The sequence below is a fragment of the Ralstonia sp. NFACC01 genome (genome assembly GCF_900115545.1).
Lineage (GTDB): Bacteria > Pseudomonadota > Gammaproteobacteria > Burkholderiales > Burkholderiaceae > Ralstonia > Ralstonia mojiangensis.
In genome coordinates this window covers 911,251-967,747 of sequence record NZ_FOWV01000001.1, presented here as the reverse complement: position 1 = coordinate 967,747, position 56,497 = coordinate 911,251, and the positions used below count along the sequence as shown (strand labels likewise).

Here is a 56,497-nt window from a genome sequence, read left to right as displayed (position 1 = left end):
CAAGACCACGCTGCTGCGCATCATCGCCGGGTTGGAGCATGCCGATTCGGGCACGATTCACCTCAACGGCGAAGACGCATCGGACCAGCATGTGCGCGAGCGCCAGGTCGGCTTCGTGTTCCAGCATTACGCGCTGTTCAAGCACATGACGGTGTTCGAGAATGTGGCCTTTGGCCTGCGTGTGAAACCGCGTACGCAGCGACCGAGTGAAGCGCAGATCCGCGCGAAGGTGAAGGAGCTGCTGGAACTCGTGCAGCTCGATTGGCTGGCCGATCGTTACCCGCCGCAACTGTCGGGCGGGCAGCGCCAGCGGATTGCCCTGGCGCGTGCGCTTGCGGTGGAGCCGCGCGTGCTGCTGCTCGACGAGCCCTTCGGCGCGCTCGATGCCAAGGTGCGCAAGGAATTGCGACGCTGGCTGCGCCGTCTGCACGACGATCTGCATGTCACCAGCCTGTTCGTCACGCACGACCAGGAAGAGGCGCTGGAAGTGGCCGACAACGTGGTGCTGATGAACCGCGGCCAGGTGGAGCAGGTCGGCAGCCCCGATGCGGTCTACAACACGCCAGCCACGCCGTTTGTCTATGGCTTTCTGGGCAACGTGAACCTGTTCCACGGCCGCCTGGAAGAAGGCGAGGGCGGCAGCGTGCTGCACGTGGGCGATTCCGCCATTGCTGTGCCGTCGGGTGGCGTGGATTCGTCTCGTGCCGATCAGGCGGTAGCCTTCGTACGCCCCCACGAAATCGATCTGGAGCGCTATGCGCCAGGAGCCGAGGGCATTCCCGTCATGCTGCGCCGCGCGCTCACGCTTGGCGCCATTGCCCAGCTTGAGCTGGAACGCGAAGACACCGACGACATCATCGAAGTCTCCCTGCCCATCGAGCGCTTCCGCGCCGAGGGCTTCCGCGAAGGCGAAACGCTGGTGGTGCGCCCGCGCGCCATTCGCGTGTTTGCCCAAGGTGCACGGCCGGCCGCCGCGCAGCCGACCGCATAACGCGCCGCTCCGACGACAACCAATACGAGAGGACACGAGCCATGAACTTCCAGCAACTGCGTTCCATCCGCGAGGCGGTGCGCCGCCAGTTCAACCTGACCGAAGTCGCCAACGCGCTGTACACGTCGCAGCCCGGTGTGTCGCGGCAGATCCGCGAGCTGGAGGATGAATTGGGCGTGGAGATTTTCGAGCGCTACGGCAAGCGGCTCACGGGCCTGACCGAACCGGGTCGCGAGATCGTCCGCATTGTCGAGCGCCTGCTGCTCGAAGCCGAAAACCTGCGCCAGGCCGGCGAGGAATTTTCCGGCCGCCAGTCGGGCCGCCTGACCGTGGCGACCACGCACACACAGGCCCGGTATGCGCTGCCGAAGGTGGTGCAGTCGTTCCGCAAGGAATATCCGCACGTCACGCTGGCGCTGCAGGAGGCGTCGCCCTCGCACATCGTCGAGCTGCTGCTGACGGGGCAGGCCGATATCGGTATCGCCACCGAAGCCGTGGCCAACGAGCCGGGGCTGACGTCGTTCGAGGCGTACCGCTGGCGCCACGTGCTGGTGGTCAGCCCGGATCATCCGCTGACCAAGAATCCGCTCCCGACGTTGGAAGATGTGGCCCAGTATCCGCTCATCACGTACGACGCAGGCTTCACGGGCCGACGCAACATCGACGCGGCATTTGCCAGTGCTGGCCTGCACCCCGAGATCGTGCTGACCGCCATGGATGCAGACGTGATCAAGACCTACGTGGCGCTGGACGTGGGCGTGGGCATCATCGCGTCGATGGCGTATGACGGGCGCAAGGACGACAACCTCGTCTGCATCGGCGCGGACCACCTGTTCGAACCGAATACCACGCGCGTGGCGGTGCGCCGCGGGGCGTATCTGCGTGCCTATGCGCACGACTTTATCGGGATGTTTGCACCGCACCTTTCCCGCGAGACGGTGGCGGAAGCGGTGGCTTCCACGGTGGTGAGCCAGTCCGCGCGGGAGGCGTTGGCGGCATAGCCACGGCTGCTGTGTGTCGGCGGAGCCGGCTGCGCGCCGTTCATCCGCCCGATTCCGCCATTCGTCGCACGCCCGTGGCGCCTGCCCAGGCGTCATTCCTATACTGCGGACATCTTCGGTTCCACCAGAGACCGCCATGTCCGCCGTGCCTTACACCCCAACTTCCCCATCCATTGAATCCGACGACGCTCTGCTGCGCCGCGCCCGACACCGCGCCGGTGCGCGCCTGGGGTTCCGCATTCACCTGCTGTCGTTCCTGGCCGTAAACGCCGGGTTGGTGGCGATAGCGCTGTCGCGTGGGCAGTTCTGGTTTGTGTGGCCACTGCTGGGCTGGGGGTTGGGCCTGGCCGCACACGGCCTGAGCCTGGCCTGGAGCCAGGGCAACGGTTACCAGCGCATGGTCGACCGTGAACTCGCCCGTTTGCGCCAGCAGGCCGGCCGCCGGTGATGCGGGAAACCCCACGCTTCAACGCCGGAGAACCGTCCGGTAAGATCGCCCGCATGTTCGCCAATGTGTCGTTCCCTTCGCTTGCCGATTGCCTGCACCTTGCCCGGCGCTGGGTGATCCGCTACGCCGTCATCATCGTCATCAATACGCTGATTGCGGCCGTGCTGGCGTTCGGTATCCGGCCGGAAGAGACGTTCTGGAAAGATTTCGTATTCAGCCAGGCGATCGGGCTGTCGATGTTCTCGCTGATCGGCATCCCGCGCCATGTGCTCTGGGGCGACGGCCCGCCCAACAAGAAGGTGTTTCCGTGGATCATCGTGGGCGCGGTGCTGATCGGCGTGCCGCTCGGGCAGTGGATTGCGCGGACGATCCTGTGCCTGCACAACCCGAACCCGGAACCCTGGCGCGCCGACAGCCTGCGCATGAGTTTCATCATCGCCATGCTGGCGGCGCTGGGCGCGACGTATTACTACTGGTCGCGCGGCAAGCTGGCCGCATTGCAGCGCCAGGCCGCGCTCGATGCGCTGGAGCGTGAAGAGGCCGAGAAGCAGGTTGTGCGTGCGCAACTGATGGCGCTGCAGGCACAGATCGAGCCGCATTTCCTGTTCAACTCACTCGCCCACGTCGATGTGCTGATCGCACGGGACCCGGCCGCCGCGCGGCGCTTGCTGCAGCATTTGATCGGCTTTCTGCGCAGCTCGCTCTCGCACGCACGCGCCGAGCAGTGCACGCTGGCGCAGGAGTTTGCGCTGCTGCGCGCGTATCTCGACATCCAGGCGCTGCGCTTTGGCAATCGCCTGCGTTTCTCCTTGGCGATGGACGATGCCATCGCCAACATCGTCATCCCACCGATGCTGATTCAGCCGCTAGTGGAAAACGCCGTGGTGCACGGCATCGAGCCCGCGCGCGAGGGCGGGGAGATCGCCCTGTCTGCGCGCCTGGCGGCCGGCAGCGAGGGCGAGCGGCTCGTGCTGGAAGTGCGCGACACGGGCGTCGGTTTCGGCAACGATGGCGCCACGGGCTCCGGGCTGGGCCTCACGCACGTGCGTGAACGCCTGTCGCGCTTGTTTGATGGCGACGCACGCCTGACGATCACGGAGACCGTGCCGCACGGCGTGACGATCATCGTCGAATTGCCGCTGGCGCACGAAACGGCGCCTGCATCGTCTCAAGCCGACGCGCCGGAATGGCGCTGCCGCTTTTCTCGCTCAACCTCCCGCTCAACCGCCAACGCCACCGGCGCGCTCTCATCGCGCGCATCCGCCGGAACCTGATCGATGCCTGCTTCTCCACGCGTGCTCATTGCCGATGATGAACCGGCACTGGCTGAAAACCTCGTCGCTGAACTGGCGGCGTTATGGCCCGAGGCCACGTTGCTGCCGGCCGTGCACGATGGCCAATCCGCGCTCGACGTGATTGACGATGCGGCTGACGGGCAGGGGCCCGATGTGGTCTTTCTCGATATCCGCATGCCGGGTTTGTCGGGCATTGATGTGGCGCGCGAGCTGTCGCAGCGGGAAGTTCGTCCGCTGGTGGCGTTCGTTACCGCATATGACCAGTTCGCGCTCGACGCCTTCGAGCAAGCCGCGGTCGACTATGTGCTCAAGCCCGTGCAGACCGAGCGCCTGGCCGAGACCGTCAAGCGGCTGAAGGACCGCCTCGGCACGCGCCTGAACGCCAACGCCAACGCCAACGCGCCTGCCGTGACCGATCCGGCGCAGACGCTGGCGGAGCTTGTCGAGCGCCTTGCCGGCCTGCAGGGCGCCCCGCAAACGCGGGCCACGCCGCAGGGCGGCTATCTGCGCTTCATCAAGGCGCTGGTCGGGCAGGAGGTGCGCTTTATCCCCGTGGATGACGTGATCTATCTGGAAGCGACCGACAAGTACGTCAACGTGGTCGCCGGCAGTGGCGAATCCCTCATCCGCACCAGCCTGCGTGACCTGCTGACCCAGCTCGACCCTGAACACTTCTGGCAGGTGCACCGCGGTACGGTGGTCAACGTGGCGCATGTGTCGAGCGCCGTGCATCTGTCGCTGGGCCGCCTGGGGCTGAAGATACGCGGGCGCACCGAGACGCTGCCGGTCGCGCGGCAATACGCACATTTGTTCCGGCAGATGTAGTCGCCGCGGCGGCGTGTTCCGCTATGATCCATTGTGTCGTCAACGGATCGAGAGCGAGAGCAGCCGCCATGGAGACACCAGTCGCACGCCACGCCAGCAACGTTGCCGAGCCACGCCACGGCGGCCAGATCCTTGTTGATGCGCTGTTGGCCCACGGCGTCGATTTGGCCTTCGGCGTGCCCGGCGAGAGCTACCTTTCGGTGCTCGAAGGCTTCTACCAGCGCCGCGACCGCGCGCGCTTCGTCGTCTGCCGGCAAGAGGGCGGCGCCGCCAACATGGCGGACGCCTACGGCAAGCTCACTGGGCGGCCTGGCATCGTCTTCTGCACACGCGGGCCGGGCGCCACCAACGCCAGCATTGGCGTGCACACCGCGTTTCAGGACTCCACGCCGCTGATTCTGTTCATCGGCCAGGTCGGCCGCGATTTCGTCGACCGCGAAGCGTTTCAGGAAATCGACTACCGCCGCATGTTCGGCCAGATGGCCAAGTGGGTCGCGCAGATCGATAGCGTCGAGCGCATCCCTGAATACATCGCACGCGCGTTCCAGACCGCCACCGCAGGCCGCCCCGGCCCGGTGGTGCTGGCGCTGCCGGAAGACATGCTGACCGAGGTGGCCACCGTGGCCGATGTGCCGCCCGAGGTGGCAACGAAAGCGCGCGCGATGGCGTGGCCCAGCCCGCACGACCTGGCCCGCTTGAAGACGCTGTTGCAGAACGCCGAGCGCCCGATGCTGCTGCTGGGCGGTTCGGGCTGGACGCCGCATGCCGCCGCCCGTATGCAAGCCTTTGCCGAGCGGTGGAATCTGCCCGCGGGCTGCGTGTTCCGCCGGCAAGACCTGTTCGACAACCGCCACCCGAATTACGCCGGCGATGTCGGCATCGCCATCAACCCGAAGCTTGCAGCGCGCGTCAAAGACGCCGACTTGGTGCTCGCCATCGGCACACGCCTGGGCGAGATGACGACCTCGGGCTACACGCTCTTTGATGTGCCCCGGCCGAAGCAGACGCTCATCCATGTGCATGCCGGCGCGGAAGAGTTGGGCCGCGTCTACCAGGCCGATCTGATGATCCACGCGTCGATGCCCGCGATCGCCGAAGCGCTGGACGGCGTATCGCCCGACTCGCCCGACACCCCGCCGCGTTGGTCTGCCTGGACAGAAGCGGCCAACGCCGATTACCTCGCCAACATCGTGCCGCCGCCGTTTGGCGGCAAGGGCATCGACATGGCCCGCGTGATGCGATGGCTGCGCGAGCGTCTGCCGCAAAACAGCATCCTGACCAACGGCGCGGGCAACTACGCCACGTGGCTGCATCGCTTCTATCAATACGGGGCGCTGGCGGCGGGCTCGCGCACGCAATTGGCGCCGACCAGCGGGGCGATGGGCTATGGGGCGCCCGCCGCAGTGGCCGCCAAAATCATCTGCCCCAACACGCCCGTCATCTGCATGGCTGGCGATGGCTGCTTCCTGATGAACGGCCAGGAATTGGCCACCGCCATGCAGTACAACGCGCCGGTCATCTTTATCGTGATCAACAACGGCATGTACGGCACCATCCGCATGCACCAGGAACGCGAGTACCCCGAGCACGTGAGCGGCACCGAACTGCGCAACCCCGACTTTGCCGCGCTGGCCAGAGCCTACGGCGCTGAAGGGCACACGGTGCGCTCGCTCGAAGGCTTCCAGTCGGCGGTGGAAACCGCGCTGGAAGCAAGCGTTGCGTCCGTCATCGAGGTGCAGACAGATCCGAACATCATCAGCCCACGCGCGACGATCGATTCGTTGCGTGCACAGTCGCGCAGTTGAATCCGCTTTCGTTTTCGCTTTTTTGTTTTTGCTAACGCCAAACCATCCATTGCCATGACGATGATTCCCGTGACTGATTTGTGCGACATGCACGAAGACAAGCTGGTGTACGGCAGCCTGCGTGTGCTCACGCCGGTATTTCGCAGCTTTGGCAAGCGCGCCGCGTTTGCCGGCCCGGCTTCCACGCTCAAGGTGTTTGAAGACAACGGCCTGGTACGCGCCGCGCTGGAAGAGCAGGGCGCAGGCCGCGTGCTGGTGATCGACGGCGGGGGCTCGCTGCGCTGCGCGCTGGTGGGCGGCAACCTCGGCAAGCTGGCCGAAGAGAACGGTTGGGAGGGCATTCTGCTCAACGGCTGCGTGCGCGACACGCGCGAGCTGGCCGAATGCAACGTCGGCATCCACGCCCTGGCGGTGCATCCGCGCAAGAGCATCAAGAAGAATGCCGGACAGCGTGAGGTGGGCGTGCAGATGCCGGGCGCGTACATCCAGTCCGGCGAGTGGGTCTATGCCGATGAAGACGGCGTGCTGGTTTCGCAGGACATGCTTGAATGACCCGCGCCAATGCCATCCACGTATTCGTCTACGGCACGCTGCGTGCCGGTGAGGCGAATGATTTGCGGGTTGCCGCAGCCAAGCGCGGCATTCCCGAACCGGAACTGCTCGGTACCGCCACGTTGCACGGCCGCCTGTACGACTTTGGCGCGTACCCCGGCCTCGTGCTGGACCCGACCGGCACCGCCGTGCGTGGCGATGTGTACCAAATCGACGCGGCGCTCGTTCCCGTGCTGGACGAGATCGAAGAGGTCTACCCCGGTGGCGATGCGCTGTTTCTGCGCGAGAACCACGCCGTCATGCTGGGCAGCGAACCGGTCGACTGCATCGTCTATCCGGTCAGCCCGCAGCACATTGCCGGGCGGCCCGTCATCACGGGTGGAGATTGGGTGGCGCATCGCCTGTCTCGAGGCTGATTCCGATTTGGAGGGGGGAGGGCGCACGATATAATTCGCGCGCTGTTCGTTCGAGCAGCCGGGTTTAGCAGCCCACCAGATGTGCCATCTAGACGGACAATGTCCGGTGCTTGTGCACGCCTATGCTTTACGGCGGGCCGGGCGGTGAGACCTTCGGGTCTGCCGGTTTCTAGATGGCCGGTCTGCTAACGCCGTCGTCAGGCCCGCCACCCTCGTTTAGCAGCGAGCGGCTGGCCTCTTCATCTAGGAGACGTCATGTCTATCGCATCGAGCGGGCATCGCCCCGCGTCTTACCCCTCGCCACCGCCCTGCATCTCCTGGCATCCGTCTTACGGAGGTGTACGTTGAACGCGCTACGCCACTACCAATCGGGCGCCCTCGCAGCCAAGGATTTTCTTTGCCGTACGCACATTGATGCGCGTGCCGGCCGGCCCTTCGTGGCCATGCGGCTGCGCTCGAAGATCGACGGCATCACGCATGCGCTGCCGCGCGAGTTCCGGGCCGGTTTCATCGATGCGGTCTATCTGTTCGTAGCAGCGGCCCTTCAGGGCAGGGCGCCCGATCTTCTGCAGTGGGATGTCTTGGCGGAAGTAGAACGCACGTCCTGAGTTTCCACCCGATCACCATCCTGAACGCCGCATCTGCGGCGTTTTTTGTGGCCTCTCGATGTGATGGGCAAGTGCCTAGGATTTTTCACAATGCGGAAAGAGGTTTTGGTCCGCAAAAATTCTGCATCGCACAGCACCATCACCTTCTTTCATGATAGAAAAAATCTTTCCGCATCATGAAACATCGATGCTAAGTTGTTGAAAAATAACAAGTAAAAACTTCAATTCCTGCGCATGTTCTGCTTGTTGCGCTGCACTCGCCATTTCTACACTCTTATATAAGACATATGACCTGAGCCACCTGGCTGCGCCCCAAGAAGGTGCGAGCGGCTCAAGGCGCAGAGTGAGTTACCCGGTTTTTATTTGATGGATGCGATCAAACAGGAGAGTGCGATGTCACGCGAACTCGAAGTGCAAAAGCTGCAGAAGGAATGGGATACCAACCCGCGTTGGAAGGGCATCAAGCGCGGTTATACGGCTGAAGACGTGGTGCGTCTGCGCGGTTCGCTGCAGATCGAGCACACGCTGGCCAAGCGTGGTGCCGAAAAGCTGTGGGACCTGATCAACAACGAGCCCTTCGTCAACGCCCTGGGCGCACTGACGGGCAACCAGGCCATGCAGCAGGTGAAGGCCGGCCTGAAGGCGATCTATCTGTCGGGCTGGCAGGTGGCGGGCGACGCCAACAGCAACGGCGAGATGTATCCGGACCAATCGCTGTACTCGGTGGATTCGGTGCCCAAGGTCGTCAAGAAGATCAACAACACGTTCCAGCGCGCTGACCAGATCCAATGGTCGGAAGGCAAGGACGACATCGACTTCTTCGCGCCGATCGTGGCGGATGCAGAAGCCGGCTTCGGCGGCGTGCTGAACGCGTTCGAACTGATGAAGGCCATGATCGAGGCCGGTGCCGCCGGCGTTCACTTTGAAGACCAGTTGGCCGCCGTGAAGAAGTGCGGCCACATGGGCGGCAAGGTGCTGGTGCCGACCCGCGAAGCCGTGAGCAAGCTCGTGGCCGCGCGTCTGGCTGCCGACGTGATGGGCGTGCCGACCGTGCTGATCGCCCGCACCGACGCAGAAGCCGCTGACCTGCTGACCACCGATGTGGACGAGAACGACAAGCCGTTCTGCACCGGCGAGCGCACCGTTGAAGGCTTCTACCGCACCAAGCCGGGTCTGCAGCAGGCCATCTCCCGTGGGTTGGCGTATGCGGAAGTGGCCGACCTCGTGTGGTGCGAGACCGGCAAGCCCGATCTCGAATACGCCAAGAAGTTTGCCGAAGCCATCCACGCCAAGTTCCCGGGCAAGATGCTCGCCTACAACTGCTCGCCGTCGTTCAACTGGAAGAAGAACCTGGACGACGTGACGATCGCCCGATTCCAGAAGGAACTCGGCGCGATGGGCTACAAGTTCCAGTTCATCACGCTGGCCGGTTTCCATGCCCTGAACTACTCGATGTTCAACCTGGCGTACGGCTATGCCCGCAACCAGATGAGCGCATTCGTCGAACTGCAAGAGGCCGAGTTCAAGGCGGCGGAAAAGGGCTTCACCGCGGTGAAGCACCAGCGCGAAGTCGGCACGGGTTACTTCGACGCGGTGACGCAGACCATCGAACGCGAGGCGTCAACCACGGCGCTGAAGGGCTCGACGGAAGACGAACAATTCTTCGAAGAAACGGCGCAAGCCAAGAAGGTTGCCTGAGGCTGCCGACGCATCCGGCACTTGGGTATCCGGGCCGGCCGTGCTGACCACACGCCGGCCTCTCGAACCGCGCTTCCTCAACGGCGCGGTTTTTTTTCGTCCGGGATATTGCGACGTGTACGGCGTGGCCGCTCAGGCGCGCTTGAAGATCGATTCCAGATCCAGCGCCGACGTGGGTGTCGCGTGCAGGTCGAGCGAGTGCTCGATGTGCTCCAGATGCTCGCGCATCAGGTCGTGCGCACGCTTGGCATCGCCGGTGGCGATCGCTTCGGTCAGGGTGTCGTGCTCGTGCTCGGGGCACGCGGGCAGGCCGGGGCGGTCATAGAGCGTGATGATCAGGCAGGTGCGCGACACCGCCTCGCGCGTCAGCCGTTCCAGCACATGGTTGCCGGCCATCTCGGCAATGAGGACGTGGTATTCGCCGGACAGACGGATGGTGGCCGCGCGGTCGCCGCGTTCCCGTGCGGCGTGTTCTGCCGCGATGTGTTCGCGCAGGCGTTTGGCCTTTGCCGGCGTACACGCGTTTGCCAGCATGCTGGCCAGTTCGGGTTCGATGATGCGGCGGGTCTGGAAAACGTCGCGCGCCTCTTTCACGGAAGGCTGCGCGACGAACGCGCCCTTGTTCGGCACGAGGGTCACCAGATGCTCATGCGCCAGCCGGGCCAGCACCTGGCGGATGCGCGGCCGGCCGGCGCCGGTCGCTTCGCACAGCCGTTCTTCGACCAGCTTGGTGCCGGCCGGCAGTCGGTGCTCCATGATGGCCGTCAGCAGGCCCTGGTAGATCGGTTCGGCAGCCGGTTGGCTGTCGGCAGGTTCCCGTGCGGGTGCGGGCATGGCAGGTGGCGGTGCAGAAGAAAAAGCGGAATGGTGCATGGTAGCAAATGCTCCACTCCGCTTTGCGCTACGCCAACGCAAAGGGGGCAAGCATCCCGGTATAGGGTTTCGGAAGCGGCCGGGCCCAGTCGCCGCGCTTGCTGGTGGAAAGCCGCATGCCGACCAGCGCCTCGACCAGCTTCACCGCAGCCACGACACCGTCGATAACCGGCACGTGCAGCTCGGCGCTCAGGTCTTCACACAGGTCGGCCATGCCGGCACAGCCGAGCACGATGCAGTCGCTGCGGTCTTGCGCGAGCGCGCTGCGGCAGGCTTCGAGGATGATCTGGCGTGCGTTGGAGCCGGGTTTCTCGAGGTCCAGGACGGGCAGGTCGCTTGCATGGACGTTGCGGCACGCATGCCGCATGCCGTAGCGCTCGGCCAGGTGCCAGGCCATGCCGACGGTGCGCTCGAGCGTCGTCACCACGCTGAAGCTGTTGCCGATCAGGCTCGCCATGTGCATGGCCGCTTCGGCGATGCCGATTACCGGGCCGTGCGCAAGTTCACGTGCAGCGTAGAGGCCGGGGTCACCAAAGCAGGCGATGACGTAGGCATCGGCGCCATCGCGTTCGCCGTGGCGGATTTCTTCCAGGATGCCGGGCACCGAGAGCGCTTCGTCGTAATGGCTTTCGATCGAAGCCGGGCCCATCTTCGGGCTCACCGCCGTGATGCGCGTGCCCGATGCGGCCGCGGCTTGCGCGCAGCGGCCGATGAGCGCGGTCATGCTCGTCGTGGTGTTGGGATTGATGATGCGGATGTCCATGTTGTTGATGCGTGGATGACGCCGGTTAGCGGGAGAGGGTGCCTTGCTTGCGGCTGAGCACGGTGTAGAGCACCAGCGCGATGCCCACGCCGATGAACCAGCTGTAATTGGCCAGCACATGCAGCCGTTCGAAGACCACGCACGCCATCGGAATCAGCGCGGACGGGATCATCGTCCAGACGGCGGCGGGGTTGTAGCCGTTGCGGTACCAGTAGCGGCCCGTGGGGCGCAGCGTGTAGAGGTCGTCGACATGCACCTGCTGCCGCTGCACAAAGTAGTAGTCCGCGATCAGGATGCCGAACAGCGGGCCGATGAACGCGCCCAGCACGTCGATCGTGTAGTGGATCACCTCGGGGTTGTTGTAGAGGTTCCAGGGCGTGATGAAGATCGACGCGACTGCCGCGATCATGCCGCCCGTACGCCAGCTGATGTGCTGCGGCGCCACGTTGGAAAAGTCGAACGCCGGCGACACGAAGTTGGCGACGATGTTGATGCCGATGGTCGCGATCATGAACGTGAGCGCGCCGAGCACGACGGCCGTGATGTTGTCGATGCGGGCAACCACGGCGACGGGGTCGGAGATCATCTCGCCGAACACCGGCAGCGTGGCCGACGTGGTGACGACCGTCAGCAGCGCGAAGCCGAGAAAGTTGACTGGCAGCCCCCAGAAATTGCCGCGTTTGACGGAGGTGAAATCCTTGCCGTAGCGGGAGAAGTCACCGAAGTTCAGCATCGGGCCGGAGAAGTACGACACCACCAGCGCGATCCCGCCGAGCACCACCGGCACGGCATCCCAGCCCTCGTATTTGAGAAAGGAAAGCGTGAGGTTGATGTTGTTCCAGCCGGCCTTGTGCACCAGCCATGCGGCCAGCGCGATCATCACCACATACACCGCCGGGCCTGCCCAGTCGATGAACTTGCGGATCGATTCCATGCCGTGCCAGAACACGAACGCCTGCAAGACCCACAGCAGCATGAACGCCGCCCAACCGAGCGTCGACAGGCCGACAAAGCCGTGCTGCGCGACGTCGGCATACGGCGCGAGCTGCGGCATGAACTTCAGCGCCAGCACGATGAACGCGCTCGATGCCAGATAGGTCTGGATGCCGTACCAGGCCACCGCAATCAGCCCGCGGATGATGGCCGGAATGTTCGCGCCCAGCACGCCGAACGACGCGCGGCAGATCACCGGATACGGCGTGCCCGTCGCCTGGCTGGGTTTGGCGACGAGGTTGCAGAACACCTGCACGATCACGATGCCCACCAGCAATGCAAACAGCACCTGCAGGCTCGACAGGCCCAGCGAGAACAGGCTCGCTGCCGTCAGATAACCGCCCACGCTGTGCACGTCCGACATCCAGAACGCGAAGATGTTGTAGGTGCCCCAGGACTGCTTGCGCAGCGGCGCCAGATCTTCGTTGGTGAGCCGCGGGTCGTAGTGCGGCTTGATGATGACGTGGGGATGCGCGTGTGGCGAATCAACCGCCTGCGCCGCCGAAGCGGTGGTCGTGGTCATGCTGTCTCCTTTGGTTTTTTGCCGGTTTCAGGACCGGGCGATCTTGTGCGCAAAAATGTACACAACTTGTTTTCGTTTTGTGTACAAAGTTGTATGCGTCAGGAAGCCAAGAGTCAAGGAGAAAAAAAAGCCGCCTGAAAAGGCGGCTGGTTATCGTGCTTGCGGGAGGTCGATTCAGCGGTAGACGATCACCGGAATCTCGGTATGCGTGAGCACCTTCTGCGTTTCGCTGCCGAGCAGCAACCCGGCCAATCCCCGCCGCCCGTGCGAGGCCATGAAGATGACGTCGCAGCCATGGCGTTCGGCCGCGTCGATGATGCCCATGTACGGGACGGCGAAGCAGCTCATGTCGGTGTCGCACGTGATGCCGGCGCTGACGGCGGCGTCTTCCACGTCCTTGAGGACCACACGCGCTTGCGCTTCGACGCGCTCCTTGAACGCCTGGGGCGTCTCCACGACGATCTCGGAAAACGGCGTGTACGGGTATTCCTCCAGGCAGGTGTAGGCCGTCAGGCGCGCGCCCAGCGTCTTGGCAAAGTCGAGCGCGCCCGCCACTGCCTTGCGCGACAGCTCGGAACCATCGGTCGGGATGAGGATGTGCTGGAACATGCGGCCTCCTGAGGTGGGATGCGGGAAGACGTTCTTGTCTTGATTGTAGGCCGCATGCGGTGTTTCACCCACTCGGGGTGATTGCTAATCCATCCCGATCAAGGCGTCTGCCCGGCGCCAGTAGGCCGGGTTGCCATACGTGTTCTTGAGGAAGTCGATGAACAGGCGCACGCGCAGCGGCAGATGCTTGCGCTGCGGAAACACTGCGTGGATGCCGATCGGCGGCGCTTCAAAGGCGTCGAGCACCGTCACCAGCTTGCCGGTGGCAATGTCGTGCCCGACCTCCCACCATGAGCGCCACGCCAGGCCGTAGCCTTGCAAACACCACTCGCGCAGCACGGCGCCGTCGGTGCATTCCATCGTGCCCGACACCTTCACGGTGACGGCCTTGCCGCCTTGCTGGAAGACCCAGCCGCGCTGCACGTTGGCGCTGGCGCCAAAGGCCAGGCAGTTGTGGGTGGAAAGCTGCTCCACCTGCGTCGGAACGCCACGGCGCTCCAGGTACGACGGCGCAGCCACCACCACGCGGCGGTTTTCCCACAGGCGGATCGACACGAGGCTCGAATCGGGCAGATCGCCCAGCCGGATGGCGCAGTCGAAGCCTTCGTTGACGAGGTCGACGACGCGGTCGCCCAGGTCCAGCGTCATCGAGACATCCGGATGTGTCTCGATGAAGTCCGGCACCATCGGGGCGACATGACGGCGGCCGAAACCGGCGGGGGCGGTCACGCGCAGATGCCCGCTGGCTTTCACGCCACCGGCCGAGACGCTGGCCTCGGCGTTGTGCAGGTCATTGAGAATGCGCTGGCAATCTTCCAGGAAGGCTGATCCCTCGAACGTCAGCGTGATGCGCCGCGTGGTGCGGACGAGGAGTTTGACCCCGAGGCGTTCTTCCAGCGCGTCGATGCGGCGCCCGATGATGGCAGGCGCCACGCCTTCAGCGGCGGCGGCGGCGGATAGGCTGCCGCGTGTTGCGACGGCGACAAAGGTTTCGAGCTGCTTGAAATGATCCATGCCTGATGTATACCGTGCCGACCGGGGCCTGCGGGATTGTGACGAATATAAAGGTTATCACTCGTCATTCCGTCGGTAAAAGTTAAAGATCAAGTGACCATTGCCGTCTTTGTGCGGTGCGTCAGCTTTTCTAAAATGGCCCTCGTTGCGAAGGTCGGCAAGGCGTTCTGCTCAATGGAACGCTCGAGCGCGTGGCCTTCAGGTCCGTGGAGCTTCTGATGAGTTCGATTCGCGCGGTGGTCTTCGATGCCTATGGCACGTTGTTCGACGTGTATTCCGTGGCCGCGCGCGCCGAGCAACTGTTTGCCGGCAAGGGCGAAGCGCTCTCAGTGCTCTGGCGCGACAAGCAGATCGATTACACGCGCATCCGCTCGCTGGCCGGCCCCTCGGGCGAGCACTACAAGCCGTTCTGGGATATCACCGTCGATGCGCTGCGCTATGCGGCGGCGCGCCTGGGCGTAGAGCTTTCCGCCCACGACGAAGCCACGCTGATGCGCGAATATGCGTGCCTGTCGGCGTTTCCGGAGAACGTGCCCGCGCTGCGTCGCCTGCGCGAGATGGGCTTGCCGCTCGGCATCCTTTCCAACGGCAACCCGCAGATGCTCGACATTGCCGTGAAGAGTGCCGGGATGTCCGGGCTGTTCGATCACGTGCTGTCGGTCGACGCGGTCAAGCTCTACAAGACCGCGCCGCAAGCTTATGCGTTGGCGCCACAAGCGTTTGGTGTGCCTGCGGAACAGATTCTGTTTGTCTCGTCCAATGGCTGGGATGCCTGCGGCGCGACCTGGTACGGCTTCACAACGTTCTGGATCAACCGCCTGGGGCATCCGCCCGAGGCACTCGACGTGGCGCCCACCGCGGCCGGCCACGACATGCGCGATCTGCTGCAGTTCGTGCAGGCAACACAAGCGACATAAGGCATTGCGTTCAATCGGCCCAGCCATAGGACCGAACCCGTTCAACCCTCACATCATCCTCTGGAGAACAACCATGGCGCTCACGCTGCCCCAAGGCATGGAGATCAAGGCCGAGATTCTGCCGGCCTACGAAGACATTCTGACCCCCGAAGCACTGGCGCTGGTTGCCAAGCTGCACCGTGCCTTCCAGCCGCGTCGCAAGGAGCTGCTGGCGGCCCGTGTCGAGCGCGCCAAGCGCCTGGATGCTGGCGAGCGCCCGGATTTCCTGGCTGAAACGAAGGCCGTGCGCGAAGGCGACTGGAAGGTTGCTCCGATTCCGCCGGCACTGCACTGCCGCCGTGTGGAAATTACCGGCCCGGTCGATGCCAAGATGGTCATCAACGCGTTCAACTCGGGCGCGGACAGCTACATGACCGACTTCGAAGATTCGAACTCGCCGAGCTGGCACAACCAGATCCAGGGCCAGGTCAACTTGAAGGCCGCCATCCGCCGTACGCTCACGCTGGAGCAGAACGGCAAGACCTACAAGCTCAACGACAAGATCGCCACGCTGCAAGTGCGTCCGCGCGGCTGGCACCTGGACGAGAAGCACGTGCTGATCGACGGTGAGCGCGTTTCCGGCGGCATCTTCGACTTTGCGCTGTTCCTGTTCCATAACGCCAAGGAGCAAATCGCTCGTGGCGCCGGCCCGTTCTTCTACCTGCCGAAGATGGAAAGCCACCTGGAAGCGCGCCTGTGGAACGACATCTTCGTGATGGCGCAGAACGAGATCGGCCTGCCGCAAGGCACGATCAAGGCCACCGTGCTGATCGAAACCATCCTCGCTGCATTCGAGATGGAAGAAATCCTGTACGAACTGCGTGAGCACAGCGCAGGCCTGAACGCCGGCCGCTGGGACTACATCTTCTCGTGCATCAAGAAGTTCAAGGTCGACAAGAACTTCTGCCTGGCTGACCGCGCCAAGGTGACGATGACCTCGCCGTTCATGCGCGCCTACGCGCTGCTGCTGCTCAAGACTTGCCACAAGCGCGGTGCGCCCGCCATCGGCGGCATGAGCGCGCTGATCCCGATCAAGAACGATCCGGAGAAGAACGCCATCGCCATGGCTGGCATCATCGGCGACAAGAAGCGCGACGCGACCGACGGCTACGACGGCGGCTGGGTGGCTCACCCGGGCCTGGTCGAGCCGGCCATGAAGGAATTCGTGGCAGTGCTGGGCGACAAGCTCAACCAGTTCGAGAAGCAACGCCCGGACGTGGAAGTGAAGGCGGCTGACCTGCTGGACTTCCAGCCGGAAACGCCCATCACCGAAGCCGGCCTGCGCATGAACATCAACGTCGGCATCCACTACTTGGGTGCCTGGCTGGCCGGCAACGGTTGCGTGCCGATCCACAATCTGATGGAAGATGCCGCTACGGCCGAGATCTCGCGCTCGCAGGTGTGGCAGTGGATCCGCTCGCCCAAGGGCAAGCTGGAAGACGGCACCAAGGTCACGGCTGAGCTGGTGCGCGGGCTGATCCCGCAAGAGTTGGCCAAGGTGAAGGAGACGGGTGCGGTGGGCCATTTTGACCGCGCTGCAGAAATCTTCGAACAGATGTCGACGTCGGAAGACTTTGCGGAATTCCTGACCCTGCCACTGTACGAAGAAATCTAAAAAAATCGCTCACGATCCTACTGCGCGCCCCGATCTTGGCCCTGTGATGCTCGCCGTACTCATGCACGGCTGCGCTTCTCGCGCCAACCTCGGGTCGCTCGCTACGGATCGTGAACGATTTTTAAGCGATGCTTGGATCGCAACGGAAACGCCGGCTGGGGTAACCCGCCGGCGTTTTTCATTTGGCGCAGGGCCGGCCAAGCCGCGCGATAATGTCACGAAACCTTGCGGAGGCCGCTTTGCGCTTTGAACACCTGGTGGAAGTCAACGATCCACTGAACCCCCTCATCGACACGCTGACCCTGAACCAGATCTGGCAAGGCCTGGTACTGCGCGTGCGCGAGCAAACCGAATTTGTCGAAAGCCTGGACGAATGCATCATCACCGCTGAAGGTGACGGCTGGGTCGAGCGCGAACTTGTGTTCGGCAAGGCGCGCATCCAGGATCGCGTGACGCTTGAGCCGCACAAGCGCGTGACCTACACCACCGCAGCCACCGGCGAACACGCCGGCGGCTCGCTGACCATGACGATCGAGAGCAACGAGGTCAACGCCGCGTTCATCCGCTTCGTCTACGACACCACGTTGCCCAACGCCGACGAAACCGGCGACACGCGCTACGCCGAGATCGTCAAATCCGCCTATCGCGAATCCGACATCGACACCGTGCGCCGCATCCGGGAGATCGCCGCCACCGGCCGCCTCGGCTGACGTGTCCTGCCCGGCTAGCGCTGGAGGAGGCGCCGGCCAGGTTTTCGCTCCACTGGTCGTCTCATACATCACTACAACGAGACCATGACGACATTCACGCCCACCCTGGAGGCCCTGCGCGCGCGTTACGGCGAGCGCTTCAAGTGGCTTGTGCTGTTCACGCTGATGGTGGGCGCGGTGTCGTCCGTCATCTCGGCCACCATCGTCAACGTGGCGATTCCCGATCTGAGCCGACACTTCGTGCTCGGGCAGGAACGCGCGCAGTGGGTGTCGGCCAGCTTTATGGTGGCGATGACCTTGTCGATGCTGCTGACGCCCTGGCTGCTGCTGCGTTTCGGGCTGCGGCGCACGTTCATCGGGGCGTTGCTGTTCCTGGGCGTGGGTGGGCTGGCGGGCGGCCTGTCGCCCAATTACGAAGTGATGATCGCCATGCGGGTCGTGGAGGGCATTGCGGCCGGCATCATGCAGCCGCTGCCCAACATCTTGATCCTGCGCGTGTTTCCCGAACGGGAGCAGGGCAAGGCGTTTGGCCTGTTCGGCTTTGGCGTCGTGCTGGCGCCGGCCGTGGGCCCGAGCGTGGGTGGCTTCCTGGTGGAGCTGTTCGGCTGGCGCTCGATCTTCTTCGTGGTGATGCCGTTTACGCTGATCGGCTGGGCGATGGCGCGGCGCTTCATGGCTGTCAACTCGTCGATGGCGGGCGAGCCCAAGCCGCTTGACTGGCGCGGCCTGCTGCTCATCGGCGGCGCGACGGTCACGCTGCTCAACGGGCTGGTCGCGCTGCACAGTGATGCGATGCACGGCATCGTGCTGATGCTCGTATCAGCCGTGTGTGTCGCGGGCTTCGTATTCTGGCAGCAGCGGGTGGAGTCGCCCTTGCTGAACCTGCGCCTCTTCAGCTACCGACAGTTTGCGATGGGGGCGGTGGTGGCCTTCATTTACGGGGCAGGGCTGTACGGTTCGACGTATCTGGTGCCCGTGTATATGCAGGTAGCGCTGGCCTATGCACCGTCGCGCGCGGGGCTCGTGCTCTTGCCCGCCGGGCTGGTGCTAGCCGTGACGATCATGCTGGCGGGGCGGCTGACCAATCGCATCGAGCCGTTCCGGTTGGTCTCGTTCGGGCTGGCGGCGCTGGCGCTTTCGTTCTTCCTGATGGCAACCAACACGCGTGCCACCAGCTACCTGCTGTTGATTGCCATTGCCATCGTCGGACGGATCGGGCTCGGTTTCGTGCTGCCGTCGCTGAGCCTGGGTGCCATGCGCGGCGTCGATTTCACCTTGATCCCGCAAGGCTCCAGCGCCGTCAATTTCCTGCGTCAATTGGGCGGAGCGATCGGTGTGTCGGCCACGGGCATTTTTCTGCAATGGCGGCTCGCCGCGCGCGGTATCGAAACCGTGCATGGCGCTGCGGTCGACCCTGAGGCACGCATCCTGGCCTTCGACGAGACGTTCATCTTTCTCGGCACGCTGTGTGCACTGGCCGTGCTGGCTGCGTGGCGCATGCGCCGCCGAGAGCTGTCGTCCACCATTCCTGCAGCGCAATAAAAAACCGGGCGCGTAGCCCGGTTCTTCATTTGGCGATTCGACGCTCAGGTCGTTGCGCCGCTTTTCAGCTCTTCGACGAGGTCGATGTACTTTTGCTTGGCTTCGTCCTGCGACGTGCCCTTGAGGCCTTCCCACGCTTCAAATTTGTAGCGGCCGACGATGTCGGTAAAGCCCGGCTTGTCGCCATGCGCGTCACCTTCGGCGCCTTGCTTGTACAGCGCGTAGAGGCGCAGCAGCGTCATGTTGGCGGGGCGCTCGGAGAGGCCCTTGACATCGATTTGGGCTTGGTCGAAACGGGCTTGCAGGTCGCTCATGATGATTCCCGGCTGAAAACAATGGTCTGGCGATGATAGCGCCGGGGTTGTATGGCCGGGCCGTTTGAATTCGAGGATGGCTTCGGTTTTCCGGTCGATTTTTGGCGCGTTTTCCCCATGGGCGGCCACGGGTTTGCGCCTTCGGGCACCACACCAGCCGGTACAATGCCGCCATGCCCTGGATTCTTGCTTTCGACACCTCCACCGAGTTCTGCTCCGTCGCCCTTGGTGACGGCACGCGCACGCTGTTCCGTCATGAACACACCGGCCCGCGCTCCAGTGGCCGCGTGCTGCCGGCGGCTTCCGAATTGTTGGCCGAGGCGGGTATCGGCCTGGCCGATTGCGCGGCGATTGCCTTTGGCGCCGGCCCTGGTTCGTTCACCGGCCTGCGCACGGCGTGCGGCGTGGCGCAGGGTTTGGCGTTTGGTGCGGACTTGCCCGTCGTGCCAGTCAATTCCCTCGTCGCCTGCGCGGAACAGACGCGCGCAACATTGCCGGCCGGCACAGCCGTGACCATCGCCCTCGATGCGCGCATGGACGAGTGCTACTGGGCCAGCTTCGTGCCCGTTGATGCGGCGCAGGATGCCTCCGGCTGGCACGCGCTTTCCGCCATTCAGGTGAGTGGGCCGCAGAGCGTTGCCGCGCCGACGCAGCCTTACTGGCTGGCGGGCAATGCTGCTGCAGTGTTCGGCGATCAGTTGAGCATTGCGGCAGGTGCCGCCGCTGTGTTGCCGGAAGTCGCGCCGCACGCTCGCGAGATCATCGCCGTGGGTCTGCGCCTCTTGGCTGCCGGCCATACGGTGCGCCCCGAAGACGCGGCGCCGCTCTATGTGCGTGACAAGGTCGCGCTCACAATTGAAGAGCGGCAGGCTGTGCAGCAGGCCAAGGCTGCCGCCGCAGGTGCACAGCCATGAGCCTGATCGAGAACGCGCTGGCCGGTGTCATCGCGCAAGCGCCGTTGCCTGCGGGCTGGCGCGCCGAGCGCATGACCGCCCTCGATCTGGCGGGCGTCGCGGCGATCGAGCAGGCGGCGTTCACGTTTCCCTGGTCCCGCGGTAATTTTGAGGATTCGCTCAAGTCCGGCCACATCGGCATTGTTCTGCGTGACGGCGGCAACGAGGTCGCGGGCTACCTGATCCTCATGCCGGTGGTCGATGAGATGCACCTGCTCAATGTGACCGTTGCGCCGGCGTGGCAGCGGCAAGGGTTGGGCCGTTGGCTGCTGCGTCTGGCCACGGCACTCACGTTGGTGCATGGTTTCGGCAGCCTGCTGCTGGAAGTGCGCCCGTCCAATACCGGCGCGATTGCGCTGTATCACCGTATCGGGTTTGCGGAGATCGGCCGGCGCAAGCGCTATTACCCGGCCGAAAACAACACGCGCGAAGACGCGCTCGTCATGCGCATGGTGTGTGAGGCAAGCGGGGTGGAGGCTGCATGAATCGTCGATCACGAATGCTAGAAGCGCTGGGCGTTTCGACCGAATGGACATTGCGCGGCGCTGAGCCAACTGCATTGGAGACGGTCGAAGCTGTCGAGGCCGTTGCAGAGCCGGCTGCCGTGGGGGCTGAAGCCCCCGTGTTTGCCGCTGTGGAACCTGCGGCTGCCCGAGTCGAGCCCCTTGTCATGGACGCACCGCCGGATTCGGCCGCCCCGCGCGCCCAGCGCATCGCCGCATTCGATTGGGCGCAGCTAGAAGCCGCCGTTTCCAACTGCACATCGTGCAAGCTGTGCGAGCGCCGCACGAACACCGTTTTCGGTGTTGGCGATCGTCAGGCCGAATGGATGCTGATCGGTGAGGCGCCGGGCGAGCAGGAAGACAAGCAGGGCGAGCCGTTCGTCGGCCAGGCCGGCAAGTTGCTCGACAGCATGTTGCGATCGATCGGTCTGTCGCGCGAGAAGGGCGTTTTCATCGCCAACGTGCTCAAGTGCCGCCCGCCTGGCAATCGGGATCCGGAGCCGGACGAAGCGGCGATGTGCGATCCGTATCTCAAGCGTCAGATTGCGCTGGTCAAGCCGCGCATCATCGTTGTGCTGGGGCGCATTGCCGCGCAGAACCTGCTGCAGACGCAGACGCCTGTGGGCAAGCTGCGCGGTAAGGTGCATGAGGTGGAGGGCGTGCCCGTGGTGGTGACTTATCACCCGGCCTACCTGCTGCGCACGCTGACCGATAAGGCGCGTGCATGGGAAGACCTCTGCCTGGCGCGCAACATCTACACAGAGCGCGGGGGCCAGTAGGTGCCGGCCCGCAGGGCGGGCACTGCGTCAGTGGTGCTTGTCTTCGCCGATGAGCGCGGCGGTGTGAAAGAGCTTTTCGTTGACGCGATGCCGACGCATCACCAGCGCCATCGTCAGGCAGACGAAGATGCCGAACGATACGATCACCACGCCCACCGACACATTCAGCTTGATGAGCAGCGCGTACAGGCACAGCATCAGCAGCACAGACACATTCTCGTTAAAGTTCTGCACCGCAATCGAGTGTCCGGCTGAGAGCAACACGTGCCCGCGGTGCTGCAGCAGCGCGTTCATTGGCACCACGAAAAAGCCTGACATGGCGCCCACGATCATCAGGAACAGGTAGGCGATCATCATGTACAGCGGCAGCTTCATGTTGCCGATGTGGAACGTGATTTCCGGGATCGTGTGCTTGGTATAGAACGCCATCAGCATGACGACCGCGCCCATCGCAACGCCCACCGGCAGCACGTCGAGTGAGCGGCGCAGCGGGATTTTGACTGCCGCAGCCATGGCCCCGGCGGCCACCCCCACGGCCACGACAGCCTGCAGGATGGCGCCTTGCGAGAGGTTCAGTTCCAGCGATTGCTCAGCCCACTTCAGCACGATGAATTGCAGTGTGGCGCCGGCACCCCAGAACAGCGTCGTCACTGCCAGGGAGATCTGGCCCAGCTTGTCGTGCCACAGGGCATTGAAGCAGTCCGCAAACTCCGAAATGAGACGTACCGGGTTCTTTTCCTGCTGCGGATAGCGTGCGCCGGTATCGGGAATGCGCGTGTTGAACAGCGCCGCGATCAGGTAGATCACCATGATCACGAGCATGGCCGCCTCGGCCGGGGTGTCGATGCGCTCGAGCCCGGGGATGTCGAACGACAGCAGCCAGGCCGACACGTGATTGGAAATCAGCGCCCCACCGAGCACGGTGCCCAGGATGATGGAGCCGACGGTCAGGCCTTCGATCCAGCCATTGGCGGCGACAAGTTTTTCAGGGGGAAGCAGTTCGGTCAGGATGCCGTACTTGGCCGGCGAATACGCCGCCGCACCGAAGCCGACCACGCCATAGGCAAGCAACGGGTGCAGACCGGTAAGCATCACGCCACAACCGACCAGCTTGATGGCATTGGTGATCAGCATCACCTTGCCCTTGGGCCGGGAATCGGCGAATGCGCCCACGAAGGCGGCAAGTAGAACGTAAGAGAGTACGAAGAACAACTTGAGCAGCGGGGTCATCCACTGCGGCGCATGCATCTCTGTCAGAAGGGCGATGGCGGCAATAAGCAGCGCATTGTCGGCGAGCGACGAAAAAAACTGCGCCGCCATGATGGTGTAAAAGCCCTTCTTCATACCTTCGAATTCGTCCCCGTAGACCGCGGTGCCATGTTCGTCTTCACGTCTTGCCGGCAGCGTGCCGGCACACGGAAGCGCCCCCCGGAAGTGCCGGCCGAGCGATGCGTCGGCTGACCGGCCGCGCAGCGCACAGGTGCGCGGCCGCGGCCTTGAAGCCAGCGCCCGTGCGGGCTCCCCGGATTGTGGTTCCCTTGGACGGGGCCCGTCCGGTGCTGCAAGAGATGCATCGCCGGGCAACCGCGGGAATCTTTCACTGACAGGCGTTCGGGCCATGCGTTCCGCCCGCAGCTTGTTTTGGTCTCGCCTGTTTGCATGGTCAAACCAGATGTGACGTCGCCGCGCAAAAAGAAGTGGCTGGTGCCCAACTTTCTCCATGCCGGCAGCGCATCACGACGGTTTTCCCATGCCTAAATTGAACGGCTTTATATCACGAAACTTGTGCGCTTCCGGTGACGGCGGCGCACTTTCTTTTTTGGCACGCTCATGACAGGCGCGAACCAGTTGGCGTCCTGTGGTCAAATAGAACGCTCACCGCGTGAGGCCGGGCGCACGGCCCGCTCACAGCCTATTTGCCTGTTGCATTGCAGCACCGACGCCGCGCCACGAGCGCGCTATCGCATTCACGTTTTGCAGGTTTGCCGTCATGCCAAGACCCATCCAGGCCGTCATCCACGGCCCAGCACTTGCCAATAATCTCCAGGTTGCCCGCCGCCATGCGCCCAATTCGCGCGTGTGGGCTGTCGTCAAAGCCAACGCTTACGGCCACGGCATCGAACGCGTGTATGAAGGCTTGCGCCAGACCGATGGTTTCGGTCTGCTCGACCTGGACGAGGCCGTCCGCCTGCGCCAACTTGGGTGGCAGGGGCCGGTTCTCTTGCTCGAAGGTTTTTTCAAGCCGGAAGATCTGGCCATCGTCGAGCAGTACCGCCTGACCACCACCGTTCACTGCGAAGAGCAACTGCGCATGCTGGAACTGGCGCGCCTGAAAGGCCCCATCAGCGTGCAGCTCAAGATCAATACGGGGATGAGTCGTCTCGGCTTCGCGCCCGCCGCCTACCGCGCCGCATGGGAGCGCGCCCGCGCCATTTCGGGCGTCGGCACCATCGTCCACATGACGCATTTTTCCGATGCCGACGGCCCGCGAGGCATTGAGCATCAGCTCACCGCGTTTGAACAGGCCACGCATGGTTTGCCGGGCGAGGCGTCGCTCTCCAACTCCGCGGCTACGCTGTGGCATCCGAAGGCGCATCGCGACTGGGTGCGCCCGGGCGTGATCATGTACGGCGCATCGCCCACGGGCGTGGCGGCGGACATTGACGGCACCGGCCTGATGCCCGCCATGTCGCTCAAGAGCGAGCTGATCGCCATTCAGGATCTGCAGCCGGGCGCAACGATTGGCTACGGCTCCCGCTTTACCGTGGAGCATCCGATGCGCATCGGCATCGTCGCGTGCGGTTATGCCGACGGTTACCCGCGCCATGCGCCGGGCTGGGACGGCAACCATACGCCGGTGCTGGTCGATGGCGCACGCACGCACATCGTGGGCCGCGTGTCGATGGACATGATTACCGTTGACCTGACCGGCGTGCCCGAGGCGCGTGTCGGCACATCCGTCACGCTGTGGGGCGAAGGCTTGCCGATCGACGACGTCGCGCAGGCCTCCGGCACGGTTGGTTATGAGTTGATGTGTGCACTGGCGCCGCGCGTGCCCGTGTCGGTCGAACCGGTCAGCACGGCAGACGCCGGCGACCTGGGCAAGGCCGCTTGAGCGCGGCAACGTCAATACAAAAATCAAGCGGCTGCCGCCCACCCGCGGCGCCGTAAGCAGGGGGTTGTTTGGCCAAGAGCAAGACGGTCTATACGTGCACCGAGTGTGGGGGCACGGCGCCGAAATGGGCGGGGCAGTGCCCGAATTGCCAGCAGTGGAACACACTGGTAGAGACAGTCGCGCAGCCGACGTCCGGTGCCGGCGCGCGTTTCCAGTCGCTGGCATCGAGCGCAACGGTGCGCAAGCTGTCGGACATCGACGCGGTGGACGTGCCGCGCTTCTCCAGCGGCATCGACGAATTTGACCGCGTACTGGGCGGTGGCCTGGTCAGTGGCGGTGTGGTGCTGATCGGCGGTGATCCTGGCATCGGCAAATCGACGCTGTTGCTGCAGGCGTTGTCCAACCTGGCGGCCGATCGCCGGGTGCTGTATGTAAGCGGCGAAGAATCCGGCTCGCAGATCGCGCTGCGTGCGCGTCGCCTGGGCATCGAAAGCCCGAACCTCGCGCTGCTGGCAGAAATCCAGCTTGAGCGCATCCAGGCGACCATCGAGACGGAAAAGCCGGAAGTCGTCGTCATCGATTCGATCCAGACGCTGTATTCGGAGGCGCTGACTTCGGCGCCCGGCTCCGTGGCGCAGGTGCGCGAGTGCGCGGCGCAGCTGACGCGCATCGCCAAGCGGCTGGATGTGACCACCATTCTGGTCGGCCATGTGACCAAGGAAGGCGCGCTGGCGGGCCCTCGTGTGCTGGAACACATCGTTGATACGGTGCTGTATTTCGAGGGCGATACGCATTCGGCCTACCGGCTGGTGCGGGCGTTCAAGAACCGTTTCGGCGCCGTCAACGAACTGGGCGTGTTTGCGATGACGGAGCGTGGCCTGCGCGGCGTGGCCAATCCGTCGGCGCTGTTCCTGTCGCAGCACGAGCAAGTGGTGCCCGGCTCGTGCGTGTTGGTAACCCAGGAAGGCACGCGGCCGCTGCTGGTGGAAATCCAGGCGCTGGTGGACACGGCCAACGTGCCGAATCCGCGCCGTCTTGCGGTGGGCCTGGAGCAGAACCGCCTGGCGATGTTGCTGGCGGTGCTGCACCGCCACGCCGGCATTGCGTGCTTTGACCAGGATGTGTTCCTGAACGCGGTGGGCGGCGTGAAGATTACTGAACCGGCGGCGGACTTGGCGGTGCTGCTGGCAATCCATTCGTCGATGCGCAACAAGGCGCTGCCGCGTGGGCTGGTGGTCTTTGGCGAGATCGGTCTTGCAGGAGAAATCCGCCCCACGCCACGCGGCCAGGAGCGGTTGAAGGAAGCTGCCAAGCTGGGCTTCTCGATTGCCGTGATCCCGAAATCCAACGCCCCCAAGCAGGCAATCGACGGGCTGGAGGTCATCGCCGTTGAACGCATTGAGCAGGCCATCGACCGGGTGCGGGCGCTGGAGGCTTGATCGTTCAACATTTCGCAACGGTATCGCTCGTGTCATTTGAAAATGCGTGTGCCGTTGCGGTGCGATAATCCGCCAACTTTTCTCCACGACTCCTCTGAACTGACGCCGCCATGCAAGCCAACTCGCGCGCCTTTTTCCTGCTAATTGCCGTGATCTCCTTCGGGGTGGTCGGCTATGCGCTGTACCTGCAGCACGTTGAGGGGCTGCAGCCATGCCCGCTGTGCATCCTGCAGCGGTTTGCGTTCCTCGGCATCGGCGTGTTCTCGCTGCTGGCGGCGCTGTCGTCGGCCACGCGGCTGCTGTGGCATGGGCTGGGCATGCTGTCTGGCCTGGCCGGCCTGTGCGTCGCGGGGTATCACGTATCGCTGCTGCTGAACCCCAAGGCAACGTGCGGGATCGACCCGATCGAGAACTGGGTCAACGCGCTGCCGACTGCCAAATGGTTGCCGCAGGTGTTCGAAGCCGATGGCCTCTGCGTCGGGCCGATGCCGCCGGTGCTGGGCCTGTCGGTGCCCGTGTGGTCGCTGATCTGGCTGCTGATTCTTTCGCTGACGCTGGTGGTGGGGATGATCCGCCGCGAGCGCCGCTAAGCCGGAGCCGCGGATCATGCAACGCGTGCTGGTGAGTGCCTGCCTGCTGGGCCAACCGGTGCGCTATGACGGCGGCACGGTCGCTACCGAGGGCGGCATCCTGGCGCGCTGGCAGATGGAAGGGCGCATCGTGCCGATGTGCCCGGAGATGGCCGGCGGTTTGCCGGTGCCGCGTCTGCCTGCGGAAATTCACGGCGAAGGCGGTGGCCCTGCGGTCCTGCGCGGCGTGGCCCGTGTCGTCGAACACCACGGCCACGATGTCACCGAGGCCTTTGTGCGGGGTGCGCAACGCGCACTGGAAGCGGCGCAGGGGGCCGGCGTGCAAGTCGCCGTGCTTACCGAGCGAAGCCCGTCTTGCGGTTCTGCATTTCTCTACGACGGGACGTTTTCCAGCCAGCTGCAGCAAGGCGAGGGCGTGACGGCGGCGCTGCTGCGCCAACACGGCATCCGCGTGTTCAGCCAGCATCAACTGGAAGAAGCTGGGCGGCTGCTCGATGCGCTGGATCGTGCCGACTCGTCAGTCGGCAAACCTTAGCGGCAGGGCGAGCTGCACGGGCTCGCCGTTCTCCTTCACCACGCTGTTGCGCTCGACAAAGAGCGGATGTTGCAGGGCTTCTTCCATACGCAACACGGGCGTGACACAGCAATCGGCATCGGCAAAACGCGCTGTCCATTCGGCTTGCGTGGCGGTCAGGAAGAGCGCAGCCAGTTCATCGCGAATGGCCCGTGCCTCATCGCCGCCGACGCGTTGGCCAAGCGCCCAGTGCTGGTCTTTCCATGCGGGCTTGCTGATAACGTCGCACATCACCTGCCAGAACTTCAATTCGAGTGCACCGACGGCCATGAAGCGGTCGTCCGCCGTGCGATAGACGCCGTAGCACGGCACACCGCCATTGAGGAGGTCGCTGCCCGCTGGGCTGGCCTTGCCGCGTGTGCCGACGGCAAAGAACGCCATCAGGTTGTGCGCGAACACCGAATCCGTCATCGATACATCGACGTAGCGGCCGTGGCCCGTGGCGCGCGCATCGACCAGCGCGGCAAGGATGCCGACCACCGCCGTGAGCGCCCCGCCCAGCAGGTCGCCGATCTGCACGTTCGGGACGATGGGCATGCCGTCCGCGCTGGCGAGCTGATCGAGCATGCCCGCATAGCCGACGTAGTTGATGTCGTGCCCGGCGGCCTGCGCGAGGGGGCCGTCCTGGCCGTAGCCGCTGATCGAACACATGACGAGCGCCGGGTTGGCCGCACGCAGGGTGTCCCAGCCGACGCCGAGACGCGCCATGACGCCGGGGCGGAAGCTTTCGATCAGCACATCGGCGTGGCGCACGATTTCGATGAGGGCTTCGCGGTCTTCGGCGCGTTTCAGGTCGAGCCGCATTTCGGTCTTGCCGCGATTGAGCGAGCGGAAGAACAGGCTCGGGCGCTCGGCTGCGCGATCGGCGGAGGAGCGCATCATGTCGCGCGCGTAGTCGCCGGCGCCGGGGTCTTCGATCTTGATGACTTCTGCGCCGAGGTCGGCCAGGTGGCGTGTGGCGGCCGGGCCGGGCAGCAGGCGCGTGAGGTCGAGCACGCGCACGCCAGCCAGAGGCTGGTGCGTGGCGGTGTCCGGCGAGGGCGATGTCATCAACAGGTCTCCTTGGCCGGGCGCGCCAGCCTTAATTGATTTGTTCGAGTTGTTCGTGCAGCTCGAGCCAGCGCTCTTCGAGTTCGTCGAGTTCGGCGTTCAACTCCGCTTGGCGACGCAGGCTTTCCATCATGCGTGTTTTGTTGGCGTCTTCATACGCGGCGCCGTCGGCGAGGAAGGCTTCGAGTTCCGCCTTTTCCTTTTGCAGCGGCGCCATGCGTTTTTCGATCGCGTCGACGTTCTTTTGCAGCGGCTTGCGTAGCGCATTCAAGCGTTGACGTTCGGCGGCTTCTTCGCGCTTCTGGTCGCGGCGGTTGGTGGCAGGCGCGCCATCGGCATCGGCCGAAGCCGCCTGTGCGCCGGCGGCTGCGCGCTTGGCCGCGGCTTGTTTGAGTAGCCAGTCGCGGTAGTCGTCCAGATCGCCATCGAACGGAGCGACGGTGCCCTGGCCGACAAGCAGGAACTGGTCGGTCGTGGCGCGCAGCAGATGCCGGTCGTGCGAGACGAGGATCAGCGTGCCGTCAAACTGGGCGAGCGCCATCGTGAGCGCTTCGCGCGTGTCGAGATCCAGGTGGTTGGTCGGCTCGTCGAGCAGCAGCAGGTTGGGGCGCTGCCAGACGATCAGGGCGAGCGCCAGGCGCGCCTTCTCGCCGCCCGAGAACGGCTCGATGGGCGAGGTCGCCATGTCGCCGCGGAAGTTGAAGCTGCCGAGAAAGTCGCGCAGTTCCTGCTCGCGTACGTCGGGTGCCAGTCGCGCCAGATGCAGCAGCGGCGAGGCGTGATCGTCCAACGTTTCGAGCTGGTGCTGGGCGAAGTAGCCGATCTGCAGCCCCTTGCCGCGCCGGATCGTGCCGGACAGCGGCGCCAGCGTTTCCGCCAGCGTTTTCACCAGCGTCGACTTGCCCTGGCCGTTGGCGCCCAGCAGGCCGATGCGCTGGCCGGTCTGGATCGAGAACGTCAGGTGTTTGAGGATGGTGATGGGCTCGTCAACGCTCGGGCCGGGATAGCCGCAATCGACGCCTTCAAACGTAAGCATCGGGTTGGGCGCCGCCTCAGGCTCGCGGAATTCAAACGAGAAGCCCGCCGCCGCATGCACGGGCGCGAGACGCTCCATGCGCTCCAGCGCCTTGACGCGGCTCTGCGCCTGCTTGGCCTTGCTGGCCTTGGCCTTGAAGCGCGTGATGAACGATTCGAGATGCGCGATCTGTTTTTGCTGCCGCGCGTACGACGCTTCCTGCAGCGCCATCTGCTGCAGGCGTTGCGTCTCGAACTGCGTGTAGTTGCCGCCGTAGCGCTTGAGCTTCTGGTGCTCGATATGCAGCGTGACGTTGCAGACGCCGTCGAGGAATTCTCGATCGTGCGAAATCATCACCAGCGTGCCGGCGTAGCGCGACAGCCAGTCTTCCAGCCAAACCACCGCGTCCAAATCCAGGTGGTTGGTCGGCTCGTCGAGCAGCAGCAGGTCGGATGGACACATCAGCGCCTGCGCCAGATTCAGACGCATGCGCCAGCCGCCGGAGAAGCTCGCCACCGGCTGCGTGGTCTGCGCCATCGTGAAACCGAGGCCGAGCAGCAGCGCCTGCGCGCGTGCCGGGGCGGTGTAGCCGTCGGCATCGGCGAAAGCGGTGTGGGCTTCGGCCTGCGCGTGGCCGTCGTGCGCGGCTTCGGCTGCTGCTAGGCGGCGTTCGATGTCGCGCAGGCGGGTGTCGCCGTCGAGTGTGTAGTCGAGCGCGCTGCGGTCCACTGCCGGCGTTTCCTGCGCCACGTGGGCGACCTGCCAGGTTGGCGGGATGGCGACTTCGCCGCCATCGGCATGCAGCTCGCCGCGCAGCATGGAAAACAGCGTGGATTTGCCGCTGCCGTTTACGCCGACAAGGCCGACCCGTTCACCGGGGTTGAGTGTGGCGGTGGCGTGGTCGAACAGCACCTTGGTGCCACGCTGGAGGACGAGGTCGTCGAATCGGATCACGAAAAACTGCGCTTGAAGGCAAATCGGAGAAGGGTGCGATTGTAGCGTGCTGCGTCGCACGATCCTGGCGCACCGCCGGCGTTTGGACTGGTGCATTGCACCGTGACGAGGCCACGCTCGCCCTCGATCCGTGCGCGGGCCTTCGACCTAGGGAAAACCATAAGTCCCTGTGAAAGTTTTTTTCTTTACATGGCCGATTCGTGAAAATACATTTACACAAAATTTTCACGGCCCAGGAACATGGCGAAATCCACCAGCAAGCGTACGGATGTGTCGAAAGGCGCATTTGCCGCAGATGCGACGGTCTCCGAGCGCATTGGAGCGGCCCTGGCCACGCTCACGCCCGCGCACCAGCGCATGGCGGAATACGTGCTGGCGAATCCGTTCCGCGCTGCCACCATGCGCATCGACGAGTTTGCCGCCGCGGTGGACATGTCGATTGCCACGGCCAACCGCTTTGCGCTCGCGCTGGGCTTTGACGGCTATCCGCAGTTCCGTGCCGGGCTGCTGCGCGGCTTCGAAGCGACGCTCGCGCCGGTAGAGAAACTGCGCCACGAGCTGGCACGCCCGGCCACCAGCGCGGAGATCTTCGCCGCCTCGCTCAACGAAGACATCGCCAATCTTGACGCTACGCGCCGCATGCTTGACGCGGCGGCATGCGAACGCGCGGTCGACGCCATCCTCGGCGCACAGCGCATCTACGTGATGGGCTTTGGCGCCAGCGGCTATCTGGCGGGGCTGCTGCGCCATGGGCTCGATCTTTACTGCGACACGGTGATCTCCGTTTCGCAGCCGGGCGGCGCATCCGATGCAGCGCGCCAACTGCGCAAGATCGGACCGAAGGATCTGCTGATCGCCATCGCTTTCCCGCGTTATGCGGCGGACACCATCACGCTGGCCAAGCAGGCCGGCAAGCAAGGCTGCCAGCTGCTGGCGCTGACCGACAGCCCCACATCGCCGCTCGCCCCGCTGGCCGACATTGCGTTGTATGCGCGGCCGGAGCGGCAGTTCTCGGCCACGTCGGACACGGCTGCCGTGGCGCTGTTCGAGGCGCTGTGCGGCGCGGTGGCGCATCGCTCGGCGCATTCGCTGGAATCGGCCGAACGCCTGACTGAATTCGTGCTGCCGTGGCTGCATACCGCCCCGGCGCCGCGCGCCAACGACGCCGCGAACGCTCCCGGCACACCGACGACCACCCGACGCGGCCGCAAACGCACCGCTGAAAACTGATTTACATCGAGCCACGCATGACTACGCCCATCCTCGCCATTCACGGCGGCGCCGGCACCATCACCCGTACGGCCATGAGTGCCGACAAGGAAGCCGCCTACCAGCAGGCGCTGAACGACATCCTGGCCGCAGGGCAGCGCATCCTCGTGGATGGCGGCAGCGCCCTGGATGCTGTGACCGAAGCCGTGCGCCTGCTCGAAGAGTGCCCGCTGTTCAACGCCGGCAAGGGCGCGGTGCTGACCAGTGCCGGCACCTACGAGCTCGATGCGTCGATCATGGACGGCGCCACGCTGGCGGCCGGCGCAGTCACCTGCGTCAAGCGCCTGCGCAATCCGATTCTCGCGGCCCGCGCGGTGATGGAGCGCAGCGAACACGTGCTGTTCACCTCCGAAGGCGCCGAGGCTTTCGCGCAAGCGCAGGGCCTGGAGTTTGTCGAGCCGGATTACTACTACACCGAAGCGCGCTACGCCCAATGGCAGCGCGCCCGCCAGCAAGACGGTATGGCGCTGCTCGATCACGATGCCGCGTCGCTCATGGCCAAAGAGGCTGCACCCATCGACCCGGACAACAAGTTCGGCACCGTGGGCGCCGTGGCATGCGACGCGCAAGGGCGCCTGGCGGCTGCCACCTCCACGGGCGGCGTCACCAACAAGAAGGTCGGCCGGGTGGGCGATACGCCCATCGTTGGCGCCGGTTGCTTTGCGAACAACGTCGCGGCGGTGTCGTGCACCGGCACGGGCGAGATGTTCATCCGCGCCGTGGCTGCCTACGACGTTGCCGCGCAGATGGAATACGTCGGCAAGTCACTGGCCGATGCAACCGACGACGTGGTCATGCGCAAGCTGATGGCCATCAACGGCCGCGGCGGGCTGATTGCCGTGGACACGCAAGGCAACGTCGCGTTGCCGTTCAACACAGAAGGGATGTACCGCGGGTTCGCACGCGGCGCGCAAGCGCCTGTCGTGTCGATCTATCGGTAAGAGGCCGAAGCCGCCAGGCAGGACAGCAGGAGATTTTTCGTGACAGCAACCAAACAGCCGAGTGCCAACAGCGTCATTGCGATGCCCGATCAGCGCATCGTGCAAGTGCAAGACCTGAGCGTGCGCTTTGCCACGTCTGAGCGCGTGGTCGACGCGGTGCGCAATCTGTCGTTCCACGTCGACCGGGGCGAGACGCTGGCTGTGGTGGGCGAATCGGGCTCGGGCAAGTCGGTGACGTCGCTGGCGCTGATGCGGCTGGTGGAGCACGGCGGCGGCAAGATCGTTGGGGGGCAGATGCATCTGCGCCGCCGCAACGGCGAAGTGCTGGACTTGGCCAACGCCAGCCCGGCGGCCATGCGCGGCGTGCGCGGCGCCGACATCGCGATGATCTTCCAGGAGCCGATGACCTCGCTCAACCCGGTGTTCACCGTGGGCGAGCAGATTGCCGAATCGATCCGCCTGCACCAGGGCAAGCCCGCCAGCGAAGCCAAGGCCGAGGCGCTGCGCATGCTGGAGCTGGTGCGCATTCCGGAAGCGCGCAATGTGCTGGGGCGCTATCCGCACCAATTGTCGGGCGGTATGCGCCAGCGCGTGATGATTGCGATGGCGCTTTCATGCAAACCGTCGTTGCTGATTGCGGATGAGCCGACCACCGCGCTGGACGTGACTATCCAGGCGGAAATCCTGCAACTGATTCGCGCGCTGCAGCAGGAGCTGCACATGGCGGTCGTGTTCATCACGCATGACATGGGTGTGGTGGCGGAAGTGGCCGACCGCGTGCTCGTGATGTACAAGGGCGACCGCGTTGAAGAGGGCCCATCGGCTACCGTCTTCGCGCAGCCCGCGCATCCGTACACGCGTGCGCTGCTGTCAGCTGTGCCGCGCTTGGGCTCGATGCAAGGCACCGATGGCCCCGCGCGTTTTCCGCTGTTGCGGGTGGACGGCACGTCCGCCGCGGTGGATACGACGCCGCAACCGGCAGCGTCGCACGATGTGCAACCCATTTTGCGTGTGCGTGATCTCGTCACGCGCTTTGACGTGCCCACGGGCATCTTCGGCCGCGTCACGCGCCGGGTGCATGCGGTGGAGCAGGTCAGTTTTGATCTCTACCCTGGTGAGACGCTGGCGCTGGTCGGCGAATCGGGCTGCGGCAAGTCGACGACGGGACGGTCGCTCTTGCGTCTGGTGGAGTGCCAGAGTGGCAGCATCGAATTTGCCGGCCAGAACATCGGCGAGTTGAAGGGGCCCGCGCTCCAGACGCTTCGCCGAAACATCCAGTTCATCTTCCAGGACCCATTCGCCTCGCTGGACCCGCGCGTACCGGTCGGCTACTCCATCATGGAGCCGCTGCTGGTGCACAAGGTGGCCTCCGGCAAAGAGGCGCAGCAACGCGTGGAATGGCTGCTCGACAAGGTGGGCCTGCAGGCCGCGCATGCGTCGCGCTATCCGCACGAGTTCTCCGGCGGGCAGCGCCAGCGCATCTGCATTGCGCGCGCGCTGGCATTGAACCCGAAGGTGGTGATTGCCGACGAGTCGGTGTCCGCGCTGGACGTGTCGATCCAGGCGCAGATCGTCAACCTGATGCTCGACCTGCAGAAGGAGTTTGGCGTCGCGTTCCTGTTCATCTCGCACGACATGGCGGTGGTGGAGCGCATCAGCCATCGCGTGGCGGTGATGTATCTCGGCCAGATCGTCGAGATCGGCCCGCGCCGCGCAATCTTCGAAAACCCGCAGCATCCCTACACGAAGAAGCTGATGTCGGCCGTGCCGATTGCAGACCCGGCGCGCCGCCATCTGAAGCGAGAACTCTCCACGCACGAAATTCCCAGCCCGATCCGTGCCATTGGCGACATGCCGGTGGTGCAGCCGTTGGTGCAAGTGGCGCCAGACCACTTTGTTGCCCGCCATTCGATTGGCGGCGCGTATTGAAAGCAATGAAGAACGCAGTGAAGTCAAAAACTTCTTTGAGGAGGAAGGACATGTTCAATCGATTCTCTTTTGCCCCGCGCGCAGCCATGGTTGCCAGCGGCCTGGCGCTGGCGGCATTCACCATGCCGGCCTTTGCCGCCAAGGACGCCGTGATGGCGGTCTACTCGACCTTCACCACGATGGACCCGTACGACGCCAACGACACGCTGTCGTTCAGCGCCGCCAAATCGTTCTATCAAGGGCTGTTCGGCTTCGACAAGGACATGAAGCTGGTCAACGTGCTGTGCGACAGCTACGAAGTCAGCAAGGATGGCCTGGTCTATACGTTCAAGCTGCACAAGGGCGTGAAGTTCCACGACGGCACCACGTTTGATGCCAACGCCGTCAAGGCCAACCTGGACCGCGTGACCGACCCGGCCAACAAGCTCAAGCGTTTCGTGCTGTTCAACCGCGTGGCCAAAACCGAAGTGGTTGACCCGTACACCGCACGCGTGACGCTCAAGGAGCCGTTCTCGCCGTTCATCAACGTGCTGGCCCACCCGTCGGCGGCCATGATTTCGCCCACGGCGCTCAAGAAGTACGGCAAGGACATCGCTTTCCATCCGGTTGGCACGGGCCCGTTTGAATTTGTCGAGTGGAAGCAGACCGATTACCTGAAGGGCAAGAAGTTCGACGGCTACTGGAAGCACGGCCTGCCGAAGGTCGACACCATCACCTGGAAGCCGGTGGTCGACAACAACACGCGCGCCACCATCATGCAGACGGGCGAGGCCGACTTCGCGTTCACGATTCCGTTCGAGCAGGCTGCGGTGCTCAAGAGCAGCCCGAAGGTTGACCTGATTGCAGCGCCGTCGATCATCCAGCGCTATGTCAGCTTCAACACCAAGGTGAAGCCGTTCGATAACCCCAAGGTGCGTCAGGCCATCAACTACGCCATTAATAAGGATGCGCTGACCAAGGTGGCGTTTGCGGGTTACGCCGTGCCGGCCGAAGGGGTGGTGCCGCCGGGCGTGGATTACTCCGTCAAGCTGGGCCCGTGGCCGTACAACCCGGCGAAGGCCAAAGAGTTGCTGAAGGAAGCCGGCTATCCGGACGGCTTCGAGACGCAACTGTGGTCGGCCTATAACCACACGACCGCACAAAAGATCATCCAGTTCGTGCAGCAGCAACTGGCCCAGGTCGGCATCAAGACTTCGGTGCTGGCGCTGGAAGCCGGCCAGCGCGTCGAGCGCGTGGAAAGCGTGCCCAAGCCGGAAGACGCCGGCGTGCGCATGTACTACGCAGGCTGGTCGTCGTCTACGGGTGAGTCGGATTGGGCGCTGCGTCCGTTGCTGGCATCCGAAGCCATGCCGCCCAAGTCGTTCAACACCGCGTACTACAAGAACGAGCAGGTGGATGCCGACATCGCCGGCGCACTGCGCACGACCGATCGCGCTGAAAAGTCGAAGCTCTACACCGATGCTCAGAAGCGCATCTGGGAAGACGCACCGTGGGCCTTCCTGGTGACGGAGAAGATCGTCTACGCGCGCTCGAAGCGTCTGTCGGGTGCCTACGTGGCACCGGATGGTTCGTTCAGCTTCGACGACATCGACATCAAGCAATAAGTCTCATTGCCGTACCGGCCCGCGCACCTGTTGCGCGGGCCATTGAATTGCCGCCTGCGGTGGATTTGCCATGCTGAACTACTTCATTAAACGTGTGCTGGGCGTGATCCCGACACTGCTGATCGTGGCAGTGTTGGTGTTCCTGTTCGTGCACCTGTTGCCGGGCGACCCGGCGCGACTGGCTGCGGGCCCCGAAGCGGACCCGGCCACCGTCGAGCTGGTCCGTGCTGACCTCGGGCTTGATAAGCCGATGCACGAGCAGTTCGTGCGCTTCTTCGCCAACGCGCTGCGCGGCGAGTTCGGCAACTCGATCCGCACCAAGCGACCGGTGAGCGAAGAGATTGGCGAGCGCTTCTGGCCCACGCTCAACCTGACGATTGCCAGCATGGTCTGGGCGGTGATCTTCGGCATGGTGATCGGCATCACGTCTGCCGTATGGCGCAACAAGTGGCCGGACCGTCTGGGCATGACGCTCGCCGTGTCCGGCATCTCGTTCCCCGCATTCGCGCTGGGCATGCTGTTCATGGAAGTCTTCTCGGTGCAGCTCGGCTGGCTTCCGTCCATCGGTGCGGACACCTGGAAGCACTACGTCCTGCCGTCGCTCACGCTGGGCGCTGCGGTGGCCGCCGTGATGGCGCGCTTCACGCGTGCATCGTTTGTGGAAGTGCTGCAGGAAGATTTCGTGCGCACCGCCCGTGCCAAGGGCGTGCGCGAGACGGTAGTGGTCATCAAGCATTGCCTGCGCAATGCGATGATCCCGGTCGTGACGATGATGGGCCTGCAGTTCGGCTTTCTGCTGGGCGGCTCGATCGTCGTGGAAAAGGTGTTCAACTGGCCGGGCCTCGGTCGCCTGCTGGTGGATGCGGTGGAGATGCGCGACTACCCGGTCATCCAGGCCGAGGTGCTGCTGTTCTCGCTGGAGTTCATCCTGATCAACCTGGTGGTGGACATGCTGTACACCGTGATCAACCCGACCATCCGCTACAAGAAGTAAGGAGACGGCCATGACCCAGGTAACCAGTCCGGCCGTTGTGCCGCAAGCCGCCAGCGAACCTGTCCGCACCCCGTGGACCGAATTCTGGCGCAAGTTCCGCAAGCAGCATCTGGCGATGGGCGCCGGTGTGTTCGTGATCGCGCTGGCGGTGATCGCCATCCTCGCGCCGCACATCGTGCCGTTCGACCCGGAAAACTATTTCGATTACGACGCGCTCAACGCGGGCCCGTCGGCGCAGCATTGGTTCGGCGTCGATTCGCTGGGCCGCGACATCTTCAGCCGCATCCTGATGGGCACGCGCATCTCGCTGGAAGCGGGCTTCGTGTCGGTCATCATCGGCGCCATCGTGGGCACCATGCTCGGCCTGCTGGCCGGCTACTACGAAGGGTGGTGGGACCGCATCGTCATGCGCATTTCCGACGTGCTGTTCGCCTTCCCCGGCATTCTGCTGGCCATCGGCATCGTGGCCATCCTGGGCAACGGCATGATCAACGTGATCTTCGCCGTGGCGGTGTTCAGCATTCCAGCATTTGCGCGGCTGGTGCGCGGCAATACGCTCATGCTCAAGCACCTGACGTATGTGGAAGCCGCACGCAGCATCGGCGCATCCGACTGGACAATCATCATGCGGCACATCCTGCCGGGCACGATTTCGTCCATCGTCGTGTACTTCTCGATGCGGATCGGTACCTCGATCATCACCGCGGCGAGCCTCTCGTTCCTGGGCCTGGGCGCCCAGCCGCCCACGCCGGAGTGGGGCGCGATGCTCAACGAGGCGCGCGCCGACATGGTGACCGCGCCGCATGTGGCCATCTTCCCGAGCCTGGCCATCTTCCTGACCGTGCTGGCATTCAACCTGCTGGGCGACGGCCTGCGCGATGCGCTGGATCCGAAGATCGATCGCCGCTGAGTTGGTTCGCATGTCTTTGAGCCTTCCGCACATTGGCGCTCTGCCGGCCGGCACACGCAACAGCATCACCGACGTGGCTGGCGTCGCCGTCGGCCACGCCACGATTGCCGGCGGCGACATCCAGACCGGCGTGACCGTGGTACGCCCGCACGCCGGGGACCCGTTCCTCGACAAGGTGCCGGCCGCCAGCGTCGTACTTAACGGCTTCGGCAAGAGCATCGGCCTGGTGCAGGTGGATGAGCTGGGCGTGCTGGAAACGCCGATTGCGCTGACCAACACGTTTGCCGTGGGCGCCGTGGCGCAGGCGCAGATCCGCCAGGCGGTTGCGGCCAACCCGCAGATCGGTCGCGCATGGTCGACCGTCAATCCGCTCGTCTTCGAATGCAACGACGGCTACCTGAACGACCTGCAAGCATTTGCTGTGCAGGATGTGCACTACGATGCGGCCTGCGCTGCGGCAGCCGAAACGTTCGAGCAGGGCGCGGTGGGGGCAGGGCGGGGGATGTCCTCGTTTGGCGTGAAAGGTGGTATCGGCTCGGCTTCGCGCGTGGTGACGCTCGCCGACGGCGCGCAGCGCACGGTCGGCGCGCTGGTGCTGTCCAACTTTGGTGTGACGGAAAACCTGACGCTTGCTGGGCGCCACGTCGGTGCGGCGCTAGCGAAAGCGCTGGCCGCCGGCACACCGGAGCCGGAGAAGGGCTCGATCATCATGCTGCTTGCCACCGACGCGCCGCTCGACGCGCGCCAGTTGCGCCGCCTCGCTTTGCGCGCGGGCGCCGGTCTGGCACGCACCGGGTCCGTCTTCGGCCATGGCAGCGGCGACATCGCGCTGGCATTCTCCACCGCATACACCGTGCCGCACGAAGGCAGCCGCGCCATGCCGGCCGTCGCCATGACACACGAATCGCACCTCGACCCGCTGTTCCAGGCCGCCGCCGACAGCGTCGAACAAGCCATCGCGCACGCGCTGTTCCACGCGACGGCCGTCACCGGCCGCGACGGCAACACGCGCCGCGCACTGACCGAATTGCTCTGACCTGACCTCATGCGAATCCTGATCTCCGCCGACATCGAAGGCGTGGCCAACGTGTTCCACCCCGAGCAGACGCGCGCCGGCAACGGCGAATACGAACGCGCCCGCCGCTGGATGACCGCCGAAGCCGACGCCGCCGTGCGTGGTGCCTTCGACGGTGGCGCTACGGACGTGCTGGTCAACGATTCGCACGGAGGTTTCCGCAACCTCATCCCCGATTCCATCGACCGCCGCGCACGCTTCGTTCTCGGCAAGCCGCGTTACCTGAGCATGATGGCCGGCGTGGACGGCTGCGATGCCGTCTGCATGATCGGCTACCACGCCCGTGCCGGCAGCCGCGGTGTGCTGGCGCATACCATCAACAGCTTTGCGTTTGCGCGCGTCTGGTTCAACGAACAGGAACTGGGCGAAGCCGGCCTCTACGGCGCCCTGGCCGGCGAGCGCGGCGTGCCGGTGGCCGTTGCCAGCGGCGACGATGTGTTCATCAAGGAAACCAAGCCGCTGCTGCCGCACACCACGTTCGTCGAAACCAAGCAGGCCGAAGGGCAGAACGCCGGCACATCGCTCTCGCCCGAGCAGTCGTGCGAGGCCATCTACGCAGCGGTGAAAGCCACGGTGCGGCGAGGCCATTTCAGCATGCCGCTGCGCCTCCAGGCACCGATCGTGTGCCGCCTGCAAACGCAAACGCCCGCATTGGCCGACCTGTTCTGCCAATGGCCCGCCCTGGAGCGCGTCGACGGCACGATGCTCCGCTTCGCCGCCGACTCCGTGGAACATGCCGTGCGCATGCTCAACAGCCTCTCCGCCATGTCGGCGATGCTGCGTTAAGCACCAGCTCGGCATCTCACGGCGCCAGCGCACGCGCCCCGACGGTTCGGCCGTTCATGCCCTAGATGGCGCCTTGAATTTCTGTTGCAGAGAGGAAAAAGGAAGGGAAACTGTCTGAGCGAAGCGAGTTTTCCCTTCCCCTCTCTGCGACATAAATTCAAGGAATCTTTCGCCATCTCGGGCGCGCCTTTCTTTGCCCACTTTTCTTTGGCAAGACAAAGAAAGTAGGTCGGCCCCGGCAGGGGACGAAACGGGGGGATGGACCAAAAACGCACATCGCAGCGTAAACTTCAGGACATCCAACCTCGAAGGAGTCCCCCCATGACCCGCGCACTCACACTCGGCATGCTGCTGTGTGCGCTAGCACTAACGGCTTGCGACCGTCGCCCATCCCCGAACCCACCCACGCCGCAGACGTCGAAGGCCGAAAAGGCTGCCGCCGCGCTCGCCAAGGCCGCCGCAGAATTCAAATGCCCCGCGCCCTCGGGCCGCTTCATGATCGACGACGGAACCAACCGCGGTCCGAAGCAACCCGTGCGCACCAACTGCACCACCGCCTACGCGACCTGCGACGCCCAGTTGCAAGCCGTCTTCGACCACTGCCCGAGCGGCCAAGTGTTCGATAAGCGCTTTTCGATCTGCGTCGTGAAAGACGCCTGTGATGAGGTGAAGTCCTGAGGCTGTGACGGCTGTTTCGGATATGGCGGCCGTTGCGTTCTCGCCTGAGTATTGCAGTCGGCGCGTCGGGTTCCGAACGTCAAATGCGGGGTTCAAAGCCCGGCGCATGAGGTTCTGAACGGCAATCACCGAGTCCAGAACCTGATATGTGGGGTTCGGAACTCGGAGACCCGGCGTTCCGAACGCCACACACCGAGTTCTGAACTCTAATTGTGGCGTTTGGAACCAGAAACACGGCGTTCGCAACCCGGACCATGGCGTTCCGAACGCCAACCTGCTGAGTTCCGAACCCCATGCGTGCGGTTCGGAACCTCATTCGCTTAAAGCGCCTCGCGCGTCACCAAGAACACCTGGTCTTCGCCCGCGCTTGTCGGCAGCCAGATCAAGTCGAGATCCGGGAACGCCGCCTCAACGTTTTCACGCTCGTTGCCGATTTCCACCACCAGCACGCCGTGCGGCTTCAGGTGGCGCGGTGCATCGGCCAGGATGCGGCGCACGATGTCCATGCCGTCGTTGCCGCCGGCCAGCGCCATGTGCGGTTCGGCACGATACTCGGGCGGCAGCGCCTGCATCGACGCTTCGTTTACGTACGGCGGGTTCGTCAGGATCACGTCGTAATGCACGCCCGGCGGCAGCGGCGCATACAGGTCGCCCTCGTGCAGGCGGATGCGGTCTTGCAGGCGGTATTCGTCGACATTGCGATTGGCCACCACCAGTGCATCGGGCGACAGATCCACGGCATCGATGGTCGCATTGGGCCATTGCAGCGCAGCCAGGATCGACAGGCAGCCCGAGCCGGTGCACAGCTCCAGCACATCGGTCGGGCCGTCCTCCTGGTCAATCCACGGCTCCAGCCCGTCTTCGAGCAATTCGCCGATGAAGCTGCGCGGCACGATCACCCGCTCGTCCACATAGAAGCGCATGCCGTGCATGAATGCCTCGTGCGTGATGTACGCGGCGGGCACGCGGTCGACAGCGCGGCGCTCGATCACTTTCAGCACGGCGGCCACTTCTTCGGGCAGCAGGCGCGCGTCCATGAACGGCTCCAGCGTGTCGATCGGCAGGTGCAGCGTGTGCAGGATCAGGTAAGCGGCTTCGTCGTAGGCATTCTCGCTGCCGTGGCCGAAGACGAGGCCCGCAGCGGTGAAACGCGACACGGCGTAGCGCAGCAGGTCGCGCACGGTGGTGAACGGGTGGGAGGTGGGGAGGGTTGGCGTGGTCATGGGTGGCGTGAAATGTGGCTCAGCGTTGGGTGGCAGCGAGCAGGTCGACGTAGGCCACGTCGAGCAGGTCGGATTCGGCAATGCCGAGGGCGTGCATCAGTTGGTGGGCGGTCTTTACGCCGTCGTCTTCGGACTGCGTATCGCGCAGCACGACTTCGAGTTCGACGAAATCGCCGAGGTCTTTCACTGCATCGACATGAATGCGCGTCTGGCCGGCGAGATAAAGCTGGCGCACCTTGATGACCCGGCCCGCTGTGCCGATGGCGGCGGCAAGTGTGTCGCGCAGGGCGTCGGGCGCGGTGGTCGGAACGATGTGGTAGTCCGACACGCGCGGGCCGGCGCTGTTCGCGCGGAAGTAGTGGATCAGCTCGCCGCGTTCAGGCGAGAACTGCCGCAGTTTCAGGCGCCCATTTGCGCAGGCGAAGAATGTGTCGTCCTGCTCGATGCGTTCGGGGCCGGAATCCGCGATGGCGGCCGCGCGCTCGATGAGCGCAGCCACATCGCGCACACATGCCTTGATCTCGACGTTGCGCGCCATCAGGGCAATCTCAGGCGATCAAGGTTTCCAAGACGCGGCGATACACGTTTTTCAGGGGCTCGATAAATGCCACCTCCACGTGTTCGTCGATCTTGTGGATGCTCGCGTTCGGCGGCCCGAACTCGATCACCTGCGGGCAGATCTTGGCGATGAAGCGGCCGTCCGACGTGCCGCCCGTGGTCGACAGTTCGGTTGTCACGCCGCACTCGGCCTGGATGGCGGAGGCGAGGGCTTCGGACAGTTCACCGCGCTCGGTCAGGAAGGGCTCGCCGCCCAGCGTCCAGTCGAGCGTGTAGTCGAGGCCGTGCGCATCGAGAATGCCGTGCACGCGCGCCTTCAGGCCGTCCGGTGTGCTCGCGGTCGAGAAGCGGAAGTTGAAGTCGATCGTGACGTGGCCGGGAATGATGTTCGTCGCGCCCGTGCCGCCGTGGATATTCGACATCTGCCAGGTGGTCGGCGGGAAATAGGCATTGCCGTCGTCCCACTTGGCGGCGGCCAGCTCAGCCAGCGCCGGGGCGGCCAGGTGGATCGGGTTCCTGGCCAGATGCGGGTAGGCGATGTGGCCCTGCACGCCATTCACCGTGAGCTTGCCCGACAGCGAACCGCGTCGTCCGTTCTTGACCATGTCGCCGAGTGTGGAGACGGAAGTCGGCTCGCCGACCACGCAGTAGTCGAGGCGCTCGCCGCGTGCGCGCAGCAGGTCGCACACCTTGACGGTGCCGTCGTGCGCCGGGCCTTCTTCATCGCTGGTGATCAGGAAGCCGATCGAGCCGGCGTGGTCGGGATGCTTGGCAACGAACTCTTCCGAGGCCACCACGAAGCCGGCAATCGATGTCTTCATGTCGGCTGCGCCGCGGGCGTAGAGCTTGCCGTCACGGTGCGTGGGCTCGAACGGATCGGAACTCCATTGCTCGACGGGGCCGGTCGGCACCACATCGGTGTGGCCTGCGAACACGAGCAGCTTGCCGCCGGTGCCGGCGCGGCCGCGCTTGACGGCCCACAGGTTGGTCACCCGAAAGTGGTCCGGGCCGCTGACCACGGTTTCGCATGCGAAGCCGGCAGCGGTCAGGCGTTCGATCAGTACGTCCTGGCACCCCTTGTCTTCGGGCGTGACAGAGCGGCGGCGGATGAGGTCTTCGGTGAGGGCGAGCGTGGGCTGCATGTTCGACATGACGACAGTCACGGTGATGTTGTTGTGGTTAGAACAGGGCGGCGTACTGATCCGCCGAGAAGCCGACGTTGACGCTTTTGCCGTGCACGAGCACCGGACGCTTGATGAGCGACGGGTTGGCCTGCATCAGCGCGATGGCGCCGGCTTCGTCTTCGGCGCGGGCCTTGTCGGCGTCAGACAGGGCGCGCCATGTGGTGCCCTTGCGATTGAGCAGCGTGGTGAGCGGCACATGCTTGAGCCAACCGGCCAGCATGTCGGCGCTCACGCCTTGCTTCTTGAAATCGTGAAAGGTGTAGGCAACGCCGTTCGATTCGAGCCACGTGCGGGCTTTCTTCACGGTGTCGCAATTGGGGATGCCATGCAGGGTCGTCATGGTGGGATTCGCAATCAGTGTCGAGAGGCTTGCAGGGCAAGCGAGAGAGCGGCAACGGCCAAGGCAAAACCGACAGACGCCAGCCACGTCATGCGCTTGAGGCGGCGCTCCAGCCGCGCGGCTTCGTCGCGCAGCGCATCGATGGTGATCGCGTGTTGTTCGGCCAGCAGCTTGACGGATTCGGCCTGCTGCAGGATCGCCGCTTCCAGCTCGGCAATCCGTGTATTCGGGTCGGGCGCGGCGCCTTCTGCGGGGGCAGGTCCGGTGCCGGTTTTCTTGCGGTTCTTGAACTTGTCGATGGTCTTGTTTGCCTGCTCCAGGATGGTGGGCAGCAGCGACAAGACGGTACCGATGGTGTTTGGATCAAGACCCATGATGCGTTGACGCAGCTTGCCGAAGCGGGTGCCTTTGGCATGGTGTTCGGACATTGCTGCGCTTGAAGTGGTTGGCATGCCTGCAAGACTAGCAGGCATGCCTTGCGCTCGCGCTTAGTCGCCGCGCAGCAGCTCGTTCAGGCCAACCTTGGCGCGCGTCTTCGCGTCGACCTTCTTGACGATCACAGCGCAGTACAAGCTGTGCGTGCCATCCTTCGACGGCAGGTTGCCCGCCACCACCACCGAGCCCGCCGGAATACGGCCGTAGCTGACTTCACCGGTTTCGCGGTCGTAGATCTTGGTCGACTGGCCCAGGTACACGCCCATCGAGATCACCGAGTTCTCTTCAACGATCACGCCTTCCACGACTTCCGAGCGGGCGCCGATGAAGCAGTTGTCTTCGATGATGACCGGGTTGGCCTGCAGCGGCTCCAGCACGCCGCCGATGCCCACGCCGCCCGACAGGTGAACGTTCTTGCCGATCTGTGCGCACGAACCGACGGTGGCCCAGGTGTCAACCATCGTGCCTTCGTCAACGTAAGCGCCGATGTTCACGTACGACGGCATCAGCACGGCGTTCTTGGCGATGAACGAGCCACGGCGCGCCACGGCCGGCGGCACCACGCGGAAGCCACCCGCCGCGAAGTCTTCGGCCGTGTAGTTGGCGAACTTGCTCGGCACCTTGTCGTAGAACTGCGTGAAGCCGCCGGCAGCCATCGGCGCGTTGTCTTCCAGGCGGAACGACAGCAGCACGGCCTTCTTGATCCACTGATTGACGATCCATTCACCGTCCTTCTTCTCGGCCACGCGCAGCGCGCCACGATCGAGCTGGCCGATCACGTTGGCGACGGCTTCGCGGACATCGGCCGGAGCGGCCTTGGGCGACAGGTTGGCGCGGTCTTCCCACGCTTGATCGATCAGGGATTGCAGTTGTTGCGTCATGGCTGTGTTCGCTCTAGGAGAAATTCGAAAAAGGGTAAGGGGTCAGCGTTGCTGGCAGAACTCGACGATGCGGCGCGCGCCTTCCAGGCATTCGTCCACGCCGGCCACCAGGGCGATGCGCACATAGTCCTGGCCCGGGTTCGTACCGTGCGCCTCGCGGGCGAGATAGCTGCCGGGTAGCACGGCGACGTTCTTGGCCGCCAGCAGTTGGCGTGCGAATTCGGTGTCCGACAGGCCCGTGCGCTTGACGTTGGCCCACAGGTAGAAGGCTGCGTCGGGCAGGGCCACGTCCAGCACCTCGGCGAGCATTGGCGTGACCTGCTGGAACTTCTTGACGTACTGCGCGCGGTTGTCGCGCACATGGGTCTCGTCGTTCCACGCCGCGATGCTAGCGGATTGCACCGACGGGCTCATCGCGCTGCCGTGATACGTGCGATACAGCAGGTATGCCTTGAGCAGCTTGGCGTCGCCGGCCACGAAACCGGAGCGCATGCCCGGCACGTTGGAGCGCTTGGACAGGCTCGAGAACATCACCAGGCGATCAAAGCCGCGACCCAGCTGGTGTGCCGCCTGCAGCGCGCCCAGCGGCGGGTTGGCCTCGTCGAAATAGATTTCGGAGTAGCACTCGTCCGACGCGATGATGAAGCCGTATTCGTCCGACAGCGCGAAGAGCTGCTTCCAGTCTTCGAGCGTGAGCACGGCGCCGGTCGGGTTGCCGGGGCTGCATACGAAGACGAGCTGCACGTTGCGCCATTCTTCGGGCGTGATCGCAGCGAAATCGGGCGCATAGTTGCGCGCCGGGTCGCTGTTGGCGAACAGCGGCGTGGCGCCGGCCAGCAGCGCCGAGCCTTCGTAGATCTGGTAGAACGGGTTCGGGCACAGCACGCGGGCGCCGGGCTTGCTGCCGTCGATCACGGTCTGCGCGAACGAGAACAGCGCTTCGCGCGAGCCGTTGACCGGGATGACCTCGGTGGCCGGATCGACCTTGGGCAAGCCGTAGCGGCGTTCCAGCCATGCGGCGATGCACTGTCGCAGTGCATCGGAGCCAAGCGTCGTGGGATAATTCGCCAGCCCGCCGAGCGCCGCCGTCAGTGCGTCTTTCACCAGGGCCGGCGTCGGATGCTTGGGCTCGCCGATACCGAAGCTGATCGGCGTATGGACGGCGCTGGGCGTCACGTCCTTGACGAGCGCTTTCAGTTTCTCGAACGGATACGGCTGCAGGGCGGACAGGCGCGGATTCACGGTGTTGGGCGGCGGTGTTGGGCTGGTCAGCGGGCAAGCTTGGCGCTTGCCGGGAAGCCCGAAATTATACGGCCAACGTGTGCTTACCGCGTGGCCAGTCACCTCGGACATTGCAGGAAGCGGCGGATTCCCGCCGTTTTTTTTATTGGTCACATGACAACGATTGCTTCTTCGGCGCCCGCAGCGGATAGCGCCTGCCATCACGAGCCGCAATGGGCGGCGGCACTCTTCATCCTTGTGGGCGCGTCGGTCTGGGGCATTTCCTGGTATCCGTATCGCCTGCTGGCCGGCTGGGGTCTTGGCAGCATGCTGGCGTCGTCAATGACGGGTGCGGCTGCGGCCGTGCTGGCCGCGGTGGTGCTGCGTCGTCACTTTTCAACGTTCCAGTGGTCGTGGCTGATTCCGGCGCTCGGGATCGCGGCGGGTATCACCAACGCGGGTTTCGTCTGGGGCACGGTGCACGGCACGGTCATGCGGGTGCTGCTCCTGTTCTATCTGACCCCGGTATGGACGGCCCTGCTGGCGCGCCTGTGGCTGCACGAGCGGCTGGGGTGGCGCGGCGGTGTGCTGCTCGCGCTGGCGCTGTCGGGCGCGATGATGATGCTGTGGTCGGGCGAGGCCGGCACGCCGTGGCCGGGTTCAGCGGCGGAATGGGCGGGGCTGGTTGCTGGGCTCGCTTTTGCGTGCAACAACGTGCTGTCCCGCTTGGCGGGGCAGCGTCATCCGACCATGCGCCCGGAAATGCGCACCGTGGTTGTCTTCACAGGTTGCGCGCTGGTGGGTTTTCCGGCTGCGCTGCTGCTCGATGGCGTGCGCACGGTGCCGGCGGCTTTTTCACAGGGCAATACGTGGCTGCTGCTGGCGGGCATGGCCTGCGTGCTGGTCGGCGGCAATGCGATGGTGCAGCGCGGCCTGCAACGCTTGCCGGCCAATCGTGCGGCGTTGCTGATGCTGTTCGAAATCGTGGTCGCGGCCGTGTCGTCGGCGCTGCTGACGGCTGAGCGTCTGTCCCCTCAGGAGATGCTGGGCGGCGCGTGCATCATCCTGGCCGGGGCGCTGTCGGGGCTGTCGCGGCGCAAGTAGGCTGCGGCGTTTCGCAAACCAACCAAGGAGTTGCCGATGTTGCTTCGTTCGATTTCAATCGCGCTGACGTTTGCACTGTCGACTGCCGCTGCGGCCGCGCACGCCGCCCCTGCAGAGACCGGCCCCGCGTATGGCCCGCGCCTGGAAGGTTTCGATTACCCGGCGCCGGTCAAGCTTTTCAAGTTCGAGTCGCAGGGCAGTGCACTGGAGATGGCTTATCTGGACGTCGCACCCAAGCAGCCCAACGGTCAGGTGGCGGTGCTGCTGCACGGCAAGAACTTCTGCGCGGCCACCTGGGAAGGCACGATCGCCGCGCTGACGGGTGCCGGCTACCGCGTGATCGCCCCGGATCAGATCGGCTTCTGCAAATCGAGCAAACCGCGCGCGTATCAGTACACGTTCCAGCAACTGGCGAGCAATACGCATGCGTTGCTGGCGTCGCTCGGGATCGAGCAGGCCATCATGATCGGCCATTCGACGGGCGGCATGCTGGCGGTGCGCTACGCGCTGATGTATCCGAACGCGGTGTCCCGGCTGGTAATGATCAACCCAATCGGCCTGGAAGACTGGAAGGCCAAGGGTGTGCCGTCCTTGAGCGTCGACCAGTGGTTCGCGCGAGAGAAGCAAACCACCGCCGAGCGCATTCGCGCCTACGAGCAATCCACGTACTACGCCGGGCAATGGCGCACGCAATACGAACCGTGGGTCCAGATGCTGGCCGGCATGTACCGCGGCCCGGGGCGCGATCTGGTGGCGTGGAATTCCGCGCTGCTGTACGACATGATCTACACGCAGCCCGTCGTCTATGAGTTCGGCCGGTTGCGCCCGCCGACGCTGCTGCTCATCGGCCAGAAAGACACCACCGCCATCGGCAAGGACGCTGCGCCGCCCGAAGCACGGGCGCAGCTGGGGCATTACCCCGAACTGGGCCGTGCCGCCGCCAAGGCCATCCCGCGCGCGACGCTGGTGGAATTCCCGGACGCGGGCCATGCGCCGCAAATCCAGGATCCTGATGCGCTGCACAATGCGTTGCTCGACTGGCTCGCCACGCCGGAACGTTCGCGCACGCGCCGTCCGGACTGACGTGATTTGCCATGAAGGCGAAACTGCTTACAAAACTGCAGCAATTTGCTCTCTAGCGCCGCAAATTTCGTCCATTTTTGTAGCGATTTGATTGGCGGGAGGGCGGGGTGCGAATGGTATGATGGCGCCATCCGCGCCCCTGGGGCGTGCCTTGTCACTCCGCGCCGCACGGCGTTGGTGTGATGACAAAGGCGCGTTCCTGGGGCGCCCGCTTTATCCCCCTTTTCTGATCCCTTCGAGACGAACACAACGTGCGCCTCTCTTCGATCAAGCTCGCAGGCTTCAAGTCTTTCGTCGATCCGACCAATTTTCATGTTCCGGGCCAGCTTGTCGGCATCGTCGGTCCGAACGGTTGCGGTAAATCCAACATCATCGACGCCGTGCGCTGGGTGCTCGGCGAATCACGCGCCGCGGAACTCCGTGGCGAATCGATGCAGGACGTCATCTTCAACGGCTCGACCCAGCGCAAGCCGGCTGGCCGGGCCAGTGTCGAACTCGTCTTTGACAACGCGGAAGGCCGCGCCGCCGGCCAGTGGAGCCAATACGCCGAGGTGGCGGTCAAGCGCGTGCTGAGCCGCGATGGCACCTCCTCGTACTTCATCAACAACCAGGCGGTGCGCCGCCGCGACATCCAGGACATCTTCCTCGGCACGGGCCTTGGGCCGCGCGCCTACGCCATCATCGGGCAGGGGATGATCTCGCGCATCATCGAGGCCAAGCCCGATGACATGCGCATCTTCCTGGAAGAAGCCGCGGGCGTGTCGAAGTACAAGGAACGCCGCCGCGAAACCGAAAACCGCCTCTCCGACACGCGCGAAAACCTCACACGCGTGGAAGACATCCTGCGCGAACTCGGCTCCAACCTCGAAAAGCTCGAGGGCCAGGCTGAAGTTGCGCAACGCTTCCAGGCGCTGCAGGCCGACGGCGAAGAGAAGCAGCACCTGCTGTGGCTGCTGCGCAAGCGAGAAGCGCAGGGCGAGCAGGAACGCCATCAGCGTGCCATTGAGCAGGCGCAGATCGACCTGGAAGCGCAGACCGCGCAGTTGCGCCACATCGAGGCCGAACTCGAAACGATGCGCGTTGCGCATTACGCCTCGTCCGATGCGATGCACGCCGCGCAGGGCGCGCTCTACGAAGCCAACTCCGAAGTCAGCCGCCTGGAAGCCGAGATCCGCTACGTGGTGGAATCGCGCAATCGCATCCAGCAGCAGATCGCCACGCTGACCGCGCAGCAAGAGCAGTGGCATACGCAGGGCGAGCAGGCGCAGGAAGACCTTGCGGCGGCCGAGGAAGAGCTCGCCATGGCCGAGGAGCGCGCCGCGCAGGCCGCTGAGGACGTTGCGCGCAAAGCCGACGAACTCCCAGCCATGGAAGCGCAATGGCGCGACGCACAGACCACGCTGAACGATCAGCGCGCTGCGATCCTTCAATCGGAGCAGGCGCTCAAACTTGAAGCCGCGCACCAGCGCAATGCCGACCAAGCCCTGCTGCAGCTTGAGCAGCGCCGGGAACGTCTGACGCAGGAGTCATCCGGTCTCGACAAGCCGGACGACGTGCAGCTCGAAACGCTGCGTGCCGAACTGGCTGAGCAGGAAGAGGTACTGGCTGAAGCGCAAGCCGCGCTGGAAGACACCGAAACAGAGGTGCCGCTGCTCGACGAGGCACGCCGCGCCGCGCAAGACCGCGTGCAATCGGAAGCCGCCGCCATCGCCAGCCTGGAAGCCCGCCTTGCCGCGCTCAAGCAGTTGCAGGAGAACGTGCAAACCGACGGCAAAGTCCAGCCGTGGCTTGCCAAGCATGAACTGAGCGAGCTGCCGCGCTTCTGGAAGAAGCTGCAGATCGAGCAGGGCTGGGAGCCGGCACTCGAAGCCGTGCTGCGTGAAAAGCTCGGCGCGCTCGAAGTGTCCAACCTGGATTGGATCAAGGCGTTTGCGGCCGACGCGCCGCCGGCCAAGCTGGCCTTCTATGCGCCACCGCCGGCAGCGCTTCCGGTGGAGGCGCCGGCGGGTTTGCGTCCGCTGATGTCGCTGGTGCAAGTGACGGAGCCAGGCATTCGCGCCGTGCTGCAAGACTGGCTGGCCGACGTCTATGTCGCCGACGACATGCAGGCTGCGCTTGCTGCGCGCCAGACGCTGCCGGAAGGCGGCACGTTTGTCATCAAGGCAGGGCACTTGATTGGCCGGTCATCGGTGCAGTTGTACGCGCCCGATTCCGAACAGGCCGGCATGCTGGCACGCGCCCAGGAAATCGAGAACCTGCACAAGCAGGTGCGTGCGCAGATGCTGTTGGCCGACGAAGCCAAGAGCGGTGCCGTGCGTGCCGAAGCGGCCTACAGCCAAGCGAGCCAGAACCTCACGCAGGTGCGGGCCCGCGCCGAGCAGGCCACACGTCGCGTGCATGTGCTGCAGATGGATGTGCTCAAGCTGTCGCAGGCGATGGAGCGCTACAACGCGCGCAGTGGCCAGATCGACAGCGAGTTGGACGAGATTCGCGCGCAGATCGAAGAGCAGCGTGCCATCCGCGCAGAATCCGAAGCGACGTTCGAGCAGCACGATGCGGCACTCGCCGACATGCAGGCGCGCTTTGAAGACAGCCAGCAGGCGTTCGAGGCGCTCGAAGTTCGCTTGAGCGATGCGCGCAACGCGTTGCGCGACCAGGAGCGCGGCGCACAGGAAGCGCACTTTGCCGAGCGCAATCTGCAGAACCGCATTGCAGAACTGAAGCGCAACATCCAGGTGGCGAGCGATCAGGCGCAGCAGATCGTGCTGACGCTGGAGAACGCACGCGCCGAGCTGGAGACCATCAACGAGCAGACCGCTCACACCGGTTTGCAGGAAGCGCTGGAGCGCCGCGCCGAGAAGGAAGAGAAGCTCGGGCTGGCACGCATGGAACTGGATGCGCTGACCGCGCAACTGCGCACGCATGACGAGCAACGCCTGACTGCCGAGCGCGCCCAGCAACCGCTGCGCGATCGCATTACCGAACTGCAGTTGAAGGAGCAGGCTGCGCGCCTGAACCAGGAGCAGTTCACCGAGCAGCTCACCGCTGCCAATGTGGACGAAGCCGCGCTGGCTGAACGCCTGACAGGCGATCTGAAGCCTTCGTACCTGCAAGGTGAAGTCACGCGCATCAACAACGCCATCAACGCGCTGGGCCCGGTCAACATGGCCGCGCTCGACGAACTGGCAGCGGCGCGCGAGCGCAAGGGCTTCCTGGATGCCCAATCGGCCGATTTGACCGACGCCATCACCACGCTGGAAGACGCCATCCGCAAGATCGACCAGGAAACGCGTGCGTTGCTGCAAGGCACGTTCGACCAGGTCAACTATCACTTTGGCGAGCTGTTCCCGACGCTGTTCGGTGGCGGCCAGGCCAAGCTGATGATGACCGGCGAAGAGATTCTCGACGCAGGCGTGCAGGTGATGGCGCAGCCGCCGGGCAAGAAGAACTCGACGATTCACCTGCTGTCGGGCGGCGAGAAAGCGCTGACCGCCATTGCGCTGGTGTTTGCGATGTTCCAGTTGAACCCGGCCCCGTTCTGCTTGCTGGACGAGGTGGACGCGCCGCTGGACGACGCCAACACTGAGCGCTACGCCAATATGGTCAAGCGCATGTCCGACAAGACCCAATTCGTTTTTATTTCTCACAACAAGATTGCGATGGAAATGGCGCAACAGCTCATCGGTGTGACCATGCAGGAACAAGGTGTGTCCCGGATCGTGGCGGTAGATATGGATGCCGCGCTGACCATGGCGGAGGCAGCATAAATGCAGGACAACAACCTGGTGATGGCCCTGCTGGGCGCCGGCGTGGTGTTTGTGCTGGTGATCGTTGTGTACAACCAGTGGCAGATCCGCAAGGCCCGCCGCCCCGAAGCGTACAACCCACCCGTCGACGAGATCCCGCGCGGCGAGGGTTGGACCGAGCGCGCCGAACCCGCCCTGGGTGGCGAGCGCGATGACGCCAACCGCGTTGAACCGCGTCTTGAGCCCGGTTTCTCGGCGAAGGCGCACACTCCCGCCACGGGCAGCGCCGAAACCGAAGCCGGCGTGATCGGCGCTGAACTCACGCCCTCGGGCGACGAGGCTGCGCTCGAAGCCGCCGAGACGGAAGAGATTGCCGAACCTGCCCCGGGTTCGCTGGAGCCTGCAAACGGCGTGATCGATCCGCTGATCGATTGCATCGTGCCGCTGCATCCGGAACGCGAAGTGTCGGGCGACCGGCTGCTGCCGGCGCTGACCAAGCTGCGACGCGCGGGCACCAAGCAGATCCACGTGGAAGGTTTGAACCCCACCGCCAATGCGTGGGAAGCCATCCGCGCCGGTCAGCGCTACCTTGACGTGCAAGTGGCCGTGCAACTGGCCAACCGCACGGGCCCGCTGAATGCGCTGGAGTTCTCGGAATTCATCAACGCGATCGATCCGCTGTCGGATGCGGCCGATGCCGTGCCGGAACTGCCGGACATGAACGAGACGATTTCCAACGCGCGCGAACTCGACGCGTTTGCCGCCGAGTGCGATGTGCAACTGGGCGTGAGCGTGATTTCCGACGGCGCGCCCTGGTCGGCCGCGTACGTGCAGACGGTGGCCACGCAAGACGGCCTCGTGCTTTCGCGCGACGGTACGCGTTTCACGCGCTTCCATGCGGGTGCTGACGGTGTGCAGCGCGCACTGTTCACACTGCAGTTTGGCGACACCAATTTCCTGCGCGATGACCTGACTGTCAAAGCCGGCCGCCAGATCACGCTGCTGCTCGATGTGCCCGTGGCGGAGGAGGCAAGCAAGCCGTTCAAGCTGGTGTGCGAATACGCTTACACGCTGTCGCAGCGCATGGGTGCGCAGGTGGTGGATGACAACCTGCGTCCGCTGACGGAGCAATCGTTCGTCGCCATCCAAAAGCATCTGCGCGTGCTGTACGACAAGCTTGAATCGCGCGGCATCCCCGCCGGTTCCAGCACCGCGGTGCGCTTGTTCAGCCACTGACCCACGCACGATGAGCAAGACTGCAGAACCCGCGTCCGGTGCCACACCCGAGGCGCGGGCAGCTTGGCTGCGCGCCGAGCTGAACCGCTACGCCCATGAGTATTACGTGCTCGACCAGCCCAGCGTGCCTGACGCTGAATATGACCGGCTCTATCGCGAGCTGGAAGCGCTGGAAGCCGAACATCCCGAGCTGAAGACACCGGACTCTCCCACGCGTCGGGTCGGTGGGGCGGTCCTACCCGAATTTGCAGCGGTCAGGCATGTCATTCCCATGCTGTCGATCCGCACCGAGACCGACACCACCGCCAACGGCGCGCGTGCGTTCGACGCGAGCGTACGCCGCGAGCTGGGCCTTGATGACACCGATTCGCCAGTCGAATATGCCGCCGAGCTGAAGTTCGATGGCCTGGCGATCAACCTGCGCTATGAGCGCGGTTATCTCGTGCAGGCCGCCACACGCGGCGACGGCACCACAGGCGAAGACGTCACGCAGAACATCCGCACAATCCGGCAGATTCCACTGGGGCTGTCGCCGGTTGGCCGCCATGTGCCCGACGTGCTGGAAGTGCGCGGCGAGGTCTACATGCGCCGCGACGACTTCGAAAAGCTCAATGCCCGCCAGCGCGAGCGCGGCGACAAGACGTTCGTCAATCCGCGCAATACCGCGGCCGGTGCCGTCCGCCAGCTCGATCCGAAGATGGCTGCAGAGCGCCCGCTGTCGTTCTTCGCCTATGGCCTGGGCGAGGTGGTCGGCTGGAAGGGCATGCCCGAGACGCATTCCGGCATGCTCGACGCGCTGCAGGCATTTGGCTTTCCGGTCAGCACCGAACGCGCTGCGGTGAAGGGCGGAGACGGGCTGGTCGAATTTCATGAGGCCATCGGCGCCAAGCGCGACAGCTTGCCGTTCGACATCGACGGCGTGGTCTACAAGGTCAATTCGCTCGCATTGCAGCGGGAACTCGGCTTTCGCACGCGTGAGCCGCGCTGGGCGGTTGCACACAAATATCCGGCGCAGGAAGCGCTGACCACTGTCGAATCGATTGGCGTGCAGGTCGGCCGCACGGGCGCCATTACGCCGGTGGCGCGGCTGGTGCCGGTGTTCGTTGGCGGCGTGACGGTCACCAATGCGACGCTGCACAACGAAGATGAGGTGCGCCGCAAGGATGTGCGCGTTGGCGACACCGTCATCGTGCGCCGCGCGGGTGACGTGATCCCTGAGGTGGTAGGCGTGGTGCTCGATCGCCGCCCGATGGACGACGTGCCCGGCAGCGACTTGTTCAATCCGCAGCAACAGCCGAAGTATCCGCCGTTCGAACTGCCGAAGACGTGCCCGGTGTGCGGTTCGCACGTTGTGCGCGAAGAGGGCGAGGCGGTGGCCCGCTGCTCAGGCGGGCTGTTTTGCTCGGCACAGCGTAAAGAGGCGATCCGCCACTTTGCCGGCCGCCGCATGATGGACATCGAAGGCCTGGGCGAGCGTTACATCGACAACCTGGTCGAGCTGGACTATGTACACGGCATCGCCGACCTGTACAAGCTCAAGCTCAAAGACTTCCTGGAGATGAAGCGCCGCGCCGATGAGCGCGATGGCGCGACACCGGAAACCGTCGCCGCTGGCAAGATCGCCACCAAGTGGGCTGAGAATCTCCTGGAAGGCATCCAGGCCAGCAAGACGCCGCCGCTGGCGCGCTTCCTGTTTGCGCTGGGCATTCGCCACGTGGGCGAATCGACCGCCAAGACGCTCGCGGACTGGCTCGGCAGTCTGGCCATCATCCGGCGGGCGCCGGCACCGTTGCTGCTGGCGCTGCCCGACGTGGGTGCCACGGTGGCTGAAGCCATTGCCGATTTCTTTGCCGAACCGAAGAATCAGCAGGCGCTGGATGCGCTGTTGGAAGCCGGCGTCGCTCCGCAAGGCGAGCATGCGCCAAACGCAAAGCTGCGCGAGAAGCTGGAGCCCGCCGAGCTGTACAGCACGCTTGGCGTGCCCAAGCTGACAGCCACGCGTGCCAAGCAATTGGCGGTGGCAGCGCCGACGCTTGCCCGGTTGGCCAGCGTAGAGCCCGATGACTTGGCTGGTCTACCGGCAGATGTGTCCGCGTCGCTGCTCGAATGGCTGGCTTCGCACGACCATCGCACGCAGTTGAAGCAGCTCGACGCGCTGCGCGACGAACTGCTTGCCGCCATGCCGGCTGAAGCCGCCGAAGAAGGCGTGCTGGCCGGCAAGACGGTTGTGTTGACCGGCACATTGCCCAACCTCACGCGCGACGAAGCCAAGGCCATGCTGGAAGCGGCAGGCGCCAAGGTATCCGGTTCGGTGTCGAAGAAAACCGACTACGTTATCGCCGGAGACGAAGCCGGCAGCAAGCTCGCCAAAGCCGAAGAATTGAACGTGAAGGTTCTGGACGAAGCGGGTATGCTCGCGCTGTTAAAAAAACCGGCGGGAGACCAGGCATGATCCGAAACATCCTCAAAATGGGCGACAGCCGGCTGCTGCGTGTGGCCAAGCCGGTCGAGCGTTTTCACACGCCCGAGCTGACGGCCTTGATCGAAGACATGTTCGACACCATGGATGCGGCGCGGGGTGCCGGTCTGGCGGCGCCGCAGATCGGCGTGGATCTGCAAGTCGTCATCTTCGGTTTCGATCGCAACGACCGCTATCCGGATGCGCCGGCCGTGCCCAAGACGGTGTTGATCAACCCCACCATCGAGCCGCTGTCGGACGAGATGGAAGACGGTTGGGAGGGCTGCCTCTCGGTGCCGGGCCTGCGTGGCGTTGTGCC

52 protein-coding genes (2 of these 52 running past the window's edge) are annotated in these 56,497 nt (G+C 64.5%); 36 read left to right on the top strand and 16 right to left on the bottom strand.

All coding sequences use genetic code 11. From position 1 onward, the window contains the following. From BM136_RS04600 to aceA, 10 genes are all read left to right on the top strand, one after another. Positions 1-991 carry the 3' portion of a sulfate/molybdate ABC transporter ATP-binding protein gene (locus tag BM136_RS04600; RefSeq protein WP_092970636.1) on the top strand. Its footprint begins 119 nt before the window's first position, so only the last 991 of its 1,110 coding nucleotides appear in the window; its start codon lies beyond the left edge, outside the window; it ends in the stop codon at positions 989-991. Positions 992-1,032: 41 nt separating this feature from the next. Beyond that, positions 1,033-1,992 (top strand): CysB family HTH-type transcriptional regulator, encoded by a 960-nt coding sequence (locus tag BM136_RS04595; protein WP_092970634.1) that lies wholly within the window; start codon positions 1,033-1,035, stop codon positions 1,990-1,992. 136 nt (positions 1,993-2,128) lie between these two features. Continuing rightward, complete coding sequence (locus BM136_RS04590) at positions 2,129-2,440, top strand: 2TM domain-containing protein (RefSeq protein WP_092970632.1); 312 nt, start codon at positions 2,129-2,131, stop codon at positions 2,438-2,440. Further along, positions 2,440-3,714, top strand: coding sequence for a sensor histidine kinase (locus tag BM136_RS04585; protein ID WP_092970630.1), 1,275 nt, complete (start codon positions 2,440-2,442; stop codon positions 3,712-3,714). The genes BM136_RS04590 and BM136_RS04585 overlap by 1 nt, the downstream gene beginning before the upstream one ends. A gap of 3 nt (positions 3,715-3,717) precedes the next feature. Next, entirely contained in the window at positions 3,718-4,560 is an 843-nt protein-coding gene (locus tag BM136_RS04580; protein ID WP_092970628.1) for a LytR/AlgR family response regulator transcription factor, read from the top strand. A 68-nt stretch (positions 4,561-4,628) separates the two neighbouring features. Then, positions 4,629-6,365, top strand: coding sequence for a thiamine pyrophosphate-binding protein (locus tag BM136_RS04575; RefSeq protein ID WP_092970626.1), 1,737 nt, complete (start codon positions 4,629-4,631; stop codon positions 6,363-6,365). 54 nt (positions 6,366-6,419) lie between these two features. Continuing rightward, complete coding sequence (gene rraA, locus BM136_RS04570) at positions 6,420-6,917, top strand: ribonuclease E activity regulator RraA (protein WP_027677514.1); 498 nt, start codon at positions 6,420-6,422, stop codon at positions 6,915-6,917. Next, a complete protein-coding gene (locus BM136_RS04565; protein WP_045204154.1) occupies positions 6,914-7,333 on the top strand; it encodes a gamma-glutamylcyclotransferase family protein in 420 nt (139 codons plus the stop codon). The genes rraA and BM136_RS04565 overlap by 4 nt, the downstream gene beginning before the upstream one ends. A 344-nt stretch (positions 7,334-7,677) precedes the next feature. Continuing rightward, a complete protein-coding gene (locus BM136_RS04560) occupies positions 7,678-7,941 on the top strand; it encodes a hypothetical protein (protein WP_092970624.1) in 264 nt (87 codons plus the stop codon). 393 nt (positions 7,942-8,334) lie between these two features. Beyond that, the gene (gene aceA, locus BM136_RS04555) at positions 8,335-9,639 is read left to right on the top strand and encodes an isocitrate lyase (RefSeq protein WP_024975843.1); all 1,305 of its coding nucleotides are present in this window, start codon (positions 8,335-8,337) and stop codon (positions 9,637-9,639) included. A gap of 132 nt (positions 9,640-9,771) precedes the next feature. Here the strand turns inward: aceA and BM136_RS04550 are convergent, their stop codons facing one another. The 5 genes from BM136_RS04550 to BM136_RS04530 all read right to left on the bottom strand — a co-directional run bounded on the left by BM136_RS04550 (position 9,772) and on the right by BM136_RS04530 (position 14,414). Then, complete coding sequence (locus BM136_RS04550) at positions 9,772-10,512, bottom strand: GntR family transcriptional regulator (RefSeq protein ID WP_254775605.1); 741 nt, start codon at positions 10,510-10,512, stop codon at positions 9,772-9,774. Between the two features lie 28 nt (positions 10,513-10,540). Continuing rightward, complete coding sequence (locus BM136_RS04545; RefSeq protein WP_092970622.1) at positions 10,541-11,275, bottom strand: aspartate/glutamate racemase family protein; 735 nt, start codon at positions 11,273-11,275, stop codon at positions 10,541-10,543. A 25-nt stretch (positions 11,276-11,300) separates the two neighbouring features. Further along, positions 11,301-12,791, bottom strand: coding sequence for an NCS1 family nucleobase:cation symporter-1 (locus tag BM136_RS04540; RefSeq protein WP_092970620.1), 1,491 nt, complete (start codon positions 12,789-12,791; stop codon positions 11,301-11,303). A 174-nt stretch (positions 12,792-12,965) separates the two neighbouring features. Continuing rightward, the gene (locus tag BM136_RS04535) at positions 12,966-13,400 is read right to left on the bottom strand and encodes a universal stress protein (RefSeq protein ID WP_027677510.1); all 435 of its coding nucleotides are present in this window, start codon (positions 13,398-13,400) and stop codon (positions 12,966-12,968) included. An 84-nt stretch (positions 13,401-13,484) separates the two neighbouring features. Further along, the gene (locus BM136_RS04530) at positions 13,485-14,414 is read right to left on the bottom strand and encodes a LysR family transcriptional regulator (protein WP_004626580.1); all 930 of its coding nucleotides are present in this window, start codon (positions 14,412-14,414) and stop codon (positions 13,485-13,487) included. A gap of 218 nt (positions 14,415-14,632) precedes the next feature. Between BM136_RS04530 and BM136_RS04525 the strand changes: the two genes are divergently transcribed. The 4 genes from BM136_RS04525 to BM136_RS04510 all read left to right on the top strand — a co-directional run bounded on the left by BM136_RS04525 (position 14,633) and on the right by BM136_RS04510 (position 19,237). Continuing rightward, positions 14,633-15,331, top strand: coding sequence for a haloacid dehalogenase type II (locus BM136_RS04525; protein ID WP_012761859.1), 699 nt, complete (start codon positions 14,633-14,635; stop codon positions 15,329-15,331). A gap of 73 nt (positions 15,332-15,404) precedes the next feature. Further along, positions 15,405-16,985, top strand: coding sequence for a malate synthase A (gene aceB / locus BM136_RS04520; protein WP_092970618.1), 1,581 nt, complete (start codon positions 15,405-15,407; stop codon positions 16,983-16,985). A gap of 239 nt (positions 16,986-17,224) precedes the next feature. After that, a complete protein-coding gene (locus BM136_RS04515; RefSeq protein WP_024975835.1) occupies positions 17,225-17,695 on the top strand; it encodes an SRPBCC family protein in 471 nt (156 codons plus the stop codon). An 84-nt stretch (positions 17,696-17,779) separates the two neighbouring features. Beyond that, positions 17,780-19,237, top strand: coding sequence for a DHA2 family efflux MFS transporter permease subunit (locus BM136_RS04510; protein ID WP_092970616.1), 1,458 nt, complete (start codon positions 17,780-17,782; stop codon positions 19,235-19,237). Positions 19,238-19,281: 44 nt separating this feature from the next. On the opposite strand, the gene BM136_RS04505 is transcribed toward BM136_RS04510, so the two are convergent. After that, complete coding sequence (locus BM136_RS04505; protein WP_004626591.1) at positions 19,282-19,551, bottom strand: acyl-CoA-binding protein; 270 nt, start codon at positions 19,549-19,551, stop codon at positions 19,282-19,284. A 173-nt stretch (positions 19,552-19,724) separates the two neighbouring features. Here BM136_RS04505 and tsaB point away from each other — a divergent pair, with 173 nt between their 5' ends. The 3 genes from tsaB to BM136_RS04490 are packed head-to-tail and all read left to right on the top strand — an operon-like array spanning position 19,725 to position 21,786. Continuing rightward, positions 19,725-20,465: a tRNA (adenosine(37)-N6)-threonylcarbamoyltransferase complex dimerization subunit type 1 TsaB gene (gene tsaB / locus BM136_RS04500; protein WP_092970614.1), complete on the top strand. Its 741-nt coding sequence runs from the start codon at positions 19,725-19,727 to the stop codon at positions 20,463-20,465. Beyond that, complete coding sequence (gene rimI, locus BM136_RS04495) at positions 20,462-20,989, top strand: ribosomal protein S18-alanine N-acetyltransferase (RefSeq protein WP_092970612.1); 528 nt, start codon at positions 20,462-20,464, stop codon at positions 20,987-20,989. The genes tsaB and rimI overlap by 4 nt, the downstream gene beginning before the upstream one ends. Then, on the top strand, positions 20,986-21,786 hold the full coding sequence (locus BM136_RS04490) for a uracil-DNA glycosylase (protein ID WP_092970610.1): 801 nt from the start codon (positions 20,986-20,988) through the stop codon (positions 21,784-21,786). Before rimI ends, BM136_RS04490 begins: the two co-directional genes overlap by 4 nt. 27 nt (positions 21,787-21,813) lie before the next feature. On the opposite strand, the gene lplT is transcribed toward BM136_RS04490, so the two are convergent. Next, positions 21,814-23,130, bottom strand: a complete 1,317-nt coding sequence (lplT, locus tag BM136_RS04485; RefSeq protein ID WP_092970608.1) for a lysophospholipid transporter LplT — start codon at positions 23,128-23,130, stop codon at positions 21,814-21,816. Between the two features lie 646 nt (positions 23,131-23,776). On the opposite strand from lplT, the gene alr reads away from it, so the two are divergent. The 4 genes from alr to BM136_RS04465 all read left to right on the top strand — a co-directional run bounded on the left by alr (position 23,777) and on the right by BM136_RS04465 (position 27,465). Beyond that, complete coding sequence (gene alr / locus BM136_RS04480; RefSeq protein ID WP_092970606.1) at positions 23,777-24,901, top strand: alanine racemase; 1,125 nt, start codon at positions 23,777-23,779, stop codon at positions 24,899-24,901. Positions 24,902-24,969: 68 nt separating this feature from the next. Continuing rightward, on the top strand, positions 24,970-26,340 hold the full coding sequence (gene radA, locus BM136_RS04475; protein WP_092970604.1) for a DNA repair protein RadA: 1,371 nt from the start codon (positions 24,970-24,972) through the stop codon (positions 26,338-26,340). A 110-nt stretch (positions 26,341-26,450) separates the two neighbouring features. Further along, positions 26,451-26,930, top strand: a complete 480-nt coding sequence (locus BM136_RS04470; RefSeq protein WP_012761867.1) for a disulfide bond formation protein B — start codon at positions 26,451-26,453, stop codon at positions 26,928-26,930. Positions 26,931-26,946: 16 nt separating this feature from the next. Then, positions 26,947-27,465, top strand: a complete 519-nt coding sequence (locus tag BM136_RS04465) for a 2-thiouracil desulfurase family protein (protein ID WP_092970602.1) — start codon at positions 26,947-26,949, stop codon at positions 27,463-27,465. On the opposite strand, the gene BM136_RS04460 is transcribed toward BM136_RS04465, so the two are convergent. Both BM136_RS04460 and BM136_RS04455 read right to left on the bottom strand, forming a co-directional pair. Continuing rightward, positions 27,448-28,554 carry a CaiB/BaiF CoA transferase family protein gene (locus BM136_RS04460; protein WP_092970600.1) on the bottom strand — a complete coding sequence of 369 codons (1,107 nt, stop codon included), beginning with the start codon at positions 28,552-28,554 and terminating at the stop codon, positions 27,448-27,450. The genes BM136_RS04465 and BM136_RS04460 overlap by 18 nt on opposite strands. 31 nt (positions 28,555-28,585) lie before the next feature. Then, on the bottom strand, positions 28,586-30,523 hold the full coding sequence (locus BM136_RS04455) for an ATP-binding cassette domain-containing protein (RefSeq protein ID WP_092970598.1): 1,938 nt from the start codon (positions 30,521-30,523) through the stop codon (positions 28,586-28,588). 240 nt (positions 30,524-30,763) lie between these two features. Here BM136_RS04455 and BM136_RS04450 point away from each other — a divergent pair, with 240 nt between their 5' ends. The 9 genes from BM136_RS04450 (at position 30,764) to BM136_RS04410 (ending at position 40,709) form a co-directional block, all read left to right on the top strand. Next, a complete protein-coding gene (locus BM136_RS04450; RefSeq protein WP_092970596.1) occupies positions 30,764-31,753 on the top strand; it encodes a MurR/RpiR family transcriptional regulator in 990 nt (329 codons plus the stop codon). Between the two features lie 17 nt (positions 31,754-31,770). After that, the gene (locus tag BM136_RS04445; protein ID WP_092970594.1) at positions 31,771-32,733 is read left to right on the top strand and encodes an isoaspartyl peptidase/L-asparaginase family protein; all 963 of its coding nucleotides are present in this window, start codon (positions 31,771-31,773) and stop codon (positions 32,731-32,733) included. Positions 32,734-32,772: 39 nt separating this feature from the next. Continuing rightward, positions 32,773-34,662 carry a dipeptide ABC transporter ATP-binding protein gene (locus BM136_RS04440; RefSeq protein WP_092970592.1) on the top strand — a complete coding sequence of 630 codons (1,890 nt, stop codon included), beginning with the start codon at positions 32,773-32,775 and terminating at the stop codon, positions 34,660-34,662. 50 nt (positions 34,663-34,712) lie between these two features. Beyond that, complete coding sequence (gene gsiB, locus BM136_RS04435) at positions 34,713-36,266, top strand: glutathione ABC transporter substrate-binding protein GsiB (RefSeq protein ID WP_092970590.1); 1,554 nt, start codon at positions 34,713-34,715, stop codon at positions 36,264-36,266. 70 nt (positions 36,267-36,336) lie between these two features. Further along, positions 36,337-37,260 (top strand): glutathione ABC transporter permease GsiC, encoded by a 924-nt coding sequence (gene gsiC / locus BM136_RS04430; protein WP_092970588.1) that lies wholly within the window; start codon positions 36,337-36,339, stop codon positions 37,258-37,260. A 10-nt stretch (positions 37,261-37,270) separates the two neighbouring features. Further along, positions 37,271-38,170 carry a glutathione ABC transporter permease GsiD gene (gene gsiD, locus BM136_RS04425; RefSeq protein ID WP_092970586.1) on the top strand — a complete coding sequence of 300 codons (900 nt, stop codon included), beginning with the start codon at positions 37,271-37,273 and terminating at the stop codon, positions 38,168-38,170. A gap of 10 nt (positions 38,171-38,180) precedes the next feature. Continuing rightward, on the top strand, positions 38,181-39,206 hold the full coding sequence (locus tag BM136_RS04420; RefSeq protein WP_092970584.1) for a DmpA family aminopeptidase: 1,026 nt from the start codon (positions 38,181-38,183) through the stop codon (positions 39,204-39,206). A 9-nt stretch (positions 39,207-39,215) separates the two neighbouring features. Then, positions 39,216-40,031: a M55 family metallopeptidase gene (locus BM136_RS04415; RefSeq protein WP_009238259.1), complete on the top strand. Its 816-nt coding sequence runs from the start codon at positions 39,216-39,218 to the stop codon at positions 40,029-40,031. 321 nt (positions 40,032-40,352) lie between these two features. Continuing rightward, positions 40,353-40,709: a chitin-binding domain-containing protein gene (locus tag BM136_RS04410; protein ID WP_092970582.1), complete on the top strand. Its 357-nt coding sequence runs from the start codon at positions 40,353-40,355 to the stop codon at positions 40,707-40,709. A gap of 320 nt (positions 40,710-41,029) precedes the next feature. On the opposite strand, the gene prmB is transcribed toward BM136_RS04410, so the two are convergent. From prmB to dapC, 7 genes are read right to left on the bottom strand one after another with little or no spacing between them, the layout of a single operon-like run. Further along, entirely contained in the window at positions 41,030-41,932 is a 903-nt protein-coding gene (gene prmB / locus BM136_RS04405; RefSeq protein ID WP_092970580.1) for a 50S ribosomal protein L3 N(5)-glutamine methyltransferase, read from the bottom strand. A gap of 19 nt (positions 41,933-41,951) precedes the next feature. Beyond that, positions 41,952-42,470: a class IV adenylate cyclase gene (locus tag BM136_RS04400; RefSeq protein WP_092970578.1), complete on the bottom strand. Its 519-nt coding sequence runs from the start codon at positions 42,468-42,470 to the stop codon at positions 41,952-41,954. Between the two features lie 10 nt (positions 42,471-42,480). After that, positions 42,481-43,632 carry a succinyl-diaminopimelate desuccinylase gene (gene dapE / locus BM136_RS04395; protein ID WP_092970755.1) on the bottom strand — a complete coding sequence of 384 codons (1,152 nt, stop codon included), beginning with the start codon at positions 43,630-43,632 and terminating at the stop codon, positions 42,481-42,483. A 37-nt stretch (positions 43,633-43,669) separates the two neighbouring features. After that, positions 43,670-44,014, bottom strand: a complete 345-nt coding sequence (locus tag BM136_RS04390; RefSeq protein WP_027677486.1) for an arsenate reductase — start codon at positions 44,012-44,014, stop codon at positions 43,670-43,672. Positions 44,015-44,028: 14 nt separating this feature from the next. Further along, positions 44,029-44,442, bottom strand: a complete 414-nt coding sequence (locus tag BM136_RS04385) for a hypothetical protein (protein WP_092970576.1) — start codon at positions 44,440-44,442, stop codon at positions 44,029-44,031. Positions 44,443-44,502: 60 nt separating this feature from the next. Then, positions 44,503-45,330 (bottom strand): 2,3,4,5-tetrahydropyridine-2,6-dicarboxylate N-succinyltransferase, encoded by an 828-nt coding sequence (gene dapD / locus BM136_RS04380; protein WP_024975807.1) that lies wholly within the window; start codon positions 45,328-45,330, stop codon positions 44,503-44,505. A 42-nt stretch (positions 45,331-45,372) separates the two neighbouring features. Continuing rightward, a complete protein-coding gene (dapC, locus tag BM136_RS04375) occupies positions 45,373-46,572 on the bottom strand; it encodes a succinyldiaminopimelate transaminase (protein WP_092970753.1) in 1,200 nt (399 codons plus the stop codon). Between the two features lie 153 nt (positions 46,573-46,725). Here dapC and BM136_RS04370 point away from each other — a divergent pair, with 153 nt between their 5' ends. The 6 genes from BM136_RS04370 to def all read left to right on the top strand — a co-directional run. Next, positions 46,726-47,655, top strand: a complete 930-nt coding sequence (locus BM136_RS04370; protein WP_092970574.1) for a DMT family transporter — start codon at positions 46,726-46,728, stop codon at positions 47,653-47,655. Between the two features lie 36 nt (positions 47,656-47,691). Next, positions 47,692-48,738, top strand: coding sequence for an alpha/beta fold hydrolase (locus BM136_RS04365; RefSeq protein ID WP_092970572.1), 1,047 nt, complete (start codon positions 47,692-47,694; stop codon positions 48,736-48,738). Positions 48,739-48,989: 251 nt separating this feature from the next. Continuing rightward, on the top strand, positions 48,990-52,505 hold the full coding sequence (smc, locus tag BM136_RS04360) for a chromosome segregation protein SMC (RefSeq protein WP_092970570.1): 3,516 nt from the start codon (positions 48,990-48,992) through the stop codon (positions 52,503-52,505). After that, positions 52,506-53,720, top strand: a complete 1,215-nt coding sequence (locus BM136_RS04355) for a cell division protein ZipA C-terminal FtsZ-binding domain-containing protein (RefSeq protein WP_092970568.1) — start codon at positions 52,506-52,508, stop codon at positions 53,718-53,720. Positions 53,721-53,730: 10 nt separating this feature from the next. Then, positions 53,731-56,172: an NAD-dependent DNA ligase LigA gene (gene ligA, locus BM136_RS04350; RefSeq protein ID WP_092970566.1), complete on the top strand. Its 2,442-nt coding sequence runs from the start codon at positions 53,731-53,733 to the stop codon at positions 56,170-56,172. Next, positions 56,169-56,497, top strand: partial view of a peptide deformylase gene (def, locus tag BM136_RS04345; protein WP_024975800.1) — the 5' portion only. The gene runs 205 nt beyond the window's last position; the window shows 329 of its 534 coding nt (coding positions 1-329); the start codon lies at positions 56,169-56,171; its stop codon lies beyond the right edge, outside the window. Before ligA ends, def begins: the two co-directional genes overlap by 4 nt.

What these genes read in the sequence shown, in the direction of transcription:
- BM136_RS04595 (WP_092970634.1), top strand. Translation starts at nt 1,033, where the DNA reads ATGAACTTCCAGCAACTGCGTTCCATCCGCGAGGCGGTGCGCCGCCAG.
- BM136_RS04590 (WP_092970632.1), top strand. Translation starts at nt 2,129, where the DNA reads ATGTCCGCCGTGCCTTACACCCCAACTTCCCCATCCATTGAATCCGAC.
- BM136_RS04585 (WP_092970630.1), top strand. Translation starts at nt 2,440, where the DNA reads ATGCGGGAAACCCCACGCTTCAACGCCGGAGAACCGTCCGGTAAGATC.
- BM136_RS04580 (WP_092970628.1), top strand. Translation starts at nt 3,718, where the DNA reads ATGCCTGCTTCTCCACGCGTGCTCATTGCCGATGATGAACCGGCACTG.
- BM136_RS04575 (WP_092970626.1), top strand. Translation starts at nt 4,629, where the DNA reads ATGGAGACACCAGTCGCACGCCACGCCAGCAACGTTGCCGAGCCACGC.
- rraA (WP_027677514.1), top strand. Translation starts at nt 6,420, where the DNA reads ATGACGATGATTCCCGTGACTGATTTGTGCGACATGCACGAAGACAAG.
- BM136_RS04565 (WP_045204154.1), top strand. Translation starts at nt 6,914, where the DNA reads ATGACCCGCGCCAATGCCATCCACGTATTCGTCTACGGCACGCTGCGT.
- aceA (WP_024975843.1), top strand. Translation starts at nt 8,335, where the DNA reads ATGTCACGCGAACTCGAAGTGCAAAAGCTGCAGAAGGAATGGGATACC.
- BM136_RS04550 (WP_254775605.1), bottom strand. Translation starts at nt 10,512, where the DNA reads ATGCACCATTCCGCTTTTTCTTCTGCACCGCCACCTGCCATGCCCGCA.
- BM136_RS04545 (WP_092970622.1), bottom strand. Translation starts at nt 11,275, where the DNA reads ATGGACATCCGCATCATCAATCCCAACACCACGACGAGCATGACCGCG.
- BM136_RS04540 (WP_092970620.1), bottom strand. Translation starts at nt 12,791, where the DNA reads ATGACCACGACCACCGCTTCGGCGGCGCAGGCGGTTGATTCGCCACAC.
- BM136_RS04535 (WP_027677510.1), bottom strand. Translation starts at nt 13,400, where the DNA reads ATGTTCCAGCACATCCTCATCCCGACCGATGGTTCCGAGCTGTCGCGC.
- BM136_RS04530 (WP_004626580.1), bottom strand. Translation starts at nt 14,414, where the DNA reads ATGGATCATTTCAAGCAGCTCGAAACCTTTGTCGCCGTCGCAACACGC.
- BM136_RS04525 (WP_012761859.1), top strand. Translation starts at nt 14,633, where the DNA reads ATGAGTTCGATTCGCGCGGTGGTCTTCGATGCCTATGGCACGTTGTTC.
- aceB (WP_092970618.1), top strand. Translation starts at nt 15,405, where the DNA reads ATGGCGCTCACGCTGCCCCAAGGCATGGAGATCAAGGCCGAGATTCTG.
- BM136_RS04510 (WP_092970616.1), top strand. Translation starts at nt 17,780, where the DNA reads ATGACGACATTCACGCCCACCCTGGAGGCCCTGCGCGCGCGTTACGGC.
- BM136_RS04505 (WP_004626591.1), bottom strand. Translation starts at nt 19,551, where the DNA reads ATGAGCGACCTGCAAGCCCGTTTCGACCAAGCCCAAATCGATGTCAAG.
- tsaB (WP_092970614.1), top strand. Translation starts at nt 19,725, where the DNA reads ATGCCCTGGATTCTTGCTTTCGACACCTCCACCGAGTTCTGCTCCGTC.
- rimI (WP_092970612.1), top strand. Translation starts at nt 20,462, where the DNA reads ATGAGCCTGATCGAGAACGCGCTGGCCGGTGTCATCGCGCAAGCGCCG.
- BM136_RS04490 (WP_092970610.1), top strand. Translation starts at nt 20,986, where the DNA reads ATGAATCGTCGATCACGAATGCTAGAAGCGCTGGGCGTTTCGACCGAA.
- lplT (WP_092970608.1), bottom strand. Translation starts at nt 23,130, where the DNA reads ATGAAGAAGGGCTTTTACACCATCATGGCGGCGCAGTTTTTTTCGTCG.
- alr (WP_092970606.1), top strand. Translation starts at nt 23,777, where the DNA reads ATGCCAAGACCCATCCAGGCCGTCATCCACGGCCCAGCACTTGCCAAT.
- BM136_RS04470 (WP_012761867.1), top strand. Translation starts at nt 26,451, where the DNA reads ATGCAAGCCAACTCGCGCGCCTTTTTCCTGCTAATTGCCGTGATCTCC.
- BM136_RS04465 (WP_092970602.1), top strand. Translation starts at nt 26,947, where the DNA reads ATGCAACGCGTGCTGGTGAGTGCCTGCCTGCTGGGCCAACCGGTGCGC.
- BM136_RS04460 (WP_092970600.1), bottom strand. Translation starts at nt 28,554, where the DNA reads ATGACATCGCCCTCGCCGGACACCGCCACGCACCAGCCTCTGGCTGGC.
- BM136_RS04450 (WP_092970596.1), top strand. Translation starts at nt 30,764, where the DNA reads ATGGCGAAATCCACCAGCAAGCGTACGGATGTGTCGAAAGGCGCATTT.
- BM136_RS04445 (WP_092970594.1), top strand. Translation starts at nt 31,771, where the DNA reads ATGACTACGCCCATCCTCGCCATTCACGGCGGCGCCGGCACCATCACC.
- gsiB (WP_092970590.1), top strand. Translation starts at nt 34,713, where the DNA reads ATGTTCAATCGATTCTCTTTTGCCCCGCGCGCAGCCATGGTTGCCAGC.
- gsiC (WP_092970588.1), top strand. Translation starts at nt 36,337, where the DNA reads ATGCTGAACTACTTCATTAAACGTGTGCTGGGCGTGATCCCGACACTG.
- gsiD (WP_092970586.1), top strand. Translation starts at nt 37,271, where the DNA reads ATGACCCAGGTAACCAGTCCGGCCGTTGTGCCGCAAGCCGCCAGCGAA.
- BM136_RS04420 (WP_092970584.1), top strand. Translation starts at nt 38,181, where the DNA reads ATGTCTTTGAGCCTTCCGCACATTGGCGCTCTGCCGGCCGGCACACGC.
- BM136_RS04415 (WP_009238259.1), top strand. Translation starts at nt 39,216, where the DNA reads ATGCGAATCCTGATCTCCGCCGACATCGAAGGCGTGGCCAACGTGTTC.
- BM136_RS04410 (WP_092970582.1), top strand. Translation starts at nt 40,353, where the DNA reads ATGACCCGCGCACTCACACTCGGCATGCTGCTGTGTGCGCTAGCACTA.
- prmB (WP_092970580.1), bottom strand. Translation starts at nt 41,932, where the DNA reads ATGACCACGCCAACCCTCCCCACCTCCCACCCGTTCACCACCGTGCGC.
- BM136_RS04400 (WP_092970578.1), bottom strand. Translation starts at nt 42,470, where the DNA reads ATGGCGCGCAACGTCGAGATCAAGGCATGTGTGCGCGATGTGGCTGCG.
- dapE (WP_092970755.1), bottom strand. Translation starts at nt 43,632, where the DNA reads ATGCAGCCCACGCTCGCCCTCACCGAAGACCTCATCCGCCGCCGCTCT.
- BM136_RS04390 (WP_027677486.1), bottom strand. Translation starts at nt 44,014, where the DNA reads ATGACGACCCTGCATGGCATCCCCAATTGCGACACCGTGAAGAAAGCC.
- BM136_RS04385 (WP_092970576.1), bottom strand. Translation starts at nt 44,442, where the DNA reads ATGTCCGAACACCATGCCAAAGGCACCCGCTTCGGCAAGCTGCGTCAA.
- dapD (WP_024975807.1), bottom strand. Translation starts at nt 45,330, where the DNA reads ATGACGCAACAACTGCAATCCCTGATCGATCAAGCGTGGGAAGACCGC.
- BM136_RS04370 (WP_092970574.1), top strand. Translation starts at nt 46,726, where the DNA reads ATGACAACGATTGCTTCTTCGGCGCCCGCAGCGGATAGCGCCTGCCAT.
- BM136_RS04365 (WP_092970572.1), top strand. Translation starts at nt 47,692, where the DNA reads ATGTTGCTTCGTTCGATTTCAATCGCGCTGACGTTTGCACTGTCGACT.
- BM136_RS04355 (WP_092970568.1), top strand. Translation starts at nt 52,506, where the DNA reads ATGCAGGACAACAACCTGGTGATGGCCCTGCTGGGCGCCGGCGTGGTG.
- ligA (WP_092970566.1), top strand. Translation starts at nt 53,731, where the DNA reads ATGAGCAAGACTGCAGAACCCGCGTCCGGTGCCACACCCGAGGCGCGG.